Annotated in this window: 13 protein-coding genes and 2 pseudogenes; 11 read left to right on the top strand and 4 right to left on the bottom strand. The window is 75.6% G+C overall.

The window, feature by feature from the left end; all coding sequences use genetic code 11:
• Positions 1–30: 30 nt before the first annotated feature.
• The gene (locus tag IF45_RS0124845) at positions 31–978 is read right to left on the bottom strand and encodes an ArsR/SmtB family transcription factor (RefSeq protein ID WP_010645181.1); all 948 of its coding nucleotides are present in this window, start codon (positions 976–978) and stop codon (positions 31–33) included.
• Positions 979–1873: 895 nt separating this feature from the next.
• Here IF45_RS0124845 and IF45_RS0124840 point away from each other — a divergent pair.
• The 3 genes from IF45_RS0124840 (at position 1874) to IF45_RS0124830 (ending at position 4580) form a co-directional block, all read left to right on the top strand.
• Positions 1874–3301: an aldehyde dehydrogenase family protein gene (locus IF45_RS0124840; protein ID WP_008405002.1), complete on the top strand. Its 1428-nt coding sequence runs from the start codon at positions 1874–1876 to the stop codon at positions 3299–3301.
• Between the two features lie 36 nt (positions 3302–3337).
• A complete protein-coding gene (locus IF45_RS0124835) occupies positions 3338–4147 on the top strand; it encodes an alpha/beta fold hydrolase (RefSeq protein ID WP_003948914.1) in 810 nt (269 codons plus the stop codon).
• A gap of 175 nt (positions 4148–4322) precedes the next feature.
• Positions 4323–4580, top strand: coding sequence for an MbtH family protein (locus tag IF45_RS0124830; RefSeq protein WP_003948915.1), 258 nt, complete (start codon positions 4323–4325; stop codon positions 4578–4580).
• A gap of 63 nt (positions 4581–4643) precedes the next feature.
• On the opposite strand, the gene IF45_RS0124825 is transcribed toward IF45_RS0124830, so the two are convergent.
• Genes IF45_RS0124825 through IF45_RS0124815 form a run of 3 tightly spaced genes read right to left on the bottom strand, consistent with a single transcriptional unit; the run spans position 4644 to position 6747 of the window.
• Complete coding sequence (locus IF45_RS0124825) at positions 4644–5441, bottom strand: ABC transporter permease (protein WP_003948916.1); 798 nt, start codon at positions 5439–5441, stop codon at positions 4644–4646.
• Entirely contained in the window at positions 5438–6379 is a 942-nt protein-coding gene (locus IF45_RS0124820; RefSeq protein ID WP_003948917.1) for an ABC transporter ATP-binding protein, read from the bottom strand. Before IF45_RS0124820 ends, IF45_RS0124825 begins: the two co-directional genes overlap by 4 nt.
• Positions 6376–6747 carry a hypothetical protein gene (locus IF45_RS0124815; RefSeq protein ID WP_030309671.1) on the bottom strand — a complete coding sequence of 124 codons (372 nt, stop codon included), beginning with the start codon at positions 6745–6747 and terminating at the stop codon, positions 6376–6378. The genes IF45_RS0124820 and IF45_RS0124815 overlap by 4 nt, the downstream gene beginning before the upstream one ends.
• A gap of 95 nt (positions 6748–6842) precedes the next feature.
• Here IF45_RS0124815 and IF45_RS0124810 point away from each other — a divergent pair, with 95 nt between their 5' ends.
• The 8 genes and pseudogenes from IF45_RS0124810 to IF45_RS0124780 all read left to right on the top strand — a co-directional run.
• Positions 6843–7259: a GntR family transcriptional regulator gene (locus IF45_RS0124810; RefSeq protein WP_003948919.1), complete on the top strand. Its 417-nt coding sequence runs from the start codon at positions 6843–6845 to the stop codon at positions 7257–7259.
• Positions 7260–7468: 209 nt separating this feature from the next.
• Positions 7469–8566: a DUF1648 domain-containing protein gene (locus IF45_RS0124805; protein WP_015507665.1), complete on the top strand. Its 1098-nt coding sequence runs from the start codon at positions 7469–7471 to the stop codon at positions 8564–8566.
• A 247-nt stretch (positions 8567–8813) separates the two neighbouring features.
• Positions 8814–10169, top strand: a complete 1356-nt coding sequence (locus IF45_RS0124800) for a serine hydrolase domain-containing protein (protein WP_030309668.1) — start codon at positions 8814–8816, stop codon at positions 10167–10169.
• A gap of 168 nt (positions 10170–10337) precedes the next feature.
• A pseudogene (locus tag IF45_RS31600) lies at positions 10338–27011 on the top strand (non-ribosomal peptide synthase/polyketide synthase).
• Between the two features lie 56 nt (positions 27012–27067).
• Complete coding sequence (locus IF45_RS34535) at positions 27068–31393, top strand: non-ribosomal peptide synthetase (protein WP_256671114.1); 4326 nt, start codon at positions 27068–27070, stop codon at positions 31391–31393.
• Positions 31291–39705, top strand: coding sequence for a non-ribosomal peptide synthetase (locus tag IF45_RS31595; protein ID WP_256671113.1), 8415 nt, complete (start codon positions 31291–31293; stop codon positions 39703–39705). The genes IF45_RS34535 and IF45_RS31595 overlap by 103 nt, the downstream gene beginning before the upstream one ends.
• A 164-nt stretch (positions 39706–39869) precedes the next feature.
• A pseudogene (locus IF45_RS31590) lies at positions 39870–55122 on the top strand (amino acid adenylation domain-containing protein).
• Positions 55123–55175: 53 nt separating this feature from the next.
• A partial coding sequence (locus IF45_RS0124780; RefSeq protein ID WP_030309666.1) for a non-ribosomal peptide synthetase occupies positions 55176–57671 on the top strand: 2496 nt, incomplete at its 3' end.

Here is a 57671-nt window from a genome sequence, read left to right as displayed (position 1 = left end):
GCGGAGCGTCCTGGAGATTACCGGTGCGGGTCAGGCCGCCGGGCTCGGAGCGAGCAGCGGGGCGGGGGCGGGTGTGCGCAGCCGGCCGCCGAGCAGGGCCATGCCCAGCGGCGTCACCGAGTGCAGCGCGCAGTTGCGGACCCGGCGGGTGGTGATGAGGCCCGACTCGCGCAGGATCGAGGCGTGCTGACTGGCGCTGCCCGGCGAGACGCCGAGCCGCGCGGCGAGCTGGCTGGTGGTGCAGGTGCTGGTCAGCGCGCGCAGGGCGGCCGCCCGGGTCTGGCCGACCAGCGCCCGCAGGGCCTCCCCGCCGATCGCGTCGGCCTCGTCGGTCGGGGCGAACAGCTCGGAGACCTCGGAGGGGACGGCGAAGACCAGCGCGGGCTGGCCGCTGTCGCGTTCGGCGTGCAGCGCGCGGCCCACCAGGCCCGGGAGGAAGGCGGACGGACTCAGCAGCAGGCCGCGGCCCTTGAGGTGGAGGTCCAGCTCCGGGCCGTCGTGGATCTCCAGCACCGGCGGGTTCCACACGATCCTCGGGTGGAGCGTGGCGAGGAGGCGCTCGACGCCGCCGGTCATCACGATCCGGCCGTGCTCGGCGCACTCGTGGTCGAGGTGTTCGAGGACGCGGTCCCAGTAGGGCGCCCCGCCCGCGCGCCACATGTCCACGGCGAGCCGGGTCACCTCGGTACGGGTCAGGTGGAGGGCGGAGAGCGCCGAGGTGTCGGCCTTCGGGGAGGAGTCGAGGAGGAAGAGCAGGTCGTCGGGGGCGCGCAGGGAGCGGAGCAGGGGCAGCAGAGGCCGGTTGAGGGAGTAGGTGTCGCGGAGTCTGGCCAGGGTCTCGCCGCGCCATCGGGCGTACTCGGCGTTGCGGGAGTGGGCCAGCGCGCCGAGCGCGAAGATCCCTTCCGCGACCGGTCCGAGTGTGCTCTGCAGGCGTGTGCGGGCCAGGTCCGCGGCGGAGAAGTGAATCCTCTGCATGTTTTCCCCCGTTGATGAGTGGTGCACCCGCGGCAGGCACGCGGCCGGACCGCCGCCACCGGATCGCGGTGGAGACGCTGTTCCGCTGCCCGCCCGGCCGGACGGTGTCCGGGGGCGGGTGCCGTACGCACGGATACGCACGAATACCTCGTGGTGCTGGTGCAGGGGCGCCGGCGTGCGGCCGCTCCTGTCCAGACCTTCCAGACGGTGCCACGGCGGGTGGCGCGCGCACAGTGCCGCGTTCCTTGAGCCGCCATGGCCGATTCACCACCTCGATCATGAATTCTTCAGGTGCGGCTCCGGACGGCGTCCGGGGAAAGATCCCGGCCCCCTTCCGGGTCTCGGGTTTCGGCGCCGCGCGGCGTCCCCCGGGACCGCCCGGCCGCCCCGGGGCACGGGAACGTGGCACTCCTCTCACTACGAGTTACGAGGCCACAGGGCCGGGCAGCGCTTCCCAGGGGTCCGTCCCCGCCGCCCCCGAGGCAGGGTCGGCCCGGAGGCGGGGGACGCCGGAGGGCGGCCTTGAGGGGGCGTGTCCCGGCCATCGGGATGCGGGCGGGGCGGCCGCGTCCCGGCGCGCGGCCGAGGCATGTCCTTCGGCCATCAAGGGCGCACCTGGCTGATTCTCGCCGTTCCGGTCTCCGGTGCGGTGGCGGTGGCCCCGACCGCCCGCCGGCCCGTCCGCGACGGGGCAGGCGGCCGACTCCCCCGGTGCCGGGAGGGTTTACCGAGGACCGAAACTGTGGCCCGGGAACGAGCGGGAGACCTACGCTGCGCCGGCGGGAACGTGGAGTTCTCTGCGGGAGGCCCGGGAGCGCCCGGCGCCCCGAGATGAAGGCGGGTCCCTGTGCGCTTCAGGAGACCGCTTCCCAGCGAGCGCCCTTGGGGGAGAGCTGTGATCAGGGAATCCGTGGAGGACGTGGTGCGCCGGGCCAGAGTGGCCCAGGCCGAGATCGCCTCGTGGTCGCAGGAGGAGACCGACCGGGCCGTCGCGGCCGTCGGCTGGCACTGCTACCAGGAGGAGACGGCGCGCCGGCTGGCCCGGCTGAGCCACCGTGAGACCGGGCTCGGGGACGCCGAGGACCTGTACGCCCTCCAGCGCAGGCGGGTGCTGGGCATCCTGCACGACCTGCACGGGGCGCGGACGACCGGCGTGGTCGAGTCGGACCCGGCACTGGGCCTGGTGAAGATCGCCAAACCGCTCGGGGTGATCGCGGTGGCGAGCCCCGCGACGGCTCCGGCCCCCGGCATCATCTGCAACGCGCTGCCGATGCTGAAGACCCGTAACGCCGCCGTCTTCAGCCCCAATCCCCGGGCCCGGCGCAGTGCGCGGGCCACGATCGACGTGATGCGGGCCGCCCTCGCCTCGGTGGGCGCCCCTCCGGACCTGCTGGCCTGCCTGCCCGAGGCGGGCCGGGAGGCGGGCTCGCAGCTGATGGCCGAGGCGGACTCGGTCGTCGCCATCGGCGGCTCGGGCACCGTACGCCGCGCGTACCGCAGCGGGACGCCCGCGATCGGGGCCGGGGTCGGCAACCCGACGGTGGTGGTGGACGAGACGGCGGACCTGGCGGCGGCGGTGGCCGCCGTGCAGCACGGCGCCGGGTTCAACCACGGCACCTCCTGCTCCTCGGAGAGCAACGTCCTGGTCCACCACTCGGTGGCGGCCGCCTTCGAACGGGGCCTGGCCGAGGCCGGCTCGTACCTCTGCGACGAGGCGGAGGCGGAGCGGCTGACCCTGCGGTTGTGGCCGGACGGCACGACGCTCGACCGGGAGCTGGTCGGCCGCCCCGCCACGGAGCTGGCCGCGGCGGCCGGGATCGACCTGGGCGGGCGGGAGGTCACCGTCCTCGCCGCCCGCTGCGCCGACCCCTGGCGGGACCAGCCGCTGCTGCGGGAGAAGATCTCACCGGTGCTGACCCTCTGCGTCTACCGGGAGTTCGACGAGGCGGTCCGCCTGGTGCAGTCCATCGCGGAGCGGTGCGGCCTCGGCCACAGCTGCGCGGTGCACACCACCCGCGAGGACCGGGTGCTGCGGCTGGCCGAGGCGGTCACGCACTGCCGGGTCGTCGTCAACCAGTCGACGATGACCAACACCGGCAGCCTCTCCGCGGGCGTCCCCTTCACCACCACGCTCTCCGCCGGCAGCTGGGGTGGCTCCAGCGTCGCGGGCAACGTCACCTGGCGCCACTTCCTCAACCACACCACGGTCTCCCGGCCCATCCCGGCCCGGGTCCCCGACGAGGCGGCGCTCTTCGCCCCGTACCGCGCGGACTCCGTGGCCGCCCCGCGCCACCCCCGGCTCCTCGCCCCCGCCGACGCCTGACGGATCACGCGGGACGGCCGAAAAGAAGGGCAAGTTGTGCCGATCGAACGCATCAACGGAATCAGACTCCACTACGAGGAAAGCGGCAGCGGCGAGCCGGTCGTCATGGTGATGGGCTCCGGCGCGGGCGGGCGCTCCTGGCACCTGCACCAGGTGCCGGCGCTGCGCGCGGCCGGGTACCGGGTCGTCACCTTCGACAACCGGGGCATCCCGCCCACCGACGCCTGCGCCGAGGGGTTCACCGTCGACGACATGGTGGCCGACACCGCGGGGCTCATCGAGCACCTGGGGCTCGGCCCGTGCCGCCTGGTGGGCACCTCGCTCGGCGCCCACGTCGCCCAGGAACTCTGCCTGGCCCGGCCGGAACTGGTCAGCCAGGTGGCCCTGCTGGCCACCCGCGGCCGGGACGACGCGATGCGCCGGGCCCAGTCGCGCGCCGAGCGCGAGTTCCACGACGCCGGCGGCGTGCTGACCCCGCTGTACGGCGCCACCGTGCGCGCCCTGCAGAACCTGTCGCCGGCCACGCTCCGCTCCGAGAAGGAGATCCAGGACTGGCTGGACATCTTCGAGATGGCGCCCCTCTCCGGGGCCCCGGGCCACCGCGCCCAGCTCGGCATCGACATGACCGCCGACCGGCTGCCGGCCTACCGGCGGATCACCACGCCCTGCCTGGTCGTCGGGTTCGCCGACGACCTGATCCTCCCCGCGCACCTGGGCCGCGAGGTCGCCGACGCGATCCCCGGCGCCCGGTACGTGGAGGTGGCGGACGCGGGCCACTACGGCTACCTGGAACGCCCCGACCAGGTCAACAACGCCCTGCTCGACTTCTTCGCGCAGCGCGCCTGAACCGGCAGGGGGGCCGGCAGACGCCTCGCACGGCGTCTGCCGGCCCCACCGGACCGCACCAGCCCGGGCCGGTTCGAGCCCAGGTGAAACACGTTGAACCGGTCGACACGGCCGGGAAACCATGCCACGGGAACCGGGATCTGACCGGAACCCCAACATGAGGAAAGGGAAACTCATGGAGAACCCGTTCGACGACGACAACGGCATCTTCTACGTGCTGGTCAACGACGAGAACCAGCACTCGCTGTGGCCCACGTTCGCCAAGGTGCCGGACGGCTGGACGGTCGTCTTCGGCGAGGACAGCCGCCAGAACTGCCTCGACTACGTCGAGAAGAACTGGACCGACATGCGGCCCGCCAGCCTGATACGCGAGATGGACGGAGTCCCGGCCACCTCCCGGGGCACGGCGGCCCAGACCGCCGTACCCGCCTGATCCACCGGCGCGAACCGTCGCGGGTGTCCCGGAGTGCAGTCCGGGGCACCCGCTCCCGCATGTTCAGACCACGTCGCGGCGCATCGGCACCAGCACCGCCACCGCCGCGGCCACCAGGGCGTAACCGGCCAGCAGCAGTCCGCCGCCCACGGGGGAGAGCAACGAGACGGGGCTGGTGGCCAGTTCGCCGGCGACAGCCTCGGCGACGTAGGTGAAGCTGGTCAGGGAAGCCGTGGCACCGCCGGGGAGCAGCGGGTAGACCAGGTTGACGCCCGGGATCATCATGAGGATCAGCTCGCCCATGTAGAGGTAGCCGATGACCACGGCGAGGGCGACGGTCATGTTGCGGATCAGCGCGCCCATCGCCACCCCGAGCAGGGTGTAGACCGCCATCGTCAGGGCCAGCCGCAGCAGCAGCTCCCAGACGGTGCCCGCGGCCAGGCCGGGCGTGACGCCCCGGGCCGCCAGCGCCCCGTAGAACCCGGCGCCCGCGCTCACCGCCAGCACCAGCCCGTAGACCAGTCCGGCGCCCCCGAAAGTGACCAGCTTGGCGGTGAGCACCTGCCAGCGCCTCGGCGCGAAGAGGAAGGTGTACGTGGCGGTGCGGTGGCGGTACTCCGCCGTCATCGCCAGCGTGCCGAGGGCGGCCGGGACGAAGACGGTGAAGCCGAGCATCCCGAGGACGGAGAGGACCCCCTCCTCGGTGTCCAGGCCGGGCATCGGCGGGCTGAAGTTCTCCGGGCCCACGACGGCCATCAGGCCGACCAGCCCGCCGCCGAGCAGGACGGCGGTCACCAGCGCCCACCGCCACATCCTGGTCGCGGCCAGCCGGCGGAACTCCGCCTTGATCAACGCGTTCACCGTGCGTCCCCCTCGTACTGCCCGGCCTGTCCGGCCCGGTCCTGGGTCAGGTCGAGGAACAGCTGCTCCAGGCTGCTGTCCTCGGCGCCGAGTCCGTGCACCCGCAGCCCGGCCGCCGCGGCCAGGTCGGCCGTCTCGGCGGCGGTCAGCCCGCTGACCCGCAGCGAGCCGTCCTCGGCGGTGGCCACGGCGGCGTCCGGGCCCCGGGTGCCGTCGAGGATCAGTGCCCGCAGCCGCTCGGCGTCGGGCGAGCGGACCAGGACGGTGGGGGGCCGGCGCCGCGCGATCTCCTCCAGCGGTCCGGCGGCGACCATCCGGCCGCGCCGGATCACCACGACGTCGTCGACGATCTGCTGGACCTCGCTGAGCACATGGCTGGAGACGAGGACCGTGCGGCCCTCGGCGGCCAGTTCGCGCAGGAAGGTGCGGAGCCAGGCGATGCCCTCGGGGTCGAGGCCGTTGCTCGGCTCGTCGAGCAGCAGGACGCTCGGGTCGCCGAGGAGCGCGGTGGCGAGGCTGAGCCGCTGCTTCATGCCGGTGGAGAAGGTGCGGGTGCGGCGGTGGGCGTGTTCGGCGAGGCCGAGGCGGTCCAGCAGCTCGTCCACCCGGCTGTCGGGATGGCCGCCCATCGCGCAGTAGATCCGCAGGTGGTCGCGGGCCGAGTGGTTGGGGTGGAAGGCGCCGGCGTCGAGGACGGCGCCGACCGTCCGGGTGGGGCGGTCCAGCTCCGTGTAGCGCCGGCCGCCGATGGTGGCGGTGCCCTCGGTGGGGGTGACCAGGCCGAGGATCATGCGCATCGTGGTGGTCTTGCCGGCACCGTTGGGGCCGAGGAAGCCGGTGACGACGCCCGGCTCCACGGCGAAGCTCACCGAGTCCACGGCGGTGACCTCGCCGAACCGCTTGGTCAGGCCGGTCACCTCGATCCCGTACGCGTTCACCGGCCCCTCCCCAGGTGCTGGGTGAGCTGCTCGGCGAGCTGCTCGGCGTCGTCGACCGAGAGCACCAGCTCGTCGAAGTCGGCGGAGGCGGCGGCGCGGTCCAGCCGGACGTGCAGTCCGGGCGAGCCCCGGTAGGCGGCGACGAGCTGGCGCGGCCCCTTGACCAGGCCCCAGGTGCCGACCTTCGAGAAGCCGGAGACCTGTATGCCGCTGCGGGTGCCGTGGGCCTCGCGCAGCGGGTCGCGGACGGGGTCGACGCGGCGCAGGGCCGCCAGCGGGACGGTCACCTTGTCGCGCTTGAGCCACATCCGCTCCCAGCCGCTGAACGTCACGGTGAGGTCGGTGCCGGAGATCTTCATCAGTGCCATGGGGAGCTTCCCATCCCTCGGGGACCCGTGAGGTCCGCTGCGACTTCTGCGCTGGCCATCTGTTCTAGTAGTTGTATATCAGATAGATTGAAGCTGTGCAGCTCCTACTCGATCTCGACAGCGAGGTCCCGATCTACCAGCAGATCCGGGACCGGGTGGTGGAATCCGTCGCGGACGGCACGCTGGGCCCGGGCGCTTCCCTGCCCTCGACCCGGCAGTGCGCCGTCGACCTCGCGATCAACTTCCACACCGTCAACAAGGCCTACGACCTGCTCCGGCGGGAGGGGATCATCCGCATCAACCGCAAGAGCGGCGCGGTGATCCACCCCGACGTCGGCCGGGCCACGCCCGAACTGCGGGCGAGCGAGGACTGGCGGCCCCGGCTGCGCGTCCTGCTCGCCGAGGCGGTCGTCCGGGGCGTGCCCGAGGCGGAGGTCGCGGCGTACGTCCGCTCGGCCCTCGACGGGTTCGCGCTCGGCCGGGCGGACCAGGAGAAGGACGGAGGTGACTAGAGGATGGTGACCGTACGACCGGGCGGCAGCCACGTATTCGGCGCTCGCCGAAGACGGTTGCGGACCGGGTGGCCGGCGGGGGAGGTTGCCGGACGGTGCCGGGCGCGCGGCCGCGCGGCGGCGCACCCGGCAGGACCGCTCCCGCGAGGCCGCTCCCATGACCATGACTGCCATGACCATGACTTCGTCGGACGGATCAGGTGAACGCCGTGCTCGTCAGCCTTCTCGTCAACTCCACGGTGCTCCTGCTCCTGGGCGCCGTCTTCTACGCGGCACCGAGCCCGCGCCTGAGCCCGCACGCGGTGCCGTTCGGCGTCCGGGTGCCCCCGGGCCGGGCGGAGGCGCCCGAGGTCCACCGGGAGCGCCGCCGCTACCGGGCCCTGCTGCTGCCCGCCACCGCCGCCCTCACCGCCCTCTCGCTCGGCCTCGGCGCCCTCACCGACAGCGCCCTGGTCGGTTCCGTGGCGGCGCTGGTGCTCTGCGGGGTCGCCGCCGTGCTCTGGCTCCGCGCCCACCAGGCGCTCACCCGCGCCAAGGAGGAGGGCGGCTGGTACGAGGAGCTGCGGCAGGGCGTCGCCATGGACACCTCGCTGCGCACCGACCCGGTGCGGATGCCCTGGCTCTGGGTGGTCCCCTCGCTGCTGGTCCTCGCGGTGAGCGCGACGGCCGGGGCCTTCGCCTACCCGGAGCTGCCGGACACGCTGTGGCTGCCCGAGCGCTCCCCCTCCGGCACGGAGTACCGCGCCCTCGCCACCACCTTCTGGTCGGCCTTCAGCCTGGTCCTCGTCCAGCTCGCGGTCACCCTCACCATGGTCGGCACGGTCGCCGCGGTGCTGCGGGCCCGTGCCGACGTGGACGCCTCCCGGCCCCGCGCCAGCGCGGCCGAGTACCGCCGCAGGCTCGCCCTGACCGCCCGTTCCCTGCTGGGGGTGGGCGCGCTGCTCAACGTGATGCTGCTCGGCCTCTCCGCGATGATGTGGACCGGCAACCGCTCGGGCGCGCTGCTCGCGGTGGTCGTCGGCGTGCCGGCGCTGCTGGCGGTGGCCGGCGCGGTGTACCCCTTCCTGCCGATGGCGCGGGCCGGGGCCGGGGAGGACGAGGCGACCGGCCTGGTGACCCGGGACGACGACCGGTTCTGGCGGGCGGCCGGGACCATGTACGTCAACGCCGACGACCCGGCCGTGCTGGTCCCCAAGCGCGTCGGCCTGGGCTGGACGGTCAACCTCGCCAACCGCCGCCTCCTGGCCGGCTGCGCCGTGGTCCTGGTACTGGGCGCGGCGGCCGGTGTGGTGCTCGCCCTCGGCTGACCGCCGGCACCCCCCGCGAAAGACCCGTTCCGCTTCCGGTCAACTCCCTTCTGACCAGCGGCTTTCCGCTGCTGCTGAAGCTGATTGCGGTGGCCCCCGGCGCACGGGAGTCTGGTGAGGCAGGCGAGGCATGTCCCGCCGCCCCCGTAGTCGACGCCGTGCCGCGGCGTGTCGCGCTGTGGTCCGCGCCGGGGCACGACGATCAGCGTGAAGGGTCCGGTGGGTTGCAGTGGGCGCAGGGGACGCAGTGGGTGCCGAGGGGGCGGAACGGGACGCGGTCGGCGCGCTCTTCGAGGAGCTGGTGCGTGAGCACCGGGTCACCGGGGCGCAGCTGGCCGTCTACCGCGACGGCGCCCTCAGCGAGTACGCCACCGGCCTCGCCTCGGTCCGCACCGGTGAACCGGTCACCCCCCGGACGGGTTTCCCCTTCGGCTCGGTGACCAAGTTCCTCACCGCCGAGCTGGTCATGCAGTTCGTCTGCGACGGCGACCTGGACCTCGACGACCCCCTCGCCGGGCTCCTCCCCGACCTGGGGCGCGCCGCCGGCCCGGCCCTCGGCACCGCCACCGTCCGCCAGCTCCTCAGCCACACCGCCGGGGTGGTGGACAGCATCGAGTACGACGAGATGCGCGGTCCCTCCTACCGGCGGTTCGCCGCGGCGTGCGCCCGGCAGCCCGCGCTCTTCCCGCCGGGCCTCGCCTTCTCCTACTCCAACACCGGCTACTGCCTGCTGGGCGCGGTGATCGAGGCGGCGTCGGGGATGGACTGGTGGACGGCGATGGACAGTTGCCTGCTGCGTCCGCTCGGCATCGAGCCGGCCTTCCTGCACGACCCGCGCCCCGGCCCGGGCGGCGCCGCCCGGCCGGTGGCCGAGGGCCACGCGCTGCGCGCCGGCGGCGAGCGGGCCGAGCGCGTCGACCACATGGCCTCGCTCTCGCTGGCCGCCGCCGGCGGGCTGGTCGGCAGCGCCACCGACCTGGTCACCGCGGCCCGCCCGCACCTGGCCGACCGGAAGACCTTCGCCCAGCACGACCTGCTCCCCGAGGACGCCGTCCTCGCCATGCGCACCTGCGTGCCGGACGCCGAGCCGTTCGGCCTGGCCGACGGCTGGGGGCTGGGCCTGATGCGCCACGGCACCGGCGACGGCGCCTGGTACGGCCACGACGGCGCGGTGGGCGGCGCCTCCTGCAACCTCCGTATCCACCCGGACCGTTCGCTGGCGCTGGCGCTGACCGCCAACTCCACCGCCGGGCCGAAGCTGTGGGAGGCGCTGGTCGCGCGGCTGCCGGAGGCCGGGCTCGACGTGGGCCACTACGCGCTGCCCGTCCCCGACTCCGCGCCGCTGGCCCCGGACGTCGGCCACCTCGGCACCTACGCCAACGGCGACCTGGAGCTGATGGTGACCCACGATGCCGCCGGCGACCTCTTCCTGACCCGCGAGAGCTACTCCGACTACCGCCTCTCCCTGCACGAGGACGACCTCTTCGTGGCCCGGAGCGGCGAGCCCGGCGCGCTCCCGATCACCGGCCGCTTCGTCCGGGAGCACCCGGCCGGGCCGGTCGCCCTGCTCCAGTACGGCGGCCGGGCCATGCACCGGCTCTGACCCGCCCCACTCGGCCGGCCGGGCGCCCCGCGACGCGGGTGCCCGCGCTCCGGCCTTCCCGCCCGCCGGGAGCCGCCGTGTCCGTGCGCCATCAGTTTCGAGATATCCGGAGAGTTCACGATGTTCCAGGATGAGCGGTCGATGCCGGCGGTCCCGCACGCGACGGTCGTGGAGGGGTTCGCGGCCCGCGCGGCGGCCACCCCGGACGCGGTGGCCCTCGTCTGCGGCGGGCGCACCCTGACCTACCGCGAACTCGACCGGCGGGCGGAGGAGTTGGCGGGCGCCCTGGCCGGACGGGGGGTGGGCGCGGAGTCCCGGGTGGGGCTGCTGCTGGCCCGCTCGGCGGAGGTGGTCGTCGCCATGCTCGCCGTGCTGAAGGCGGGCGCCGTGTACGTCCCGCTCCACCCGGACAGCCCCGAGGAGCGGACCCGTTCCCTGCTCACCCGCAGCCGTGCCGTGCTCGTCCTCACCGACCAGGACCGGTCCACCGTCGCCGGGTTCCCCGCGCTACGGGCGGACGCCTCCGCGGCGGGCAGCTCCCCCCTGCCCGCCGCGGCCCCTCTCCCGGACGCGCTCGCGTACGTCATGTTCACCTCGGGCTCGACCGGCGTCCCCAAGGGGGTGGCCGTCCCCCACGCCGCCGTCACCGCGCTGGCCGCCGACAGCCGCTGGCAGGGCGGCGCCCACACCCATGTCCTCTTCCACTCCCCGCACTCCTTCGACGCCGCGACCTACGAGATCTGGGTGCCGCTGCTGCGCGGCGGCACGGTCACCGTCGCCGAGGAGGAGATCAGCCCGTCCGTGCTGCGCCGGGCCGTGGCGGGCGGGGTGACCGCCGTCTTCCTCACCAAGGCCCTCTTCGACCTCCTCGCCGAGGAGGACCCGGGGTGCTTCGCGGGCCTGCGCGAGGTCTGGACCGGCGGCGAGGCCGCCTCCCCCGCCGCGATGGCCCGCGTCCAGCAGGCCGTACCGGAGCTGGCCCTGGTCCACGTCTACGGCCCCACCGAGACGACCACCTTCGCCGTCTGCGGCACCCTCTCCCCCGCCGACACCCGCGACACCCCGGTCCCCCTGGGCTCCGCGATGGACGGCACCGGCGCCCACATCCTCGACGCCGCCCTCGCCCCCGTACCGGTGGGCACCGCGGGCGAGCTGTACCTCGGCGGCAGCGGCCTCGCCCGCGGCTACGACGGCCGGCCCGACCTCACCGCCACCCGGTTCGTGCCCGACCCCGAGCGGCCCGGCGGGCGGCTGTACCGCACCGGTGACCTGGTCCGCCGCCGCCCGGACGGCCGGATCGACTTCCTCGGCCGCACCGACACCCAGGTCAAGATCCGCGGCCACCGCATCGAACCCGCCGAGATCGAGACCGCCCTCCTCGCCGACCCGGCCGTCACCCGCGCCTGCGTCGTCGCCCGCGAGGACCGCCCCGGCGCCCGGCGCCTCGTCGCCTACCTGGTGGCCACCGCCCCGCAGGACCCCTCGGCGCTGCGCGACCGGCTCGCCCGGACGCTGCCGGAGTACATGGTCCCGGCCGCCTTCGTCACCCTCGACACGCTGCCGCTGACCCCCAACGGCAAGATCGACCAGCGCGCGCTGCCCGCCCCCGGCCCGGCCACCGCCCAGGCCCCGTACCGCGCGCCGCGCGACGAGACCGAACGCGCCCTGTGCGAGCTGTGGGCCGGCCTCCTCGGGGTCGAACGGGCCGGCGCCGACGACGACTTCTTCGCCCTCGGCGGGGACTCGGTCACCGCCCTGAAGGCGCTGTCGCGGCTGCGCCGCACGCTCGGCGCCGACCTGCCCGCCCGGACCCTCTTCGACCACCCGACCCCGGCCGCTCTGGCGGGCGTGCTGGCCCGGGAGTCCACCGGCACGGCGGCGGTCCCGGCCGGGGAGATCCCGGCCACGCCCCGCGACGGCGGGCCGCTGCCGCTCTCGCCGGGGCAGGAACGGCTCTGGTTCCTGGACGCGTTCGCGCCGGGCGGCGTCGAGTACAACACCGGCCTCGCGCTGCGCGTCGCGGGCGGGCTGGACCTGACGGCGCTGCGCGGCGCGCTGGACGGCCTCGCCGCGCGGCACGAGCCCCTGCGCACCACCTTCGCCGAGGACGGGCAGACCGTGCACCCCGCCCTTCCCCTGCCGCTGCGCGCGGTCGACGCGGACGGCGAGGAGGAGCTGCGCCAGGTGCTGGCGGCCGAGCAGGCCACCCCCTTCGACCTGCGCACCGGGCCGCCCGCACGCGTCCTGGTGGTGCGGCTCGCCCACCAGGAGGCGACCGTGCTGGTCCTGACGGTGCACCACATCGTCACCGACGGCTGGTCGATGGGGATCATCACGCGCGAGCTGAGCACCCTGTACACGGCGGCGGTACGCGGCGAGCGGGCCGCGCTCGCGCCGCTGCCCGTGCGGTACGCGGACTTCGCCGCCTGGCAGCGCGAGCGGGTGGCCGGCGACGCCTTCGACGGCCAGCTCGCCTACTGGCGGGAGAAGCTGGCCGGGACCGAGCCCCTGGACCTGCCGACCGACCGGCCCCGCCCGGCCGTCCGCACCACGGCCGGCGCCCTGCACACCTTCGAGGTCCCGGCGGAGCTGGCGGACCGGCTCACCACGGTGGCCCGGGAGGGCGGCGCCAGCCTCTTCATGGCGCTGACCGCCGTCACCCAGCTGCTGCTCTCCCGGCACACCGGGCAGCGGGACATCGCGCTCGGCACGGTGGTCGCCGGGCGCGAGCGGCCCGAAGTGGAAGGGCTGGCCGGGTTCTTCGTCAACACCCTGGTGCTGCGGCAGCAGGTGCCGGGGGCGCTGCCGTTCGACGGCTTCCTGCGGCAGGTCCGCGCCACGGTGCTGGACGCCTTCGCCCACCAGGAGGCCCCGTTCGACCGGGTGGTGGAGGCGGTGGGCGCCGACCGCGACCCGAGCCGCACCCCGCTCGTGCAGGCCCTGCTGGTGCTCCAGAACTCCCTGGACATCGCCCCAGACTTCGCGGGCCGCCCGGCCCGCCGGCAGCCGGTGCCCCGGGCCTCCTCCCGGTTCGACCTGCTGTGGGAGTTCTTCGCGGAACCCGACGGGCGGCTCTCGGCCGAGGTGGAGTACAACGCCGACCTCTTCGACGCGGCCACCGTGGAGCGGCTCGGCCGCCACTGGCTGGCCCTCGCCGGGCAGGCGGTGCGCACGCCCGCGCTGCCGCTGGCCCGCCTCACCCCGCAGGACGCCGCCGAACGCGCCGCCCTGCTCCCGCCGTCCGAGGCCCCGGAGGAGGGCACCCCCTTCCGCACGGTCGTGGAGCTGGTCGCCGAGCGCGTCGCGGCGGCCCCGGAGGCGGCCGCGCTCCGGCACGGGGACACCTCCGTCCCGTACGCGGAGCTGGGCCGCCGCTCCGACCAGCTCGCCCGGCACCTGCTGGCCCTGGGCGCCGGACCGGAACGGCGGATCGGCATCTCGCTGCCGCGTACCCCGGACCTCGTCGTCGCCGCCCTCGCCGTCCTCAAGACCGGTGCGGCCTACGTACCGCTCGACCCGGAGTACCCGGCCGACCGCCTCCGCCACATGCGGCGGGAGAGCGGCGTCCACCTCACCGTGGACGAGGCCGTCGTCGCCGGGGCCCTGGCCGCCGACGACAGCCCGGTACCGTCCCCGGCCCTCTCCCCGGCCAACGCGGCGTACGTCATCCACACCTCCGGCTCGACCGGCCGGCCCAAGGGCGTGGTCGTCGCGCACGAGGCCATGAGCCGTCTGGTCACCTGGGCGACGACGCTGGGCGAGGAGACCTTCGCCCACACCTTCTTCTCCACCAGCCTCAACTTCGACGTCTCCGTCTTCGAGCTGTTCGGCACCCTGGCGGCGGGCGGCACGCTGGAGATCGCCCACGACATCCTCAGCCTCACCGACCACCCGGTCTGGGACGGCACGCTGGTCTCCGCCGTCCCCTCCGCGGTCGCCGCCGTCCTCGACGACCCCACGACGCGCCTGCGCCCGAAACTCCTCGTCCTCGCGGGCGAGGCGTTCCCGGCCACCCTCCTCGACACGGCCCGGCGCACCCTGCCCGGCGCCACCGTCGCCAACATCTACGGCCCCACCGAGGCCACCGTCTACGCCACCGGCTGGTTCTCCGACACGGACCCGGCCCCGGAGGGCGCCACCGTGCCCATCGGCCGCGCCCTGGCGGGCAAGGGCGCCTACGTCCTGGACGCGACGCTCAACCCGGTCCCCGACGGCGTCCGCGGTGAGCTGTACCTCGCGGGCAGCCTCGCCCGCGGCTACCACGGGCAGCCCGGCCTGACGGCCGCCCGCTTCGTCGCCCACCCGTACGACGCAGGACAGCGGCTCTACCGCACCGGCGACCTCGTCCGCCGCCGCCCCGACGGCACCCTGGAGTACGCCGGCCGCAACGACCAGCAGATCAAGATCCGGGGCCACCGCGTGGAGACCGGCGAGATCGAGACCGTCCTCACCGGGCACCCGGAGATCGCCCGGTCCGTCGTCGTCCTCCGCGAGGACACCCCCGGCACCAAGTACCTCGCCGCCTACCTGGTCCCCGCGGACGGCGCCGCCCCCGACGTGGCCGGGGTCCGGGCGCACCTGGCCGGGGCCCTCCCGGGCCACATGGTCCCGGCGGCCTTCGTGACGCTGGACGCGCTGCCGCTCAACGCCGCCGGCAAGCTCGACCGGGCCGCCCTGCCCGCGCCCCACTTCACCGCCGAGGCCACCGCGTACACCGCGCCCCGCACCGAGACCGAGCGGCTGCTCGCCGGTATCTGGGCGGAGGTGCTGGGGCGCGAACAGGTCGGCTGCGAGGACAACTTCTTCGACCTGGGCGGCGACTCGATCATCAGCCTCCAGGTGGTCTCCCGGGCCCGCCGCGCCGGGCTCGCCCTCACCTCCCGCGACGTCTTCCTCCACCCGACCGTCGCCGCCCTCGCCGCCCGGACCGGCGAGGCCGCCACGGAGCCGGAATCCCTCGCCGAGCAGGGCGTGGTGAGCGGCGAGGTCGCCACGACGCCGATCCGCGAGTGGTTCTTCGCCACCCACCCCGCCGCCCCGCACCACTTCCACATGGGCGCCGGGTTCCTGCTCCCCGCCGGTACGGACCTCACCGTCCTGCGGGCGGCGGTGGCCGCCGTGCTGGAGCGGCACGACGCGCTGCGCTCCACCTTCACCCGTGCCGCCGACGGCAGTTGGGCCGGACGGATCGCCGCCACCCTCGACGTGGACGAGGTCTTCACCCCCGTCCTGGACGAGGGGGACGCCGCCTGGGCGGAACTGACCGCCCGGGTCCAGGCCGGAACGGAGCTGGCCGAGGGGCCGCTCGTCCGCGTCCTGGTGCGGACCGGCGGGTCCGGCGTGCCCCCGCAGGTCCTGATCGCCGCCCACCACCTGGTGATGGACGGCGTCTCCTGGCGGGTGCTCCTGGAGGACCTGGAGTCGGCGTACCGGCGGATCGGGCAGGGCGCGGAGCCCGCGTACGGTCCCAAGGGCACCTCGGTCCGGCAGTGGGCCGAGCGGCTGGCCGGGCACACCACGGCGGGGCACTTCGACGGTGAACTCCCCTACTGGGAGAGCGTGCTGGCGGACACGGCGACTCGGCTCCCGGTGGACCGGCCCGGCGGGGACAACACCGTCGGCAGCGAGCGGACCGTCTCGGTGGGCCTGACCGCCGAGGAGACCGAGGCGCTGCTGCACGCCGTCCCGTCCGTCTACCGCACCCGGCCCAACGACGTCCTGCTGGCCGCGCTCGCCCGGACGCTCGGCCCGTGGGCCGGCGGCGGCCGGCTGGCCGTGCACGTGGAGGGGCACGGCCGCGCGGAACTGTTCGAGGACGTCGACCTGACCCGCACCGTCGGCTGGTTCACCTCCCTGCACCCCGTCGTCCTCGACCTGGCCGCCGCCCCGGAGGACGGCGACTGGCGGGAGCTGCTGCCCGCCGTCAAGGAGCGGCTGCGGGCGGTCCCCGGGCAGGGCGTGGGGTACGGCGCGCTGCGGTACCTGCGGGCCGCCGAGCCGGGCCCCGCCGGGGACCGGGCCCGCGCGCTCGCCGCGTCGCCCGCCCCCGAACTGGCCTTCAACTACCTCGGCCACTTCGGCACGGCCGACGACTCCGGCTGGGCCCGCTCCCTCGTGCTCAACCCGGGCGGCGAGCACGATGCGGGCGAGCGGCGCGGCCACGTCCTGGAGGTGGTCGGCGCCGTCCAGGACGGGCGGCTGACCTTCACCTGGGCGTACTCCGGGACGCTGCACGAGCGGGCGACGGTGGCGGCGCTGGCCGAGCGGTACGCGGCCGAGCTGCGCGGGCTCCTCGCGCACTGCGCCCGGCCCGGCGCGGGCCGCTGCACCCCCTCCGACTTCCCCCTGGTGCGGCTCACCCAGGAGGAGGTGGACCGGGTCACCCTGGGCGACGGCGAGGGGCGCGGGCCGCGCGAGGTGGCGGACGTGTACCCGCTGACGCCCCTGCAGTCGGGGATGCTCTTCCACGCGCTGAACGACCCGGAACAGGGCTCCTACCTGGAGCAGTTCACCTTCGTGCTGGACGGGGCGGACGACCTGGACGCCCTGGCCGGGGCGTGGGGGCAGGTGATCAACGCCTCGGACGCGCTGCGGGTCTCGCTCGCCTGGGCCGGGCTGCCCGAGCCGGTACAGGTGGTCCACCGGGAGGTACGGGTCCCGGTGGCACGGCTGGACTGGAGCGGCCGTACGGAGGCCGAGTGCGCGGCGCTGCTGACCGCGCTGCTCGCCGAGGACCGGGCCGCCGGGATGGACCTGGCCGGGGACGGGCCGCTGACCCGGGTCGCGCTGGCGGGGCTGCCGGGCGGAGGGGTGCGGGTGGTGTGGACCTTCCACCACCTGCTGCTCGACGGGTGGAGCAGTGCGGCCGTCGTCGCCGACGTGGTGGCCGCGTACGCCGCCGCCCGGGGCGGGGAGCCGGCGCGGCTCCCCGTGCGGGGCGCCTTCCGCGACCACCTGGCGTGGCTGGCCGGGCGGGACCGGGCGACGGGCCTGGCGTTCTGGCGGGACCGGCTCGCCGGGTTCACCGCGCCGACCGCGCTGCCCTACGACCGCGCCCCCGGCGAGGCGCACCGCACCGGGTCCACCGGACGGTTCGCCACCCGGCTCGGCGCGGACACCTCGGCGGCCGTCACCGCCGCCGCCCGCCGCCACCGGGTGACGCCCGGCACGCTGGCGCAGGCCGCCTGGGCGCTGACGCTGGCCGCGCACGCCGGCACGCCGGACGTGGTCTTCGGGACGACGGTCTCGGGGCGGCCCGCAGGGCTGCCGGGCGCCGAGTCGACGGTGGGCCTCTTCATCAACACCGTGCCCGTGCGGGTCACCGCCCTGCCCGGCGAGCCGGTCGGGCCGTGGCTGCGGCGGATCGGCGAGGCGCAGGCGGGGGCCGACGAGTACGCCCATGTACCGCTGCACGAGATCTCCGCCGGCCTGTCCGGTCCGGCCGCGCTCTTCGACAGCCTGCTGGTGGTCGAGAACTACCCGGTGGCCACGGGCGAGGCGGCCGGTCACGGGGTGACGGTCCGCGAGCTGGACGCGGTCGAGTCCACCAACTACCCGCTGACCCTGACCGTCCGCCCCTCCGGCAGCTACGAGCTGACCGTCGGTTACGACCCGGCGCTCTTCGACGCCGACACCGCCGAGCGGCTCACCGAGGGCTTCCTGCGGGCCCTCACCGCCCTCGCCGAGGAGACCGGCGAGGAAAACCTGGCGGCGCTGCCGCTGCTGGCCGGAACCGAGCGCGCCCGGGTGCTGGGCGAGTGGAGCGGCGGCCTGGGCGCGGCGACCGAGGACTCCTCGGTGCCCGGGGCGTTCGCCCTACGGGTGGCCGCGACGCCGGACGCGCCCGCCGTCCGCTGCGGCACCCTCACCTACACCTACCGCGAGCTGGACGCCCGCGCGGACCGGGTCGCGGCGGCGCTGCGCCGGCGCGGGGCCGGAGCCGGGGCCCGGGTGGGGCTGCTGCTGCGCCGCTCGCCGGACGTGGTGGTGGCGATGCTGGCGGTGCTGAAGACGGGCGCGGCCTACGTCCCGCTCCACGCGGCCCACCCGGTGGAGCGGATGGAGCAGATCCTCGGCAGCGCCGGGGCCCAGCTCCTGCTGGCCGACGCCGCCGCCCCGCACCTCCCGGCCGGGGTCGGCGTGCTGCGCCTCGCGGACGCCACCCGGCGGGTGACGGACCCCGCCAAGGCGGGCGCGGGCTCCCCGGCGCGGGCGGTCCCGGCCGACGAACCGGCGTACGTCATGTCCACCTCCGGGTCGACCGGCACGCCGAAGGGCGTCACCGTCACCCACCGGGCCGTGGTCTCCCTCGCGGCCGACCGGCGGTGGGAGTCGGGCGCCCACCGGCACGTGCTGTTCCACTCGCCGCACTCCTTCGACGCCGCCACCTACGAGGTGTGGGTGCCGCTGCTGAACGGCGGCTGCGTGGAGGTGGCCGAGGAGGACCTGTCGGCGCCGGTGGTGCGGCGCGCGGCCGGGCGCGGGGTGACGGCGGTCTTCCTGACCACGGCGCTCTTCGGGGCGCTCGCCGAGGAGGACCCGGCCTGCTTCGCGGGGCTGCGCGAGGTGTGGACCGGCGGCGAGGCCGCCTCCGCCCCCGCGATGGCGCGGATGGCCGCGCACTGCCCCGGCACGGAACTCGTCCACGTCTACGGCCCGACCGAGGCCACCACCTTCGCCCTCTGCGGCCCCGTCACCCCCGACGACACCGCCCGCCCCCGCCCCGTCCCCCTCGGCCGCCCGATGGACGAGACGCTGGCCTACGTGCTGGACGGCGCGCTGCGCCCGGTCGGCGTCGGTGTCCCGGGTGAGCTGTACCTGGGCGGTCCGGGGCTGGCCCGTGGCTACGACGGGCAGTCCGCGCTGACCTCGGCCCGGTTCGTGGCCGACCCCTTCGGCTCGGGCCGGCGGCTGTACCGCTCGGGGGACGTGGTGCGGCGCGGCCCCGACGGCCGCCTCGCCTTCCTCGGGCGCGGCGACGGCCAGGTGAAGATCCGTGGCCACCGTGTCGAACTGGGCGAGATCGAGGCGGCGCTGCGGGCCCGCGCCGACGTCGGCGGGGTCGCGGTGGCGGCCCGGGAGAGCCGCTCCGGGTCGCAGCGGCTGGTGGCGTACGTGGTCCCGGCGGGAGGTGTGGCGCTGGACGTGCCGGCGGTCCGGGCCGACCTGGCCGGGCGGCTGCCCGCGTACATGGTCCCCTCGGACCTGGTCGAGCTGGCGGCGCTGCCGCTGACCGTCAACGGCAAGGTCGACCGGCGGGCGCTGCCGGCGCCCGTCGACGCGGACGGCGGCCGGGACGAGGAGGGCGCGGAGTACACCCCGCCGCTGCCCGGGACGCAGACCGTGGTGGCGGAGGTCTGGGCGGAGGTGCTCGGGGCCGAGCGGGTCGGCGCGCACCAGGACTTCTTCACGCTGGGCGGGGACTCCATCGCGGGGCTGAAGGTGGTCTCGCGGCTGCGGACGCGGCTGGGGGCGGAGCTGTCCCCGCGCACGCTCTTCGACCACCCGACCGTCGCCTCCCTCGCGGCGGCCGTCGACGCGGCCCCGGCGGGGAACGGCCCCGCCTCCGGCGGCCCGGTGCCCCGGGCACCCCGCGACGGTGCGCTGCCGCTCTCCTTCGCGCAGGAACGCCTGTGGTTCCTCGACGAGTTCGCGCCCGGCTCCGGCGAGTACAACGTGGTGACGACGCTCCGGCTGACCGGCGCCCTCGACCTGCCGGCGCTGCGCACGGCGGTCGCGGGCCTGGTCGCCCGGCACGAGGCGCTGCGCACCACCTTCACCCCGGTGGACGGCCGGGGCACGCAGACGGTCCACGCCCACCTGGAGGTCCCGGTGCGCGTGGCGGAGCCCGGCTCCGCCGAGGAGGCCGACGCCGCCCTGCGCGCCGAGGCGATCCGGCCGTTCGACCTGCGCACCGGCCCGCTGATCCGGGTCCTGCTGGTCCGCGACGCCCCCGGCGCCTCCCCGGACGGCGCCACGCTGATGCTCACCCTCCACCACATCGTCACCGACGGCTGGTCGATGGGGATCGTCGCCCGCGAACTGAGCGAGCTGTACGCCTCCGCCGTACGCGGCACCGCACCGGGGCTGCCGGCGCTCCCGGCGCACTACCCGGACTACGCGGCCTGGCAGCGCGCCCGCCTCACCGACACGGCACTGGAACCGCATCTCGCCTACTGGCGCCAGCAGTTGGATGGGCTCCCGGTACTGGACCTGCCCACCGACCGGCCCCGCCCGGCGGTGCGCAGCGGGCGCGGCGCCCTGCACTCCTTCCCGGTGCCGCGTGAGGTGGCCGTGGCCCTGGGCGAGGCGGCGCGGCGGCGGGGCGCGACCCTGTCGATGGCGCTGACCGCCGTCACCCAGCTGGTGCTGGCCCGGCACGGCGGACAGTCCGACCTGGCGGTGGGAACCGCCGTCTCGGGCCGGGACCGCACCGAACTCGAAGGGCTCGTCGGCTTCTTCGTCAACACGCTGGTCCTGCGCTCCCGGATCGACGAGGCGGCCGGTTTCGGTGCCCTGCTCGACCAGGTGCGCGGGACCACGCTGGCCGCCTTCGCCCACCAGGAGGTGCCGTTCAGCCGCCTGGTGGAGGAGCTGGCGCCCGACCGCGACCCGAGCCGCACCCCGCTGGTGCAGGCCGCCGTCACGCTCCAGAACGCCCCACGGGACTCGTTCGCGCTGCCCGGCCTGCTGGTCGAGGAGACGCTGCCGCCGGTGGAGACGACCCCCTTCGACCTGAACGTCGAATTCGAACCACGGCCCGACGACGGGCTCTTCGCCGTCGTCTCGTACAGCACCGACCTGTACGAGGCCGCCACGGTGGCGCGGCTGGCCGGGCACTGGCTGGAGCTGGCCACGCGGCTCGCCACCGGTGACCCCGAGCGCCCCCTGCACGAGGTGCCGATGCTCGGCCCCGCCGAGCACGCCGAGGCCCTGACCGCCGCCGAGGGCAGGGCGACCGGCTCCCGGCCCCTGCCGGTCCCGGCCGCCTTCGCGGCCCGGGTGGCGGAGCACCCCGACGCCCTCGCCGTCAGCTCGCCTTCCGGCCGGCTGACCTACGCGGAGCTGGACGCGCGTGCCGAGCGGCTGGCCCGCGTCCTCGCCGAGCGGGGCGTCACCGCCGAGTCCCGGGTGGGCGTGCTCCTGGAGCGTTCGGCCGACCTGGTCGTCGCCCTGCTGGCGGTGCTCAAGTCCGGGGGCGCGTACGTCCCTCTGCACGCCGCCAGTCCCGAGGAGCGCACCCGTTCCCTCCTCGCCCGCAGCCGCACGGAGCTGGTTCTCACCCGCCCACCGCCACCTCCTCTTCCACTCCCCCCACTCCTTCGACGCCGCCACCTACGAGATCTGGGCCGCCCTCCTCAACGGCCACACCCTCACCGTCGCCGACCGCGAGATCACCGCGCCCGTCGTCCGCGAAGCCGTCGCCTCCGGCGTCACGGCCGTCTTCCTCACCAAGGCCCTCTTCGACCTCCTCGCCGAGGAGGACCCCGGCTGCTTCACCGGCCTCCAGGAAGTCTGGACGGGCGGCGAAGCCGCCTCCCCGGCGGCGATGAGCACGGTCCAGGCCACCAACCCGGACCTGACCCTGGTCCACGTCTACGGGCCCCCCGCCACCCCGACGGCCGCCTCCACTTCCTCGGCCGCACCGACACCCAGGTCAAGATCCGCGGCCACCGCATCGAACCCGCCGAGACCGAAGCGGCGCTGCTCGGCCACCCGGAGGTCAGCCGGGCCTGTGTCCTGGCCCGGGAGGACCGTCCCGGCAGCAAGTACCTCGCCGCCTACGTGGTCGGGACCACCGGGGCGGAGGAGCTGCGCGCCCACCTCGCGCGGTCGCTGCCGGAGTATCTGGTCCCCTCGGCCTTCGTCCTCCTCGACGCGCTGCCGCTCACCCCGAACGGCAAGGTCGACCACCGCGCCCTGCCCGCCCCCGACCGCACGGCGGGCACCGCCCACACCGCGCCCTCCACCCCCGCCGAAGAGACCCTCGCCGCCATCTGGGCCGAGGTCCTCGGCACCGAACGCGTCGGCGTCCACGACAACTTCTTCTCCCTCGGCGGCGACTCCATCACCAGCCTCCAGGTCGTCTCACGGGCGCGCCGGGCCGGGCTGGCGCTCTCCTCGCGGGACATCTTCCTGCGGCAGACCGTCGCGGGGCTGGCCGCCTCGGCCGCCGGGACGGAGCCCGGCGAGGCGTCCCACGCGCCGCAGGGCGTGGTCAGCGGGCCGGTGGGACCGACCCCCGTCCGCGAATGGTTCTTCGCCCACCACCCGGTGGCACCCGCGCACTTCGCCATGTCGCTGGCGTTCGAACTGGCCCCCGGCACCGAGGTGCGCGCCCTGCGCGAGGCCGTCGCCGCGCTCCTCGGGCACCACGACGCCCTGCGCTCCCTCTTCACCCGCGATGCCGACGGCCACTGGGCGGGTCACCTCGCCCCGGCCGTCGACCCGGACGCCGTCCTCACCGTGCACCGGCTCGCCCCGGAGGGCGAGCGGGAGGCGTGGGAGGAGCTGGCGCGGGCCGCCCAGTCCGGCATGGACCTCGCCCGGGGCCCGCTCTTCCGCATCCTCGTCGGCGAGCGCGGGCCCGGCCGCCCGGCCTGGCTCTTCGTCGCCGCCCACCACCTGCTGGTCGACGGCGTCTCCTGGCGCGTCCTCCTGGAGGACCTGGGCCGCGCCTACGAACAGGCCGCCGCCGGGAGCCCGGTGGAGCTGGGCCCGAAGACCGCCTCGGTGGTCCAGTGGGCCGAGCGGCTGGCCCGGCGCGCCGCCGAGGGCGGCTTCGACGGGCAGCGGGAGTACTGGCAGGGCGTCGGCGAGGCGGCCGCGACCGCGCTCCCCGTCGACCTGCCGGGCGGCGGCAACACCATGGCCGACCAGGCCACCGTGGAGGTCGCCCTCGACGCCGAGGAGACGGCCGCCCTGCTCCACCAGGTACCGGAGGTCTACCGCACCCGCACCGACGACGTACTGCTGACCGCGCTCGCCCGCACCCTGCGCACCTGGACGGGGCGCGGACGGACGGCCGTCGCGGTGGAGGGACACGGCCGCGAGGAGCTGTTCGCCGACGTCGACCTGACCCGTACCGTCGGCTGGTTCACCTCGATCTACCCGGTGGCGCTCACCCTGCCGGAGGGCGACGACCCGGGGGCCGCGCTGAAGTCGGTGAAGGAGCAGCTGCGGGCGGTGCCCGACCGGGGCATCGGCTACGGCGTGCTGCGCCACCTCGTTCCCGGGGGCGGCGGCTCGCCCCTGGCCTCGCTGCCCGAACCGCAGCTCAGCTTCAACTACCACGGCCGGTTCGACGCCGAGGCCGCCCCGGGCGCGGGCCCCCTGCGCAGGGCTCTGCCCCCGCTCGGGCAGGACCACCACCCCGGCGAGGAGCGGGCCCACCTGATCGACGTGACCGGCATCGTCGGCGGCGACGGCGTCCTCTCCTTCACCTGGGCCTACTCGGCCGGGCTGCACCACGCGGCGACCGTCGAGCGCCTGGCCCGCGACTTCACCGCCGAACTGCGGGCCCTCGTCGGGCACTGCGCGCAGCCGGCGGCCGGCGGGCGCACCCCGTCGGACTTCCCGCTGGCCGGGCTCGACCAGGCCGGGGTGGACGCGCTGGCCGGGACCGGCGCGGCGGCCGCCGCCGTCGAGGACGTCTATCCGCTCACCCCGCTCCAGAACGGCATGCTGCTGCACACCCTCGCCGACCCCGGGGTCTACCTCGACCAGGCGTCGTTCCTCCTGGAGGGCGCCGGTGACCCGCGCCGCCTGGCCACCGCCTGGCAGCGGCTGGTCGACGCCACCCCGGCGCTCCGCACCCACCTGGTCTGGGAGGACGTGCCCGAACCGCTCCAGGTGGTCCGGCGCCACGCGCCGCTCACCGTCCGCCATCTCGACTGGTCGCACCTGCCCGAGGACGCCCAGGCCGCCGCGCTGGTGGAACTGGCTCAGGCCGAGCGGGCGGCCGGTGTCGACCTGACGGCCGGGCCGCTGATGAAGCTGGCCCTCGTCCGGGCCCGCCACGACGCCGTGCGGGTCGTGTGGACCTTCCACCACCTCGTCCTCGACGGGTGGAGCACCACCCAGATCTTCGAGGACGTCTTCGCCCAGTACGCCGCCCTCGGCACCGACGCGGCACCGGCGGCCCTGACCCGCCCGCCGTTCCGGGAGTACGTGGCCTGGCTGCGCGGCCAGGACGGGTCGGCGGCCCGGGAGTACTGGGCCGGGGCGCTCGCCGGGTTCGACGCGCCGACCCCGCTGCCCTACGACCGGCGTCCCGCGCCCGGCCACCGGGCGCACGCGGCCGCACGGGTCCGCGTGGAGCTGGCCGAGGAGCGGGCGAAGGCGCTCTCCGCGATGGCCGCCCGCCACCACCTCACCCTCAACACGGTGGTGCAGGGCGCCTGGGCGCTGCTGCTCGCCCGGCACTCCGGGGAGGGCGACGTCTGCTTCGGCGCCACCACCTCCGGGCGCCCGGCGGAGCTGCCCGGCATGGAGTCGACCGTCGGCAACTTCCTCAACACCCTGCCGGTGCGGGTGCGCGCCGCCGAGGAGGGCGAGACGCTGGCCGGCTGGCTGGGCCGCCTCCAGGAGGAGCAGGCCCGGGCCCGGGGCTTCGAGCACCTGGCCCTGCGCGAGGTCCGGGAGGTCTCCGAACTCCCGCCGGGCGCCGAGCTGTTCGACTCCCTGGTGGTCTTCGAGAACTACCCGGACAACGAGGCGTCCGCCGCCCTCCACGGCCTGCGGATCTCCGAGGTGACGGCGGTCGACACCACCAGTTACGCGCTGGACCTGACCGCGTACACCGACGGCGACCGGCTGGCGCTGGACCTCTCCTACGACCCGGCGCTCTTCGACGCCGCCCGGATCGGCCACCTCGCCCGCCACCTGTCGGTGCTGCTGGACGGTATGCCCGCCCGCACCGGGCTCCCGCCCGCCGCGCTCCCCTCGCTCACCGGCGAGCAGGAGCAGGCGCTGCTGGCGCCGGGCGGCTGGAGCGGCGCACCCGTGCCGTACCCGCGCGAGGCCTGCCTGCACGAGCTGATCGCCGCCCAGGCCCGCCGCACACCCGGCGCCGAGGCGGTGGCCTCCGGCGCGGACACGCTGACCTACGCCGAACTGGAGGAGCGCGCCAACCGGCTCGCCCAGCACCTGGCCGCCCACGGCGTCGGACCGGGCGCGGTCGTCGCGATCTGCCTGGAGCGCGGCGTGGAACTGGCGGTGGCGGTGCTGGCGGTGCTCAAGGCGGGCGGCGCCTACGTCCCGCTCGACGCGACGCACCCGGCGGAGAGGCTGGCGTACGTCCTGTCCGACAGCGGCGCCGCCCTCGTCGTCACCCGTGACGCGCTCGCCGCCCGGCTGCCCGGCGGCGAGGTGCCCGTGCTCTCCCTGGACGCCGAGGCCGGCCCGATCGCCGCCCGGCCCGCCCGGATGCCGGAGAGCGGGGTGACCCCGCGCGACCTCGCGTACGTCATCTACACCTCCGGGTCGACCGGCCGGCCCAAGGGCGTGCAGGTCGAGCACGTCAGCGTCGTGCACGGCGCGGCCTCCTGGGACGCCGGGTACGGCCTCACGGCGGAGCCGGGGCAGGAGCCGCTGCGGCAGCTCAACGTCGCCAGCTTCTCCTTCGACGTCTTCGTCTCCGACCTGGTGCACGCGCTCTGCCACGGCGGAACGCTGGTGATCGCCCCGGCCGACACGGTCGCCGACCCCGCGCGCCTCCTCGACCTGCTGGCCGAGGCCCGCATCACCCACCTGGACACGGTCCCGGCGCTGCTCACCGCGGTCGCCGAGGAGGCCGAGCGGCGCGGCACGCACCTGCCGGAGCTGCGGGTGCTGGCGGGCGGCGCCGACCTGTGGCGCTCCGACGACTGCCGCCGGCTGCTGGCCCGCACCGCCCCGTCGACCACCGTCGTCAACGGGTACGGCGTCACGGAGGCGACCGTCGAGTCCTGCGTCCAGCCCGTCCGGCCCGACACGCTGCCGGACACCCCGGGCGTGCCGATCGGCCACCCCCACCCCGGGGTCCGCATGTACCTGCTGGACGCGGCGCTGCGGCCGGTGCCGGTCGGGGTCACCGGTGACCTGTACATCGGCGGTCCCGGCGTGGGGCGCGGCTACCGCAACCGGCCGGGGCTCACCGCCCTCCGGTTCGTCGCCGACCCGTTCGGCACGGAGCCCGGCGCCCGCCTCTACCTCACCGGCGACCGCGCCCGGTATCTCCCGGACGGCGGTGTGGAGTTCGGCGGCCGTGCCGACCAGCAGGTGAAGGTCCGCGGCTTCCGGGTGGAGCCCGGCGAGATCGAGACGGCCCTCAGCTCGCACCCGGCGGTGGCCGCCGCCGTGGTCGCGCCCGGCCGCGACGCCCGCGGCGACACCCGCCTCGTCGGCTACGCCGTGCCGCGCCCGGGCCACCCCTTCGACCCGGCCGCGCTCCGCGCCCACCTCAAGAGCCTCGTCCCGGCGTACATGGTCCCGGCCGTCCTGGTCGAACTGGACGCGCTGCCGCTCAACTCCAACGGCAAGGTGGACCGCCGGGCGCTGCCCGAGCCGGACCCGGCCGAGCGCGGCGGCACCGCGTACGTCGCGCCGCGTACGCCCGGCGAGGAGGCCCTGGCCGGGATCTGGCAGGAGGTCCTGGGGCGGGAGGGCGTCGGCGCCGAGGACGACTTCTTCGACCTGGGCGGCAGCTCCGTCCAGCTGCTCCAGGTCACCTCCCGCGTCCGGGCCGCCTTCGGCGTGGCCCTGACCGTCCGCGACTTCTACGACGCCCCGACGGTCGCCGGGCTCACCGCCGCCGTGGAGGAACAGGTCCTCCGGGAGCTGGAGGCGGCGATGCGGCAGTGAGCGGCGACGGACGCCGGAACACCCAGCACGTGCAGGTACCAGCCCCAGGGGGATTCATGACCACGGCGTCCTCGCCGCACCGCACCACCGCGCCCGTCCACGCCGCAGGCCAGGCGGTCCCGCCGGCCTGGACCACGGGCCCGCGCCCGGAGCTGCCCGGGACCACCGTGCTGGAGGCGGTCGCGGCCCGGGCGGCGGCCGCCCCGGACGCCCTGGCCGTCGAGGACCCGCGGGTCCGCCTCACCTACCGCCGGCTCCACGAGGACGCGAACCGGCTGGCCCGGCTGCTGCGCGGGCGCGGAGTGCGGCGCGGGGACACCGTCGGGGTCTGCCTCGACCGCTCCGCCGCCCAGGTCACCGCGCTCCTCGCGGTCCTGCGGGCGGGCGGCGTGTACGTCCCGGTCGACCCCGGCTACCCGGCCGCGCGCATCGCCCACGTCCTGGGCGACAGCGCCCCGCACGTCCTGCTCGTCCGCGACGCGGAGCAGGTCCCGGCGGGCGCCGCCCCGGCCGGGGGCGTCCTGGACCTGGCGGGGCTCACCGGCGCGCAGGCGCCCGGTGAGGACGCCGGCGAGGCGCCCGCGCCCGGACCGGACGACGCGGCGTACATGATCTACACCTCCGGTTCGACCGGCCTCCCCAAGGGCGTCGTCGTCCCGCACGCGGGCCTGCCCGGCCTGGCCGCCGCGCACATCGACGCGCTCGCGCTGGACTCGGGCAGCCGGATCCTCCAGTACGTCTCGCCCAGTTTCGACGTGGCGATGGCCGACGTCCTGATGACCCTGACCGCCGGCGCCACCCTGGTCCTCGCCGAGGGCCAGCCGATGGGCGAGGAGCTGCTGCGGCTGCTCGCCGGGCGCCGGATCAGCCACTTCATGGTGCCCCCGGTCGTTCTCAGCACCCTGCCCGAGGGCGACCTGCCCGAGCTGCGGACCCTCGTCATCGGCGGTGAGAGCTGCCCGGAGGACGTGGTCGACCGCTGGGCGGCGGGCGGGCGCCGGGTCGTCAACGCCTACGGCCCGACCGAGGCCACCGTCTGCACCACCCTGAGCGCGCCGCTCGCACCGGGCACGGGCGGCCCGTACCCGATCGGCACGCCCGTCCCGGGCGCCCGCACCCTCGTCCTCGACGAGGCGCTGCGGCCCGTTCCGGTGGGCGCCTGGGGCGAGTTGTACCTCGGAGGGCCGCTGGCGCGCGGCTACCACGGGCAGGCCTCCCTGACCGCCGCCCGCTTCACCGCCGACCCGACCGGCTCGGCGGACCGGCTCTACCGCACCGGCGACGTGGTCCGCTGGCGCACCGACGGCACCCTGGAGTACGGCGGGCGCGGCGACCACCAGGTGAAGATCCGCGGCCTGCGCATCGAGCCGGGCGAGATCGAGGCGGTGCTCGCCGCCCACCCGGACGTCCGCAGCGCCGTCGTCACCGTCCGCGAGGACCGGCCGGGCGCCAAGCGCCTGGTCGCCTACCTCGTCGCGGAGCCCTGCCGCACCCTGGACCCGCGCGCCCTGCGCGCCCACGCCGCCGCCGGGCTGCCGGAGTTCATGGTCCCGGCCGCCTTCGTGGTCCTGGACGCGCTGCCGCTGACCGCCAACGGCAAGCTGGACCGGCTCGCCCTGCCCGCCCCCGCACCGGCCGCCGACGACCGCGCCGACCGGCCCCGCACCGCGCCCCGGACCGCCACCGAGCGGAGGCTCGCCGCGATCTGGTCCGAGGTGCTGCACGCCGGCGAGGTCGGCGCGGACGACGACTTCTTCGACCTCGGCGGCGACTCGGTCCTCGCCCTCCAGGTCGTCACCCGGCTGCGGGCCGAGACCTCCGTCGCGCTGCCCTGGCGCGCCCTCTTCGAGCGGCCGGTCCTCGCCGAACTGGCGGCGGCCGCCGACGCGGCGGCGGAGGAGGGCTCCGCAGCGCCCGCCCCGGCCGCCGTACCGCGCACCGGGCGCGGCCCCGTCGTGCCGCTCGCCCCGGCGCAGCAACGCCTGTGGATCCTGCACGAGTTCGACCCGGACAGCAGCGAGTACAACACCTCGGCCGCCCTGCGGATCACCGGGGAGCTGGACAGCGCGGCCCTGACACGGGCGGTGGCGGCGCTGGTGGCGCGCCACGAGACCCTGCGGACCGTCTTCCGCTCCGACGACGGCCGCCCGGTGCAGGTGGTGCACGCCCCCGCCGACGCACCGCGGACACCGGTGCGCGAGACCGACCTCTCCGGGCTCGGGGAGGACGAGCGCCCCGCCGCCCTCGACGCGGCGCTCGCGGCCGAGCACGCCGCCCCGTTCGACCTGCGCACCGGACCCCTGCTGCGGATCCTGACGGTCCGTCTCGGCCCCGACGCGCACATCCTCATGGCGACGCTCCACCACATCGTCACCGACGGCTGGTCGGCGGGTGTCCTCGTCCGCGACCTGGGCGCGCTCTACGCCGCCGCGCTGACCGGCGCCCCGGAGGCGGGGCTCCCCGCGCTGCCCGTGCAGTACGCCGACCACGCCCTGTGGCAGCGCGAGGCCACCGCCGGTGACGCGCTCGACGGCCAGGTGGCCTACTGGCGCGAGCAGTTGGCCGGACTGGAGCCGCTGGAGCTGCCGGGCGACCGGCCCCGCCCGGCCGTCCGCACCTCCGCCGGGGCCGTGCACACCTTCGCCGTGCCGCCCGGGGTGGCCGAGGGGCTGGCGGCGCTCGGCCGTACCGAACGCGCCAGCCTCTTCATGGTGGTCACCGCCCTCACCCAGCTGCTGCTGGCCCGCTGGAGCGGCCGCGAGGACCTCGCGCTCGGCACCGTCACCTCCGGGCGCGAGCAGCGGGAGACGGCGGACCTGATCGGGTTCTTCGTCAACACCCTGGTACTGCGCTCCCGGGTCGACGAGTCGCGCTCCTTCGCCGGGCTCCTGGCGGAGGTCCGCGAGACCACGCTGGAAGCCTTCGCCCACCAGGACGTGCCCTTCGACCGCCTGGTGGAGGCGCTGGCGCCGGAGCGCGACCCGAGCCGCACCCCGCTGGTCCAGGCCGCCGTCGTCCTCCAGAACGCCTTCGCGGAGCTGACCTCCTTCGCCGGGCTGCCCGCCGAGCGGGCCGCCGTCCCCCGCGACGCCGCCCGCTTCGACCTGACCTTCGAGTTCTGGAGCCGCGAGGGCGGGCTGAGCGCCGAGATCGAGTACAGCACCGACCTGTTCGACCGGGCGACGGTGGAGCGGCTGGGCCGCCACTGGGTGGAGCTGGCCTCCGCCGTGGTCGGCGAGGGCGCCGCCCGTCCCCTGTGCCAGGTGGAGCTGGTCACCGGCGAGGAGCGGGAAACCCTGCTCCACGGCTGGGGCGTCTCGCGCACCGGCACCGGACAGACCCCGGTCACCCTGGGCGCCCTCTGGCGCTCCCGCGTCGCCGCGCGTGGCACCACCGGCACCGCCGTGATCTGCGGCGACGAGAACCTGCTGTACGCCGAGACCGACGTACGGGTGGAGCGGGTGGCCCGCCGCCTCGCCGCCCTGGGCGTCGGCCCGGAGGTACGGGTCGGGGTGGCGCTCCCCCGAGGGGTCGAGTGGCTGACCGTGCTGCTCGCCATCACCCGGCTCGGCGGCATCTACGTCCCCATGGACCCGGAATGGCCCGAGGACCGGTCCCTCTTCGTCCGCGAGGACAGCGGCGCCGCCCTCGTCGTCACGCCGCAGACCCTGCGGGAGTGGCACGAGCTGCCCGAACTGCCGGGCCCGGCACCGGTGGCCGACGTTCCGCTCGACGCCGGCGCCTACATGATCTACACCTCGGGCTCCACCGGCCGCCCCAAGGGCGTTCTGGTGACCCACCGCGGCATCGCGGCCTTCACCGCCGCCCTCGGCGAACGGTTCTCGATCGGCCCGGACGCACGCGTGCTCCAGCTCGCCTCGGCGGGCTTCGACGCCTCCGTCATGGAACTGCTCATGGCCCTCTCCGGCGCCGCCACCCTCGTCATCCCCGACGAAGGCCGCGCCCTGGCAGGCCAGGACCTCCACGACACCCTCGCCACCCGGCAGATCAGCCACACCCTGATCCCGCCGACCGTCCTCGCCAGCATCCCCGCCGACGCCCCCGCCCTGCCCGACCTCGCCGTCCTCGCCACCGGCGGCGAAGCCCTCACCCCGGATCTGGTGCGGCGCTGGGCGCCGGGCCGCCGCCTGCTCAACGCCTACGGGCCCACCGAGATCACCGTGGCGGCCAGCATCAGCACCGCCCTGGACGCCGGGCTGACCGGGGCCCCGCCGATCGGCACCCCCGTGGCCGAAGCCCACCTGACCGTCCGCGACCGGTGGCTGCGCCTGGTCCCACCCTCACCTACCTCGGCCGCACCGACGACCAGGTCAAGATCCGCGGCCTGCGCATCGAACTCGGCGAGATCGAGACCGCGTTGACCTCCCACCCCGAGGTCGGCCAGGCAGCCGCCGTGGTCCGCGAGGACCGGCCGGGCGCGCCCCGGATCGTCGCCTACACCGTCCCGGCGGAGCAGACCTCCGGGCCCGGCCCGGACGTGCTGCGCGGCTGGCTGGGCGACCGGCTCCCCGCGTACATGGTCCCGGCCGCCTTCGTCGCCCTCGACGCGCTGCCGCTCAACGCCAGCGGCAAGCTCGACCGGCGCGCCCTGCCCGCCCCGGCCGAGGAGACCACCGGCTACGTCGCACCCAGCACCCCGGCCGAAGAGACGCTCTGCGCGATCTGGGCGGAGACCCTGGGGGTGGAACGTGTCGGCACCCGGGACAACTTCTTCAGCCTCGGCGGCGACTCGATCCTCAGCATCCAGGTGGTCTCGCGGGCCCGCCGGGCCGGGCTCGAACTGACGACGCGGGACATCTTCGCCCGGCAGACCGTGGCCGCCCTCGCCGCGCACCTCGCGGCCCACCCCTCGGCCGCCCCGGCCGTCCAGGCCGAACAGGGGGCGCTCTCCGGCCCGGCCGCCACGACCCCGATCCGGGAGTGGTTCTTCGCCCATCACCCCACGGCCCCGCACCACTTCAACATGGCCGTGGAGTTCACCCCGGCGGCCGGCACCACGCCCGAGGAGCTGCGTACCGCCCTCGCCGCCGTCCTCGCCCAGCACGACGCGCTGCGCGCCGTCTTCCGCCCCGACGGGCGGGGCGGATGGTCCGGGGAGCTGCGTCCGCAGGCGGAACCGGACGCCGTCTTCAGCCTGTGCGAGCTGCCCGGGACGGGCACGGACGACGACGCCTCCACGGCGGGCGGGGCCGTCTGGCGCCAGGCCGCCGAGGCGGCGCAGGCCGGGTTCGACCTGGCCGGGGGGCCGCTGGTCCGGATGGTCGCCGGGGTCCCGGCGCAGCCGGCCGCCGGTGCCGGACAGAGCGTCGTACGTGTCCTGTTCACCGTCCACCACCTGCTGACCGACGGCGTCTCCTGGCGCGTCCTGCTCGACGACCTGGCCACCGCCCACGCGCAGGCGCGGGCGGGCCAGGACGTCGACCTCGGCCCGAAGACCAGCTCCGAACGGCAGTGGGCGCGGCGGCTGGCCGAGCACACCGCCGCCGGGGGCTTCGACGCCCAGCTGCCGTACTGGCGTGAGGTCGCCGAGCGGGCCGACACCGGCCCGCTGCCGCTGGACGACCCGGACGGCGACGCCACCGTGGGCGCCCAGGAGACGGTCTCCGTGGCGCTCGACGCGGAGGAGACCCGCGCGCTGCTGACGGAGGTGCCCCCGGTCCACGCGACCCGGGTCGACGACGTCCTGCTGACCGCGCTGGCCCGGACCCTGCGCGGCTGGACCGGCCGGGACCGGCTCGCCGTCCACCTGGAGGGCCACGGCCGCGAGGAGCTCTTCGCCGACCTCGACCTGACCCGTACCGTCGGCTGGTTCACCTCGATCTACCCGGTGGCGCTCGCGCTGCCGGAGGGCGAGGGATGGGGACCGGCCGTGACGGCGGTCAAGGAGCAGCTGCGGGCCGTCCCGGAGCGGGGCATCGGCTACGGCGCCCTGCGCCACCTCGGCGACGCCCTGCCGGACCGTCCCGAGCCCCGGATCAGCTTCAACTACCTGGGGCGGCTCGACGGCCTCGGGGAGCGCGCCCTGTACCGGGCGGCCCGGATGAACCCGGGCGGGGAGTTCGCCCCGGCCGAGGCGCGCCCGCACGAGCTGGACGTGATCGGGGAGGTGCGGGACGGCCGGCTCGTCCTCACCTGGTCGTACTCGGGGGCGCGGCTGCGGCGGAACACCGTCGAGCGGCTGGCCCACGCCATGGCCGGTGAGCTGCGGGACTTCCTGCGCCACTGCGCCGAGCCGGGCGCGGGCGGCCGTTCCCCGTCCGACTTCCCGCTGGCCGGCCTCACCCAGGCCGAGGTCGACACCGTGCTGTCCCGCGCGAAGGGCACCGGTCCGGCCCGGGGCGTGGCGGACGTCTATCCGCTGACCCCGCTCCAGACCGGCATGGTCTTCCACGCGCTGGCCGAACCGGACTCCCCGTCCTACCTGGAGCAGTTCACCTTCACCCTGGACGGCGCCCGCGACCTGGCGGCGCTCGCCACCGCCTGGGAGCGCGCGGTGGCCGGTTCGGACGCGCTGCGGGTCGCCGTTGCCTGGCGGGACCTCGGGCAGCCGGTGCAGGTGGTGCACGAGCGGGCCCCGCTGCCGGTACGCACCCTGGACCGGTCGGGCCTGGGCGCCGAGGCCCTGGAGGCGGAGCTGCGCGACCTCCTCGCCGAGGACCTGGCGCGCGGGATCGACCTGGAGTCCGCGCCGCTGATGCGGCTCACCCTGGTCCGGTGCGCCGAGGAGAGCGTCCGGGTGATCTGGACCTTCCACCACCTCCTCCTCGACGGCTGGAGCACCGCCGCCCTCCTCACCGACGTCCTCGCCGACTACGCGGCGCTGACCGGCTCGCCGGACGCGCCCGTCGCCCGCGCGGGCTCCGAACGGCCCCCGTTCCGCGACTACGTGACCTGGCTGGCCGGGCAGGACCCCGCCCCCGGACTCGCCCACTGGCGCGAGCGCCTGGCCGGTTTCGAGGAGCCGACCCCGCTGCCGTACGACCGTCCGGCGCAGGGCCGCGCGAGCCACGGCCGCTCCTCGGACCACGCCGTCCGGGACCTCTCCCCGGAGGTGTCCGCGCGGGTCACCGCCTTCACCCGGCGCCACGGCCTCACCGTCAACGCCGTGGTGCAGGGCGCCTGGGCGCTGCTGCTCGCCCAGTACGCGGGCACCTCCGACGTGGTGTTCGGCACCACCGTCTCGGGCCGCCCGGCCGACCTGCCCGGCGCCGAGGAGATCCTGGGCCTGTTCATCAACACCCAGCCCGTGCGCGTCGCGGTGGAGCCGCGCGAGGAGGTGGCCACCTGGCTGGCCGGGCTCCAGGCCGCGCTGGCGGAGGGGCGGCGCCACGAGCACCTGCCGCTGAGCGCCCTGCCGACGGAACTGGCGCCCGGATCGCCGCTCTTCGAGAGCCTGGTCGTCTTCGAGAACTACCCCGTCGACACCGAGGGACCGGCCCGCTTCGGTCTCCGGCTGCGCGACATCGAGGTCACCGAGGCCACCAACTACCCGCTGGCCCTCACCGCGTACGACGGGGAGCGGCTGCGGCTGGACCTCGGCTACGACCCGGCGCGGTTCGACGCCGCCACCGTGCGCCGTCTCGCCGCGCACCTGGAGCACCTGGTGGTGGCGCTCGCCGAGAACGCCGGCGCGAAGCTGGGCGCCCTGCCGACGGTGCCCGACGAGGAGCGCGAACGGCTGCTCGCCCAGGGGAACGGGCAGGGCGGCCGGCCCGCCGGCCGGTCGACGGTGGAGGTGTTCGCCGGACGGGTCGCCGCCACACCGGACGCCCCCGCCCTGACCGCCGGGGACACCGTCCTCAGCTACGCCGAACTCGACCGGCGCAGCGAGCGGCTGGCCCGCGCGCTGGCCGCCCGGGGGGTCGTGCCCGAGAGCCGGGTGGGCCTGCTGATGGACCGCTCCGCCGACCTGGTCCTCACCATGCTGGCCGTACTGAAGGCGGGCGGCGCGTACGTGCCGCTGCACCCCGCCAACCCCGAGGAGCGCCGGCGCGACATCCTCGGCCGCAGCGGCACCACCCTCGTCCTCACCGACCGCGACCCGGCCGCGCTCACCGGCGCCGAGGGCGTCCCCGTCCTCGACCCGCGCACCCTGCCGGAACCGCCCGTGGACGTGGTGCTGCCCGCCGTCCACCGGGACTCGCTGGCGTACGTCATGTTCACCTCGGGCTCCACCGGCGTCCCCAAGGGCGTGGCCGTCACCCACGCGGACATCACCGCCCTCGCCGCCGACGGGCGTTTCGCGGGCGGCGCCCACGACCGGGTGCTGTTCCACTCCCCGCACTCCTTCGACGCCGCCACCTACGAGGTGTGGGTGCCGCTCCTCAACGGCGGCTCCGTCACCGTCGCCACCGGCGACCTGACCACCGCCACCATCCGCCAGGCCGTCACCGACGGCGTCACCGCCCTGTGGATCACCGCCGCCCTCTTCGGCGTCCTCGTCGAAGAGGACCCGGAGTGCTTCGCCGGGCTGAGGGAGATCTGGACCGGCGGCGACGCGGTCCCGCACCATGCCGCCCACACCCTGCTGACCCGTCATCCGGGCCTGACCCTGGTCAACGGCTACGGCCCCACCGAGACCACCACCTTCGCCGTCAGCGGCCCGCTGACCGCCGAGGACGTGGCGGACGGCCCGGCGCCGCTGGGCACGCCGATGGACACGATGTCCACCTACATCCTGGACAGCACCCTGCGTCCCGTGCCGGTCGGTGTTCCGGGTGAGCTGTACCTCGGCGGCAGCGGCGTGGCCCGGGGCTATCACGACCAGCCGCGCCTGACCGCCGAGCGGTTCATCCCCGACCCGCACCACCCGGGGGGACGCCTCTACCGCACCGGCGACCTGGCCCGCTGGCGCGGCGACGGCCGCATCGACTTCCTCGGGCGTACCGACACCCAGGTCAAGATCCGGGGCTACCGCATCGAGACGGCCGAGATCGAGACCGCGCTCCTGGCCCACCCCGACCTCACCCAGTGCACCGTGCTGGCCCGCGAGGACCGGCCGGGCGGCAAGTACCTCGCCGCCTACTTCGTCGCCGGGCGGCCGGTGGCGGAGGAGGAGCTCCGCGCCCATCTGGCGGCGACGCTCCCCGCCTACCTGGTGCCGAGCGCCTTCGTGGCGCTGGACGCGCTGCCGCTGACCGTCAACGGCAAGGTCGACCGGCGCGCCCTGCCCGCACCGGAGTTCGCCCCGGCCGGGGAGGAGTACGCCGCGCCGCGCACGGAGACGGAGCGGGTCCTGTGCGCGATCTGGGCCGAGGTCCTGGGCCGGGAGCGGATCGGCACCGGTGACGACTTCTTCGCGCTCGGCGGAGACTCCATCACCAGCCTGAAGATCACCTCCCGGGTGCGCTCCGCGCTGAGCCGCGACCTCACCCCGCGCGCCCTCTTCGACCACCCGACGGTCGCGGAGCTGGCCGCCGCGGTGGCGCCCGCCTCCGACGAGGCCGGCGTGGTCCCGGTGGGCCGGAGCGGCGAGCCGCTGCCGCTCTCCTTCGCGCAGGAACGCCTGTACTTCCTGGACGACTTCGCACGCGGCGGCGTCGAGTACAACGTCGTGACGGGGCTGCGGCTGACCGGGCGGCTGGACCGCGCGGCACTGGCCTCGGCGGTGGCCGGGCTGGTGGCGCGGCACGAGGCGCTGCGGACCACCTTCGGCACGGTCGACGGGCGCGGCACCCAGGTGGTGCACACCGCCCTGGAGGTGCCGGTGCGGGAGGTGGAGCTGGACGAGGCGCTGCGCCTGGCCACCGCCGTCCCCTTCGACCTGCGGACCGGCCCGCTGCTGCGGGTCCTGCTGGCACCGGTCGCCGAGGAGGAGCACGTCCTGGTGCTGGCGATGCACCACATCGTCACCGACGGCTGGTCGACGGGGATCATCACCCGCGAACTGAGCGAGCTGTACGCCGCCGCCGTCCGCGGCGAGGACGCCGCCCTGCCCGCACTCCCCGTCCAGTACCCGGACTTCGCCGTCTGGCAGCGCGAACGGCTCGGCGGCGAGGCGCTCGCCGGGGAACTGGCCTACTGGCGCGAGCAGCTGGCCGGGCTGGAGCCCCTGGACCTGCCCACCGACCGGCCCCGGCCGGCGGTGCGGGAGACGGGGGGCGCGCAGTACGCCTTCGCGGTGCCGGCCGGGCTGACCGAGCGGCTCACGCGGGCCGGCCGCGCCCGCCGGGCCAGCCTCTTCATGGTCCTCACCGCCGTCACCCAGCTCGTGCTGGCCCGCTGGACCGACCGCCGGGACCTGGCGCTCGGCACCGTCGTCTCGGGCCGGGAACGCCCGGAGACGGAGGGGCTGGTGGGCTTCTTCGTCAACACGCTGGTGCTCCGCTCCCGGATCGACGAGTCGCTGAGCTTCGCGGAGTTCCTGGACGAGGTCCGCCACACGGTGCTGGACGCGTTCGCCCGTCAGGACGTGCCGTTCAGCACCCTCGTGGAGGAGCTGGCGCCCGAGCGCGACACCAGCCGCACCCCGCTGGTGCAGGCGATGCTGGTGCTCCAGAACACGCCCCCGGCGGCGCTGGAGCTGCCCGGAGTCCACGCCGAGGAGTTCCTGCCGCCGCGCGAGGCGGCCCAGTTCGACCTGCACCTGGAGTTCCAGCCGGACGCGGACGGCGGCCTGTCGGCCCTCGCCGTCCACAGCGACCTCTTCGAGGGCGCCACCGTCGCCCGGCTGGTCCGGCACTGGCTGACCCTCGCCGACCGCCTCACCGCCGACCTGGACGAGGAGGGCTTCGCGGGGGCCGGACGGCCGCTGCTCCGCCACGAGTTCCTGGACGAGGACGAGCGCGCCCGGCTCCTGGGCCCCGCGCCCCGGTACGGCCAGGACGAACCGGGGGCCCACCCCTCCCCGCTCGTCCGGTTCGAGGAGCGGGCCCGGCTCGCCCCCGCCGCCCCCGCCGTGACCTTCCAGGACACCACCCTCAGCTACGGCGAACTGGACGCGCGGGCCGACCGGCTCGCCGCCCACCTCGCCGGGCGGGGCGTCGGCCCCGAGTCCCGCGTCGCCCTGGTACTGCCCCGCTCCACGGAGCTGGTGGTGGCGATCCTGGCGGTGCTGAAGGCGGGCGGCGCGTACGTCCCGGTGGACCCGGCCTCCCCGGCCGACCGGATCGCGTACCTCCTGGAGGACAGCGCGGTGGAGCTGGCGGTCACCGCGCGGGAGGCCGCGCACGCCCTGCCCGGCGGCGCGGGCGCGCGCACGGTGGTGCTCGACGCGCCGGAGACCGTGCGCGCCCTCGCCGACGGACCCGCGCGCCCCTCCCCGCGTCCCGTGGTGCGCGCGGACGCGGCGGCGTACGTCATCTACACCTCCGGGTCGACCGGCCGCCCCAAGGGCGTGGTGGTCACCCACGGGAACGTGGCGCGGCTGCTGCACGCCGCGGAGGAGGAGTTCACCTTCGGCCCCGACGACGTGTGGACGATGTTCCACTCGTACGCCTTCGACTTCACCGTCTGGGAGCTGTGGGGCGCCCTCGCCCACGGCGGGCGGCTGGTCGTGGTGGGCCTGGACACGGCCCGGGCGCCCGAGGAGTTCGCGCGGCTCCTCGCCGGCGAGCGGGTCACCGTGCTCAACCAGACCCCCTCGGCCTTCTACCGCCTCACCGAGGCACTCGACGGCGAGCCGGGGCTGTACGGGCAACTGGCGCTGCGTACCGTCGTGTTCGGCGGGGAGGCGCTGGACTGGAGCCGCATCGCCGGCTGGGTGGAGCGCTCCGGGAAGGGCGGCCCTGCCCTCGTCAACATGTACGGGATCACCGAGACCACCGTGCACGTCACCAGCCACCGGGCGCAGCCCGGACCGCTCGTGCCCGGCACCGCCTCGGTGATCGGCCGCGCCCTGCCCCACCTGCGGGCCTACGTCCTGGACGCGGCCTGCCGGCCGGTGCCCGCCGGGGTCAGGGGCGAGCTGTACATCGCCGGGGGCGGGCTGGCCCGCGGCTACCTCGGGCGGCCGGGGCTGAGCGCCACCCGCTTCGTCGCCGACCCGTTCGGCGGGCCGGGTGCCCGCATGTACCGCACCGGCGACACGGCGCGCTGGACCACTTCCGGCACCCTCGACTACCTCGGGCGCAACGACGACCAGGTGAAGATCCGCGGCTTCCGCATCGAACTCGGCGAGATCGAGGCACTGGTGGCCGGGCACCCGTCGGTGGCGCAGGGCGCCGTGGTGGTCCGCGAGGACCAGCCGGGCGACCACCGGCTGGTGGCGTACGTGGTGCCGGCGGGCCAGTCCCCGGACGGGCCGGACGGCTTCGACCAGGGCGAGCTGCGCCGGTCGCTGGCGGAGGCCCTGCCGGAGTACATGGTCCCCGCCGCCTTCGTGGCGCTGGAGCGGATGCCGCTCACCACCAACGGCAAGCTCGACCGGCGGGCGCTGCCCGCGCCGGAGTACGGGGTGGCCGCCGCCTACGTGGCGCCGGCCACGCCGACCGAGGAGGCGGTGGCCGACATCTGGGCGGAGGTGCTGGGCCTGGAGTGGGACCAGGTGAGCGCCGAGGAGGACTTCTTCAGCCTGGGCGGAAACTCGGTCCTGAGCCTTCGGGTGATTGCTAGGGTCCGGACCATGTTCGACATCGACCCCTCTGCCCGTGTGATGTTTGATTTCCCGACCGTTTCCGGCCTCGCCGGGAAAATCGAGGAAATGATCATCGCGGAGATCGAGAACGGCGGCTGAGCAGCTTTCCAGCACCTCATGGAAACGCTGTGACCTGCTGAAAGGTCGAGAACTCCATCGCTTTACCTGCGTGGGCGTCGGCGGGCCGGGTGAAATTCCCGGCCCGTCGACGGCGTTCGCACGCCTTTTTCACCGCTCTTCCCTCTCACGAATGGGAGCTTTCCATGGACGCCGCGTCTTCGCGCGAGGCCCGGATCAGTTCGCTGCCGGAACACGTGCAGGAGAAACTCCGGAACCGCCTCGCCGGGCGCGGCCGCGGCCGGAACGCCATCGCCCGCGCCGACCGGGAGAGCCCCCTGCCCCTCTCCTTCGCCCAGCAGCGGCTGTGGTTCATGGAGGAGTACGAGCAGGGGTCGGCCGAGAACAACTCCGGGCTGAGCCTCCGGCTGACGGGCGCCCTGGACGTGCCCGCCCTCCGCGCCGCGCTGAACGCGGTGGTGGCCCGGCACGAGGCGCTGCGCACCACCTTCACCGCGGTGGAGGGCGTGGCCCGGCAGACCGTCCGCCCGCCCGCCCCGGTGCCGTTCCGGTACCTGGACCTGACGGCGGAGCACGCCACGGAGGAGGCCGCCGAGACCGCGTGCGACCTGCTCTTCGCCACCGAACTGGCCGCACCGTACGACCTGGAGCACGGGCCGCTGGTCCGCGCCCTGCTGGTGCGCACCGGCGCCGGGAGCGCCGAGGAGGGCGCGGCGGGCGGCACGTACCGGTTCCTGCTGGGGATGCACCACATCGTCACCGACGGCGCCTCCATGGAGATCGTCCTGCGCGAGCTGGGCGCGGGGTACGCGGCGGCCCTCCACCCGGAGCGGGCCGCCGCCCGGCCCGCGCCGCTCGCCGTGCAGTACGCCGACTTCGCGGCCTGGCAGCGGGCCCGCTTCGCCGGCGACGCCCTCGACCGCCACGCCGCCTACTGGCAGGAGCAGTTGACGGGCATCCAGCCGCTGGAGCTGCCGACCGACCGGCCGCGTACGGCGGCGGCCGGGGACGCCGGCGCCGTGCACACCTTCGACCTGCCGGAGGAGGTGGCCGACGGGCTGCGGGCGCTGGGCCGCGAGCGCGGCGCCAGCCTCTTCGTCACGCTGACCGCGCTGACCCAGCTCCTGCTGGCCCGGCGCTCGGGCCAGGACGACATCGCGGTGGGCACCGCCGTGCCGGGCCGCGAACGGGCCGAGGTGGAGCCCCTCGTCGGCTTCTTCGTCAACATCCTGGTCCTCCGCTCCCGCCTCGACGCGGGTCAGCCCTTCACCGCCTACCTGGACCAGGTCCGGGAGACGGTGCTGGCCGCCTTCGACCACCAGGACGTGCCGTTCGAGCGGCTGGTGGAGCTGGTGGCGCCGGAGCGCGACACCTCGCGCACCCCGCTCGTCCAGTCGATGGTGGTCCTCCAGAACACCCCGGCCGAGCCCGCGGCCTTCGAGGGGCTGCGCGTGGAGCGCGGCCAGCTGGCCCGCGCCTCCTCCCCGTACGAGGTGAGCTGGGAGTTCGTGGAGGGTGCCGCGCAGGACGGCGGCGGGCCGCTGCACTGCGCGATCGAGTACCGCACGGCGCTCTTCGACGCCGCCACCGTGGAGCGGATGGGGCGGCACTTCGCGGCGCTGGCCCGCGCGGTCGTCACCGACCCCGCCGTGCGGCTGGACGAGGCCGCGCCGGTCGCCGGCGCCGAGCTGGCCGGGCTGCTCGCCGACGGCGGCGGCGCCGACCGCCCGGAGGCCGCCGAGGGCTCCATCCCCGGCCGGTTCGCCGAGCAGGCCGCCCGCACCCCCGACGCCCCCGCGCTCACCAGCGGCGACGAGCAGCTGACCTACGCCGCGCTGGACGCCCGCGCCAACCAGCTGGCCCACCACCTGATCGCCTCCGGAGTCCGCCCCGAGGACCCGGTGGCGGTCTGCCTGCCGCGCACCACCGACCTCGTGGTGGCCGCCCTCGCCGTGCTGAAGGCGGGCGGCGTCCACCTGCCCGTCGACCCGGCGCTGCCGCGCGAACGCGTCGCCTGGATGCTGGCCGAGAGCCGGGTGCGCACCGTCGTCACCATCGACGCCCTGGCCGGACTGGTCACCGCCCCCGGCACCCCCGGCACCCCCGGCGAGGAGGCGCCCGCCGTCGTCCGCGTCGACCTCGTCCGGGAGCGGACGGCCGCCCTGCCCCGGACCGCCCCGCAGGTCGCGCTCACCGGCGCCCACGCCGCGTACGTCATCCACACCTCCGGGTCGACCGGCCGCCCCAAGGCGGTGCTCGGGCTGCACGGCGGCCTGCTGAGCCGCTGGGCGTGGTTCGCCGACCGGTATCCCGAGGAGCGGGACGCGGTGGTCCTGGCCAAGAGCTCGGTCGGCTTCCTCGACAGCGTCACCGAACTGCTCGGCACCCTCGTCCACGGCGGCCATGTCGTGCTCGCCCCGGACGAGGCCGTCAAGGACCCGTTCGCCCTGGCCGAGCTGGTCCGGCGCCACCGCGTGCGGCGCCTGACCCTGGTGCCGAGCCTGCTCGCGGTCCTCCTCGACGAGACCGACCCGGCGGCGCTCGCCTCCTGCACCACCTGGGTCAGCAGCGGCGAGCCGCTCAGCCGTCCGCTGGCGGCCCGGTTCCGCGCGAAGCTCCCCCACGCCCGCCTGCTCAACCTCTACGGCTCCTCGGAGATCAGCGCCGACTCCCTCGCCTGGGAGGCGGACGGCGGCGACGTCCGCGTCGGCACCCCGCTGTGGAACACCCGCGTCCGCGTCCTGGACGCCCGCCTCGCCCCGGTGCCGGCCGGCGTCCCCGGAGAGCTGTACGTGGCCGGCGCCGGAGTGGCCCGCGGCTACACCAACCGTCCCGGCCACACCGCCGAACGCTTCGTCGCCGACCCCTTCGGCAGCGGCGCGCGCCTCTTCCGCACCGGTGACCTGGTGCGCTGGGCCGCCGACGGCACCCTGGAGCACCTGGGCCGCGCCGACGACCAGGTCAAGGTGCGCGGCTTCCGCATCGAGCCCGGCGAGATCGAGGCCGCCCTGCGCGCCCACCCCGACGTGGCCGACGCGGCCGCCGCCGTCCGCGAGGACGCCGAGGGCACCGCGCGGATCGCCGGCTACCTGGTGCCGGCCCCGGGCCGTACCCTGCCCACCGCCCGCGACCTGCGCGAACTGGTCCGGCGCAGCCTGCCCGACTACATGGTCCCGGCCGCCTTCGTCGCCCTGGACGCGCTGCCGGCCACCGCCAGCGGCAAGCTGGACCGCCGCGCCCTGCCCACCCCGGTGTGGTCGGAGTCGGCCGCGTACGTGGCCCCGGCCCCGGGCACGCAGACGGCGCTCGCCGCGGTCTGGGCCGAGGTGCTGGGCGTCGAACGCGTCGGTGCCGAGGACGACTTCTTCGCGCTGGGCGGCCACTCACTGCTCGCCACCCGGGTCATCAGCCGGGTCCGCACCGGCCTCGGCGCGCACCTGGCCGTCCGCGACCTCTTCGACGCGCCCCGGCTGGCCGACCTGGCCGAGGCCGTGGACCGGGCGAGGGCCGCCGCGCCGGAGGACGGGCCCGCGCAGCCCCTGCTCCCGGTCCCGCGCGAGGGCCGGCTGCCGCTCTCCTTCGCGCAGGAACGCCTGTGGTTCCTGGACGACTTCGCGCCCGGCGCCACCGAGTACCACGTCAGCGGCACGCTCCGGCTGACCGGCACCGTCGACCACGGGGCGCTCGGCGCCGCCGTCGCGGGCCTGGTCGCCCGGCACGAGGCGCTGCGCACCACCTTCGCCACCGTCGAGGGACAGGGCACCCAGGTGATCCACCCGACGGTGGAGGTCCCGGTCCGGACCGCCACCGCCGCCTCCGACGCCGAGCTGGACGCCCTGCTGCGCGCCGAGACCGCCGTCCCCTTCGACCTGCACACCGGCCCGCTGCTGCGCGTCCTGCTGGTCGCCACCCCCGAGCCGGACACCCACACCCTGCTCCTGGTGATCCACCACATCGTCACCGACGGCTGGTCGATGGGGATCATCACCCGCGAACTGAGCGCCCTCTACACGGCGGCCGTCCGCGGCGAGCCCGCCAACCTGCCCGAACTCCCCGTCCAGTACCCGGACTTCGCCGTCCGCCAGCGTGAGCGGATGACCGCGGAGGCGCTGGAGGAGCGGATCGGCTACTGGCGTGAGCGCCTGGCCGGCCTGGAGCCGCTGGAGCTGCCGACCGACCGGCCCCGCCCGGCCGTGCGCACCTCCGCCGGGGCCCAGCACCATTTCGCGATACCGGCGGAGCTGGCCCGCGAACTGAACGCGCTCGGCCGCGACCGGGGCGCCAGCCTCTTCATGGTGGTCACCGCCCTGACCCAGCTGGTGCTGGCCCGCTGGAGCGGCCGCGAGGAGATCGCGCTGGGCACCGGCGTCTCCGGCCGTGACGAGGCCGCGCTGGAGGACCTGGTCGGCTTCTTCGTCAACACCGTCGTCCTGCGCACCCGCATCGAGCGCGCGGACTCCTTCGAGGAGCTGCTCGCCCGGGTCCGCACCACGGTCCTGGACGCCTTCGCCCACCAGGACGTGCCGTTCAGCCGCCTGGTGGAGGCGCTGGCACCGGAGCGCGACCCGAGCCGCACCCCGCTGGTGCAGGCCATGGTGGTGCTGCAGAACACCCCGCGCGCCGAGTTCGCCCTGCCGGGCCTGCGCGCCGAGGCGGTCCCCTCCACGCGGGACGCCTCCCAGTTCGACCTCACCTTCTCCTTCGCCGAGCAGGACGGGCGCCTGCTGGCGGCCGCCGAGTACAGCACCGATCTCTTCGACGCGGCGACGGTGGAACGCCTGTGCCGCCACTGGGTCGAGCTGGCCTCCGCCGTGACCGGCGAGGGCGCCACCCGCCCCCTGTCCCAGGTGGAACTGGTCACCGGTGAGGAGCGGGAAGCCCTGCTCCACGGCTGGGGCGTCTCCCGCACCGGCACCGGACAGACCCCGGTCACCCTGGGCGCCCTCTGGCGCTCCCGCGTGGCCGCGCGTGGCACTCACGGCACCGCTGTGATCTGCGGCGACGAGAACCTGTCGTACGCCGAGACCGACGTACGGGTGGAGCGGGTGGCCCGCCGCCTCGCCGCCGCGGGCGTCGGCCCGGAGACGCGGGTCGGCGTGGCCCTGCCCCGGGGCGTCGAGTGGCTGACCGTGCTGCTGGCCGTCACCCGGCTCGGCGGCATCTACGTGCCGATGGACCCGGAATGGCCCGAGGAGCGGTTCACCTTCGTCCGCGAGGACAGCGGTGCCGCCCTCGTCGTCACCCCGCGGAGGCTGTTCGAGTGGCACGAGCTGCCCGAGCCGGTCACCCCGGCACCGGTGGCCGACGTTCCTCTCGACGCCGGCGCCTACATGATCTACACCTCGGGCTCCACCGGCCGCCCCAAGGGCGTCCTGGTCACCCACCGCGGCATCGCGGCCTTCACCGCCGCCCTCGGCGAGCGGTTCGCCATCGACGCCGACGCACGTGTGCTGCAACTGGCCTCGGCGGGCTTCGACGCCTCGGTCATGGAACTGCTCATGGCCCTCTCCGGCGGCGCCACCCTCGTCATCCCCGACGGCGGCCACGCCCTGGCAGGCCAGGACCTCCACGACACCCTCGCCACCCGTCAGATCACCCACACCCTGATCCCGCCCACGGTCCTCGCGAGCATCCCCGCCGACGCTGCGGCTCTGCCCGACCTGGCCGTCCTCGCCACCGGCGGCGAAGCCCTCACCCCGGACCTCGTACGCCGCTGGGCACCCGGCCGCCGCCTGCTCAACGCCTACGGGCCCACCGAGATCACCGTCGCCGCGAGCATCAGCACCGCCCTGGACGCCGGGCTGACCGGGGCCCCGCCGATCGGCACCCCCGTGGCCGAAGCCCACCTCACCGTCCACCCTCACCTACCTCGGCCGCACCGACGACCAGGTCAAGATCCGCGGCCTGCGCATCGAACTCGGCGAGATCGAGACCGCGTTGACCTCCCACCCCGAAGTCGGCCAGGCAGCCGCCGTGGTCCGCGAGGACAGCCCCGGCACGCCCCGGATCGTCGCCTACACCGTCCCGGCCGAACAGGGCACCGCCCCTGGCACGGACGCCCTGCGCGCCCATCTCGGCGACCGGCTCCCGGCCTACATGGTCCCGGCCGCCTTCGTCACCCTGGACGCCCTCCCGCTCAACGCCAGCGGCAAGCTCGACCGCCGCGCCCTGCCCGCCCCGGCCGAGGAGACCATCGGCTACGTCGCGCCCAGCACCCCCGCCGAAGAGACCCTCTGCGCGATCTGGGCGGAGACCCTGGGCCTGGAACGCGTCGGCGTCCAGGACAACTTCTTCAGCCTCGGCGGCGACTCCATCCTCAGCATCCAGGTCGTCTCGCAGGCCCGCCGGGCCGGACTCGAACTGTCGTCCCGCGACATCTTCGCCCGGCAGACCGTCGCCGCCCTCGCCGCCCACCTGGCCGCCGCCGGGACCGGGGCGGGTGCCGTCGTCCAGGCCGAGCAGGGCGTGCTCTCCGGAGCCGTCCCCACCACGCCGATCCGCGAGTGGTTCTTCGCCCACCACCGTTCCGCGCCCGAGCACTTCAACATGGCGGCCGAGGCCGAACTGCCGCCCGGCACCGACCTGTCCGCCCTGCGCGAGGCCGTCCGCGCCCTCCTGCTCCAGCACGACGCGCTGCGCATGGTCTTCGCCACGGACGAGGACGGCGCGCGCACCGCGCGGTACGCCCCCGACGCCGGTCTCGACGCGATCCTCTCCGTCCACGAGCTGACCGGCCCGGCCGCGCCCGGCTGGCAGGAGCTGAGGGACGCCGCCCAGACCGGTTTCCGCCTCGACGGCTCCCCGCTGGTCCGGGTCCTGGTCGGCACCGGCGGCCCGGAGACTCCCGTACGCCTCGCCGTCATCGCCCACCACCTGCTGGTCGACGGCGTGACCTGGCGCATCCTCCTCGACGACCTGCGGCGCGGCTACGCGCAGGCCGCCGCGGGCTCCCCCGTCGACCTGGGGCCCAAGACCTCCTCGGTGCGCGCCTGGGCCGAGCGCCTGGCCCGGCACACCGCCGAGGGCGGCTTCGACGGCCAACTCCCCTACTGGGAGTCGGTCATGGGCGGCGCCGACGCGTCGCTGCCGCTGGACGACCCGGCGGGCGACGCCACCACCGTGACCGCCGCCGCGGTCTCCGGCGAACTCACCCGCGCCCAGACCGACCAGCTCCTCCAGCAGGTCCCGGCGGTCTACCGCACCCAGATCAACGACGCCCTGCTCGCCGCCCTCGCCCGCACCCTGCGCGGCTGGACCGGCCGCGACCGGGTCCCGGTCAGCCTGGAGGGCCACGGCCGTGAGGAACTCTTCGCCGACATCGACCTGACCCGTACGGCGGGCTGGTTCACCTCCATCCACCCGGTGGCGCTCGCGCTGCCCGAGGACGAGGGGTGGGGAGCGGCCGTCACCTCGGTCAAGGAGCAGTTGCGCGCCGTCCCGGACCGGGGCATCGGCTACGGCGCCCTGCGCCACCTCGGCGGCCACTTCGCGGAGCACGACTCCGCCCTGATCAGCTTCAACTACCTGGGCCGGCTCGACCTGGCGGGCACCACCTCGCAGACGCCGGACGCCACCGCGGACTCCTGGTACCTCTCCTCCGCCCTCAACCCGGGCGGGGAGCACAGCCCCCGCGAGCACCGGCCGCACCTCCTCGACGTGACCGCCGGCCTGCTCGACGGCCGGCTCGTCTTCACCTGGCACTACTCGGCGGGCGTGCACCGCGAGGAGACGGTCCGCGCGCTGGTCGAGGAGTACACCGCCCAGCTCGCCGCCTTCGTCGCGCACTGCGCGGAGCCCGGTGCCGGCGGCCGCTCGCCCTCGGACTTCTCCCTGGTCGCCCTCGACCAGGGCGAGGTGGACCGGATCGCCGGGGACGGCCGCACGGTCGAGGACGTCTACCCGCTGACCCCGCTCCAGTCCGGCATGCTCTTCCACGCCCTGGCGGAGCCCGACTCCCCCGCCTACCTGGAGCAGTTCGTCCTCACCCTGGACGGCGTCGACGACCCCGCGCGGCTGGCCGACGCCTGGCAGCGGACGGTGGAGCGCTCCGACGCGCTGCGCGTCGGGCTGGTCTGGGAGGGCGTCCGCGAGCCCGTCCAGGTGGTGCGCCGCCACGCCGAGGTGCCGGTCACCCTCCTCGACCGCTCCGCGACCGCCCTCACCGAGGAGGCCCAGGACGCGTTCCTGCGCGAGTTCCTCGACGAGGACCGGGCGCGCGGCATCGACCTGGCCGCCGCCCCGCTGATGCGGGTGACGCTGATCCGGCTGCCCGGCGAAGGCCGCGTCCAGCTGGTGTGGACCTTCCACCACCTGCTGCTGGACGGCTGGAGCACCGCCGCCTTCCTCACCGACGTACTGGCCGAGTACGCCGTGCTGAGCGGCGACAGCACCGCCTCCCCCACGGCCCGTGGCTCCTTCGGCGACTACCTGCGCTGGCTCGCCGGGCAGGACCAGGAGGCCGGGCGCGGCCACTGGCGCCGCTCGCTGGCCGGTTACGAGGAGCCGGTGGCGCTGCCGTACGACCACACGCCCGAGCAGGTGCGGCGCGGCCGGTCCAGCGCCCGCGTGACGGTGGCGCTGGACGCGGCCGTCGCCGAACGCGCCGGCGCCTACGCCCGGGACCACCGGATCACCCAGAACGCCCTGGTCCAGGGCGCCTGGGCACTGGTACTCAGCCAGTACGCGGGCCGCCACGACGTGGTGTTCGGCACCACCGTCTCGGGCCGCCCGGCCGACCTGCCCGGCGCCGAGGCGCTGCTCGGCCTCTTCATCAACACCCTGCCCGTCCGGGTGAGCGCCGCCCCCGGCGTCCGCGCCGCCGACTGGCTGCGCGGCATCCAGGACCAGCAGGCGGAGTCCCGCCGCTTCGAGTACGTGGCCCTCTCCGACGTCGAGACGGACCTGACGCCCGGCGCCTCCCTCTTCGACAGCCTGGTCGTCTTCGAGAACTACCCGGTGGACGAGGCCGCCGCCGCCCGGCACGGCATCGGCGTCCGCACGGCCGAGGCCGTCGAGGCGACCCACTACGCCCTGACGCTGATCGCGGCGGCCACCGGCGACCGCCTCGGCCTGACCCTCGCCTACGACCCGGCCCTCTTCGCCCAGGCCACCGCCGAGCGGCTGGCCGGCCAGCTGGCCGCCGCCGTGACCCGCCTGGTCGAGCGGCCCGAGGCACCGGTCGCCGAGATCGAGCTGCTGTCCGGCGCCGAACGCGACCGCCTGCTCGGCGAGTGGGGCAAGGGGGCCCGGACCCCTGTGGACGGTTCGGTGGTGGAGGTCTTCGCCCGGCGGGCCGCCGCCACCCCGGACGCCGTCGCCATCACCGCCGGCGGCTCCTCGCTGACCTACCGCGCGCTCGACCGGCGCACCGACCGTCTGGCCCGCGCCCTGGCCGAACGCGGGGTGACCGCCGAGTCCCGGGTGGGGCTGCTCCTGGAACGCTCCGCCGACGTGGTGGTGGCGATGCTCGCCGTGCTCAAGGCGGGCGGCGCCTACGTCCCGCTCCACACCGGCCAGCCCGAGGAGCGCCTGCGCGACATCCTCGGCCGCAGCGGCACCACCCTCGTCCTCACCGACCGCGACGAGTCCTCCCTGGCCGGCGTCGCCACCTTCGACCCGCGCCACCTGCCCGCCGGGACCGACACCGGTACGGCGCTGCCCGCCCCGGCCCGTGGCGGCTCCCTGGCGTACGTCATGTTCACCTCCGGCTCGACCGGCGTCCCCAAGGGCGTCGGGGTGACCCACGCCGACATCGTGGCGCTCGCCGCCGACCACCGCTTCGCGGGCCACGCCCACGAGCGGGTGCTGTTCCACTCCCCGCACTCCTTCGACGCCGCCACCTACGAGGTCTGGGTGCCGCTGCTCAGCGGCCGCACCCTGACGGTGGCCACCGGCGACCTGACGACGGCCACCATCCGCCAGGCCGTCGCCGAGGGCGTCACCGCCCTGTGGATCACCGCCGCCCTCTTCGGCGTCCTCGTCGAGGAGGACCCGGCCTGCTTCGCCGGGCTGCAGGAGATCTGGACCGGCGGCGACGCCGTCCCGCACCACGCCGCGCACACCCTGCTCGCGCACCACCCCGGCCTGACCCTGGTCAACGGCTACGGGCCCACCGAGACCACCACCTTCGCCGTCAGCGGCCCGCTGACCGCCGAGGACGTCGCCTCGGGCCCGGCGCCGCTGGGCACGCCGATGGACAACATGTACACGTACATCCTCGACGGGGCGCTGCGTCCGGTCCCGGTCGGTGTCCCGGGTGAGCTGTACCTCGGCGGCAGCGGCGTGGCCCGCGGCTACCACGACCAGCCGCGCCTGACCGCCGAACGGTTCATCCCCGACCCGCACCACCCCGGCGGACGCCTCTACCGCACCGGCGACCTCGCCCGCTGGCGCGCCGACGGCCGCATCGACTTCCTCGGCCGCACCGACACCCAGGTCAAGATCCGCGGCTACCGCATCGAGACGGCCGAGATCGAAACCGCCCTGCTCACCCACCCCGACCTCACCCACGCCGCCGTCCTGGCGCGTACGGACGGGCCCGGCACCAAGTACCTCGCCGCCTACCTCGTCACCCGCGACGGGCGCCCGCTCGACCCGGAGGCGCTGCGCCGCCATCTCGCGGCCTCGCTGCCCGAGTACATGGTCCCGGCCGCCTTCACCGCCGTCGACGCGATCCCGCTGACCGTCAACGGCAAGGTCGACCGGCGCGCCCTGCCCGCCCCGGAGTTCGCCCCGGCGGGCACCGCGTACACCGAGCCCCGCACCGCCACCGAGCGCGCCCTGTGCGCGATCTGGGCCGAGGTTCTGGGGGCGGACCGGGTCGGTGTCGACGACGACTTCTTCGGTCTCGGCGGCGACTCCATCTCCAGCCTGAAGGTGACCTCCCGGGCCCGCACGGCCCTCGGGACGCACCTCTCCCCGCGTGCCCTCTTCGACCACCCGACGGTGGCCCGCCTCGCCGCCGAGATCGACGGCGGCGCGGGCGAGGAGGACGCCGGCCGGGCCGGTACGCCCGTCGTCCCGGTGGCCCGGGGCGGGCAGCTGCCCATGTCGCTGCCGCAGGAACGCCTGTGGTTCCTGGAGAACTTCACGCCGGGCTCCGTCGAGTACAACGTGGTCGGCGCGCTGCGCCTGACCGGCACGCTCGACGAGGCGGCGCTGGGGAGCGCGGTGGCGGGCCTGGTCGCCCGGCACGAGGCGCTGCGCACCACCTTCGACGCGGTCGACGGCCGGGGTGTCCAGGTCGTCCACGACACCGTCGAGGTGCCGGTGCGGACCGTCGGCGTCACCGGCGCCGGCGAGGTGGACGCGGTGCTGCGGGCCGAGGCCGTCCGGCCGTTCGACCTGCGCACCGGCCCGCTGCTGCGGGTCCTGCTGGTCCGGGTGGCTCCCGCCGAGCACGTCCTGGTGCTGGCGATGCACCACATCGTCACCGACGGCTGGTCGATGGGGATCATCACCCGCGAACTCAGCGAGCTGTACGCCGCCGCCGTCCGCGGCGAGGACGCCGCCCTGCCCGCACTCCCGGTCCAGTACCCGGACTTCGCCGTCTGGCAGCGCGAGCAGCACACCGGCGAGGCGCTCGACGCCCAGCTCGCCCACTGGCGCGAGCGGCTGGCCGGGCTGGAGCCGCTGGACCTGCCGACGGACCGCCCGCGCCCGCAGGTCAGGACGGCGGAGGGCAGCACCCGGCTGTTCACCGTCCCGGCCGCGCTGGCCGGGCGCCTGGCGGAGCTGGGCCGTACCCGGGGCGCGAGCCTCTTCATGGGCCTGACGGCGGTGACCCAGCTGACCCTGGCCCGCTACACGGGCCGCCGCGACCTCGCCCTGGGCACCGCCGTCTCCGGACGCGAGCGGACCGAACTGGAGGGCCTGGTCGGCTTCTTCGTCAACACGCTGGTCCTGCGCACCCAGGTCGACGCCGCCCGCACCTTCGCCGACCTGCTGGACGAGGTGAAGAGCGCCACGCTCGACGCCTTCGCCCACCAGGACGTGCCGTTCAGCCGCCTCATCGAGGAGCTGGCCCCCGAGCGCGACCCGAGCCGCACCCCGCTGGTGCAGGCCATGATCACGCTCCAGAACACCCCGGGCGGCAGCTTCGCCCTGCCCGGCCTCACCGCCGAGGAGTACGAGATCCCGCGTGCGGCCGCCCAGTTCGACCTGGGCCTGCACTTCCAGGAGACGGGCGACGGCGCCCTGGTCGGGGTGGCGGAGTACAGCTCCGGCCTGTTCGACGCGGCGACGGTGGACCGGCTCTGCCGGCACTGGCTGGCCCTCGCCGAGGAGGCGGTCTCCACGCCCGCACTGCCGCTGGCCCGCCTCACCATGCTGGAGCCGGCCGAGCGCGCCGCCGTCCTGCCGCAGCACGCGGCCGAGTTCGGCGGACCCGGCCCGTTCCGCACGGTCATGGAGATGACCGGCGACCGGATCGCCCGGCGGCCCGAGGCCGTCGCCGTGCTGCACGGCGCGACCTCGCTCACCTACGCGGAGCTGGGCCGCCGCTCCGACCAGCTCGCCCGGCACCTGCTGGCCCTGGGCGCCGGACCGGAACGCCGGATCGGCATTTCCCTGCCCCGCACCCCGGACCTGGTGATCGCCGCCCTCGCCGTCCTCAAGACCGGCGCGGCCTACGTCCCCCTCGACCCGGAGTACCCCGCCGACCGCCTCCGCCACATGCGGGAGGACAGCGGCGTCCACCTCACCGTCGACGCGGCCCTCGTCACCGAGGCCCTGACCACCGACGACAGCCCCCTCCCGCACCCGCCGACGGCCCCGCAGAACGCGGCGTACGTCATCTACACCTCAGGCTCGACCGGGAAGCCCAAGGGCGTCGTCATCGGGCACGAGGCCATGAGCCGCCTGGTCGACTGGGCGACGACGCTGGGTGAGGAGACCTTCGCCCACACCTTCTTCTCCACCAGCCTCAACTTCGACGTCTCCGTCTTCGAGCTGTTCGGCACCCTCGCCACCGGCGGCACCCTGGAGATCGCCCACAACATCCTCAGCCTCACCGACCGGCCCGTCTGGGAGGGCACCCTGGTCTCCGGCGTCCCCTCGGCCTTCCAGGCCCTGGTGGCCGACCCGACGACCCGGCTCGACCCCAAGCTCCTCGTCCTGGCCGGCGAGGCGTTCCCCACCACCCTCCTCGACCAGACGCGCCGCGCCCTCCCGCGCACCACCGTCGCCAACATCTACGGCCCGACCGAGGCCACCGTCTACGCCACCGGCTGGTTCTCGCACGAGAACCCGGAGCCCGGAGCGGCCACCGTCCCGATCGGCCGCGCCCTGGCGGGCAAGAGCGCCTACGTCCTGGACGCGACGCTCAACCCGGTGCCCGACGGCGCCTGGGGCGAGCTGTACCTCGCGGGCAGCCTCGCCCGGGGCTACCACGGGCAGCCGCACCTCACCTCCGAGCGCTTCGTCGCCCACCCCTACGCCCCGGGAGCCCGCCTCTACCGCACCGGCGACCTCGTCCGCCGCCGCCCCGACGGCACCCTGGAGTACGCCGGCCGCAACGACCACCAGATCAAGATCCGCGGCCACCGCATCGAGACGGGCGAGATCGAGACGGCCCTGCTCACCCACCCCGGCATCGCCCAGGCCGCCGTCGTCGCCCGCGAGGACCAGCCGGGCGTCAAGCACCTGGCGGCCTACCTGGTCACCACCGGCCCGGACCAGGCCGACCAGGCCGACGTGCGGGCCCACCTCGCCCGGACCCTGCCGGACCACATGATCCCGGCGGCCTTCGTGACGCTCGACGCGCTGCCGCTCAACGCGGCCGGCAAGCTCGACCGGCGGGCGCTGCCCGCGCCCCGCTTCGAGACGGCCGGCCACGTCTACACGGCCCCGCGCACCGAGACCGAGCGCGTGCTGTGCGAGGTCTGGGCCCAGGTGCTGGGACTCGGCCAGGTCGGCGTGGAGGACGACTTCTTCGACCTCGGCGGCGACTCGATCATCAGCCTCCAGGTGGTCTCGCGCGCCCGCCGCGCCGGACTCGTCGTCACCTCCCGGGACGTCTTCCTCCACCCGACCGTCGCCGCCCTGGCCGCGGCCGTGGACGAGAACGGCCAGGTGGCCGACGACGGCGGCGCCCAGCAGGGCACGGTCCTCGGCGCGGTGGCCCCCACCCCCGTACGGGAGTGGTTCTTCGACACCCACCCGGTGGACCCCGGGCACTACACGATGTCCACCTCCTTCGCGCTGGAGCCCGGCACCGACCTCGGCGCGCTGCGCGCCGCCGTCGAGGCCCTGCTGACCCAGCACGACGCGCTGCGCTCCACCTTCACCCGGGCCGCCGACGGCACCTGGTCCGGGCAGATCGCGGCCGCCGAGCCCGACGAGGTCTTCACGGTGCACGAGCTGCCCGCGGGAGTCCCGGAGGAGGAGGCCTGGCTGGACCTGGCGACCCGGACCAAGGCGGGGCTGGACCTGGAACGGGGCCCGCTCTTCCGCGTCGTCGTCGCCCGGCCCGCGCCGGGCGCCGGACCGGACGCCGCCGAGCCGCCGCTGAGGCTGCTGGTGACCGCCCATCACCTGGTGATCGACGGGGTCTCGTGGCGGATCATCCTCGGCGACCTGGCGACCGCCTACGACCAGGCCCTCTCCGTCGGCGCGACCGACCTGGGCCCGAAGTCCAGCTCGGTGCGGTACTGGGCCGACCGGCTCGGCCACCACGCGCAGGAGGGCGGCTTCGCCGGCCAGGTGGCGTACTGGCGGTCGGTCACCGAGGCGGCAGAGTTCGCCGTGCCGCTCGACACCCCGGAGGGCACCAACCTCGTCGCCGACCAGGCCGCCGTCCAGGCCCACCTGGACGCGGACGAGACGCACGCCCTGCTCCACCAGGTGCCGGGCAGGTTCCGCACCCAGATCAACGACGTGCTGCTCGCCGCCCTCGCCCGCGCCCTGCGGGAGTGGACCGGGCACGACCGGACCGCCGTCAACCTGGAGGGCCACGGCCGCGAGGAGCTGTTCGAGGACGTGGACCTGACGCGCACCGTCGGCTGGTTCACCTCGGTCTACCCGGTCGCCCTCGCCCTCCCCGAGCCCGGCGACGGCGGCGCCGGGGAGTGGACCGCCACCATGCGCACCGTCAAGCGCCAGCTGCGGGCCGTCCCGGACCGCGGTGTCGGCTACGGCGCGCTGCGGTACCTCACCGGCGAGCTGGCCGGCGACCCCGACCCGCGGATCAGCTTCAACTACCTCGGCCAGTTCGGCGGCGAGCAGGGCGAGAGCGGCCTGCTCTCCACGGCGCTGCCCCCGGCCGGGCCGGAGCACGGGCTGCGGCAGGAGCGGAACCACCTGATCGACGTCGTCGCGGCCGTGGACGGCGGCCGGTTCACCGTCACCTGGTACTACTCGGCCGCCGTCCACCGCGAGGCCACCGTCGCGGCCCTCGCCGAGTCCTTCACCGCCGCCCTGCGCAGCGCCTGCCGCAGCTAGCCGGCCCCCGCGTCCCGCCCCACCTCGTCCATGCCTCACAGGGAGATACCAAGATGACCACGCCCTCGTCGCGGGAGAGCCGGATCAGCGCACTGCCGACGGACCTCCAGGCGCTGCTGCGCGCCCGGATGTCCGGACAGGCCGTGGTCGCCGACCCGCACGCCATCCGCCCCGCCGACCGCACCGGTGAGCTGCCCGCCTCGTTCGCCCAGCGGCGGCTGTGGTTCCTGGAGGAGTACAGCCCGGGCGGCACCGCGTACAACTCCGGGCTGGCGCTGCGGCTGTCGGGGGCGCTGGACGAGGGGGCGCTGGAGCGGGCGGTGGCGCGGGTGGTGGCCCGGCACGAGGCGCTGCGGACCACCTTCGACGCGGTGGACGGGCGGGTCACGCAGGTCGTCCACCCGGCCCTGGAGGTCCCGGTGGAGCGGGCGGAGCTGCCGGAGGGGGCTCCGGAGGCGGAGGTGGACGCCTTCCTGCGGGCCCGGCTGCTGACCCCGTTCGACCTGCGGAAGGGCCCGCTGCTGCGGGTCGTGCTGCTGCGGCTGGCGGACGACCGGCACGCCCTGCTGCTGTCGATGCACCACATCGTCAGCGACGGCCGCTCCCTGGACGTCCTCACCGGTGAACTCGCCACCTGCTACGCCGCCGAACTGACCGGAACGGAACCGGCGTTGCGCCCGCTCCCGGTCCAGTACGCCGACTTCGCCGCCTGGCAGCACGACCGGCCCGCCGCGGACGAGGGGCTGGCGTACTGGCAGGAGCGGCTGGCCGGTCTGGAGCCGCTGGAGCTGCCGGCCGACCGGCCGCGTCCGGCGGTGCGGACCGGGAGGGGCGCGGTCCACACCTTCGCCGTCCCGGCGGCGACCGCCACCGGGCTGGCCCGGGTGGGCCGGGAGCACGGCGTCAGCCTCTTCATGCTGCTGACCGCCGCCACCCAGCTGCTGCTCGGCCGCCGGAGCGGGCAGCGGGACGTGGCCCTGGGCACGGTCACCGCCGGCCGCGACCGGCCCGAACTCGACGACCTGATCGGCTTCTTCGTCCACACCCTGGTGCTCCGCGCCGACGTGGACGGCGCCACCACGGTCGGCGACTTCCTCGCGGCGACCAAGGCCACCGTCCTGGACGCCTTCGACCACCAGGAGGTCCCCTTCGACCGGGTGGTGGACGCGGTCGCGCCCGAACGCGACCCGGCCCGGATGCCGCTCGTCCAGGCCATGGTGGTGCTCCAGGGCGCCACCGGCCCGGCCCCCGCCTTCCCCGGCCTGGAGACGGAACCGCTCAGCGTCTCCCGCGACTCCCTCCCCTTCGACCTCATGTTCGAGTTCGAGGAGGCGGCGGACGGGACGCTGGTCGGCGCCGTCGAGTACAGCACCGACCTGTACGACCCGGAGACGGTGACCCGCCTCGCCGCCCACTGGCGGGAACTGGCCGCCGGCCTCGCCGCCGGGGACGCCGCACGCCCCCTGCGCGACCTGCCGATGCTCAGCCCCGAGGAGCGGGCCGGAGCCCTGGCCGCCGCCGAGGGCACCCCGACCGACGCGCCCCCCGCCTCCGTCACCGCGGCCTTCGCCGCCCGCGTGACGGAGACACCGGACGCCGTAGCCGTCAATTACGGCCCCGAGCAGCTGACTTACGCCGAACTGGACGAGCGCGCCGACCGCCTGGCCCGCGCCCTCGCCGAACGGGGCGTCACCACCGAGTCAAGGGTGGGCCTGCTCCTGGAGCGTTCGGCGGACCTGGTCGTGGCCCTGCTCGCCGTCCTGAAGGCGGGCGGCACGTACGTCCCCCTCCACGCCGCCAACCCCGAGGAGCGCACCCGCTCCATCCTCGCCCGCAGCCGCACGGAGCTGGTTCTCACCGACCGCGACGTGCCCACGGTCGCCGGCGCCCACCGCCACCTCCTCTTCCACTCCCCCCACTCCTTCGACGCCGCCACCTACGAGATCTGGGCCGCCCTCCTCAACGGCCACACCCTCACCGTCGCGGAGGAGGACATCACCGCCCGCTCCGTCCGCCGGGCGGTCACCGACGGCGTCACCTCCCTCTTCCTCACCAAGGCCCTCTTCGACCTCCTCGCCGAGGAGGACCCCGGCTGCTTCACCGGCCTCCAGGAAGTCTGGACAGGCGGCGAGGCCGCCTCCCCGACCACCATGGCCCGCGTCCAGGCCACCAACCCGGACCTGACCGTGGTCCACGTCTACGGCCCCACCGAGACAACGACTTTCGCCATCAGCGGTCCCCTGTCCCCCGCCGACACCGCGCAGAGCCCGGTCCCGCTCGGCCTGCCCATGGACAACACCCAGGCTTACGTTCTGGACGCCTCCCTGGCTCCCGTCCCGGTCGGCGTCCCCGGCGAGCTGTACCTCGGCGGCACCGGACTCGCCCGCGGCTACGACGGCCAACCCGCCCTCACCGCCACCCGGTTCGTCCCCGACCCCCACCACCCCGGAGCCCGCCTCTACCGCACCGGCGACCTCGTCACCCGCCACCCCGACGGCCGCCTCCACTTCCTCGGCCGCACCGACACCCAGGTCAAGATCCGCGGCCAC

The organism is Streptomyces albidoflavus (assembly GCF_000719955.1).
Taxonomy (GTDB): domain Bacteria; phylum Actinomycetota; class Actinomycetes; order Streptomycetales; family Streptomycetaceae; genus Streptomyces; species Streptomyces albidoflavus.
The sequence above is the reverse complement of the archived record's forward strand: the minus strand, read 5'-3'. Positions and strand labels throughout refer to the sequence as shown.

Coding starts and splice junctions, on each gene's coding strand:
- IF45_RS0124845 (WP_010645181.1), bottom strand. CDS start 978: ATGCAGAGGATTCACTTCTCCGCCGCGGACCTGGCCCGCACACGCCTG.
- IF45_RS0124830 (WP_003948915.1), top strand. CDS start 4,323: ATGGAGAACCCGTTCGACGACGACAACGGCATCTTCTACGTGCTGGTC.
- IF45_RS0124815 (WP_030309671.1), bottom strand. CDS start 6,747: ATGGCACTGATGAAGATCTCCGGCACCGACCTCACCGTGACGTTCAGC.
- IF45_RS34535 (WP_256671114.1), top strand. CDS start 27,068: ATGACCACGGCGTCCTCGCCGCACCGCACCACCGCGCCCGTCCACGCC.